This is a genomic window from Neomoorella stamsii (genome assembly GCF_002995805.1).
In the GTDB taxonomy this organism is placed as follows: Bacteria; Bacillota; DSM-521; order Neomoorellales; family Neomoorellaceae; genus Neomoorella; species Neomoorella stamsii.
The window spans coordinates 1-51476 of record NZ_PVXL01000049.1; the positions used below are offsets into that span (position 1 = coordinate 1).

Annotated in this window: 58 protein-coding genes and 1 pseudogene; 54 read left to right on the plus strand and 5 right to left on the minus strand. The window is 55.0% G+C overall.

The features are described 5' to 3' along the window. The first annotated feature begins 18 nt into the window (after positions 1–18). From spoIIIAB to MOST_RS10920, 9 genes are all read left to right on the plus strand, one after another. A complete protein-coding gene (gene spoIIIAB / locus MOST_RS10880; protein ID WP_277997060.1) occupies positions 19–528 on the plus strand; it encodes a stage III sporulation protein SpoIIIAB in 510 nt (169 codons plus the stop codon). A 21-nt stretch (positions 529–549) separates the two neighbouring features. After that, positions 550–756 (plus strand): stage III sporulation protein AC, encoded by a 207-nt coding sequence (gene spoIIIAC / locus MOST_RS10885; protein ID WP_054935362.1) that lies wholly within the window; start codon positions 550–552, stop codon positions 754–756. Positions 757–771: 15 nt separating this feature from the next. Beyond that, positions 772–1161: a stage III sporulation protein AD gene (spoIIIAD, locus tag MOST_RS10890; protein ID WP_054935363.1), complete on the plus strand. Its 390-nt coding sequence runs from the start codon at positions 772–774 to the stop codon at positions 1159–1161. A gap of 46 nt (positions 1162–1207) precedes the next feature. Beyond that, complete coding sequence (spoIIIAE, locus tag MOST_RS10895) at positions 1208–2503, plus strand: stage III sporulation protein AE (protein WP_244266948.1); 1296 nt, start codon at positions 1208–1210, stop codon at positions 2501–2503. An 8-nt stretch (positions 2504–2511) separates the two neighbouring features. Next, a complete protein-coding gene (locus tag MOST_RS10900) occupies positions 2512–3132 on the plus strand; it encodes a stage III sporulation protein AF (protein WP_054935364.1) in 621 nt (206 codons plus the stop codon). Beyond that, complete coding sequence (locus tag MOST_RS10905) at positions 3119–3742, plus strand: SpoIIIAG-related protein (protein WP_054935365.1); 624 nt, start codon at positions 3119–3121, stop codon at positions 3740–3742. Before MOST_RS10900 ends, MOST_RS10905 begins: the two co-directional genes overlap by 14 nt. A gap of 50 nt (positions 3743–3792) precedes the next feature. After that, positions 3793–4404: a SpoIIIAH-like family protein gene (locus MOST_RS10910; RefSeq protein WP_054935366.1), complete on the plus strand. Its 612-nt coding sequence runs from the start codon at positions 3793–3795 to the stop codon at positions 4402–4404. Positions 4405–4573: 169 nt separating this feature from the next. Continuing rightward, entirely contained in the window at positions 4574–4825 is a 252-nt protein-coding gene (locus MOST_RS10915) for a type II toxin-antitoxin system HicA family toxin (protein ID WP_054935367.1), read from the plus strand. Beyond that, complete coding sequence (locus MOST_RS10920) at positions 4818–5207, plus strand: type II toxin-antitoxin system HicB family antitoxin (protein WP_054935368.1); 390 nt, start codon at positions 4818–4820, stop codon at positions 5205–5207. Before MOST_RS10915 ends, MOST_RS10920 begins: the two co-directional genes overlap by 8 nt. Before the next feature lie 338 nt (positions 5208–5545). On the opposite strand, the gene MOST_RS10925 is transcribed toward MOST_RS10920, so the two are convergent. Next, positions 5546–5923, minus strand: a complete 378-nt coding sequence (locus MOST_RS10925; protein ID WP_054935369.1) for a cyclophilin-like fold protein — start codon at positions 5921–5923, stop codon at positions 5546–5548. Between the two features lie 301 nt (positions 5924–6224). On the opposite strand from MOST_RS10925, the gene MOST_RS10930 reads away from it, so the two are divergent. After that, positions 6225–7079 carry a C40 family peptidase gene (locus MOST_RS10930; RefSeq protein ID WP_054935370.1) on the plus strand — a complete coding sequence of 285 codons (855 nt, stop codon included), beginning with the start codon at positions 6225–6227 and terminating at the stop codon, positions 7077–7079. A gap of 623 nt (positions 7080–7702) precedes the next feature. Here the strand turns inward: MOST_RS10930 and MOST_RS10935 are convergent. Next, a complete protein-coding gene (locus MOST_RS10935) occupies positions 7703–8701 on the minus strand; it encodes an Rpn family recombination-promoting nuclease/putative transposase (RefSeq protein ID WP_054935371.1) in 999 nt (332 codons plus the stop codon). Positions 8702–9214: 513 nt separating this feature from the next. On the opposite strand from MOST_RS10935, the gene MOST_RS10940 reads away from it, so the two are divergent. From MOST_RS10940 to MOST_RS11000, 13 genes are all read left to right on the plus strand, one after another. Beyond that, entirely contained in the window at positions 9215–10027 is an 813-nt protein-coding gene (locus MOST_RS10940) for a GGDEF domain-containing response regulator (RefSeq protein ID WP_054935372.1), read from the plus strand. 137 nt (positions 10028–10164) lie between these two features. Continuing rightward, positions 10165–11781: a GGDEF domain-containing response regulator gene (locus MOST_RS10945; RefSeq protein ID WP_054935373.1), complete on the plus strand. Its 1617-nt coding sequence runs from the start codon at positions 10165–10167 to the stop codon at positions 11779–11781. A gap of 139 nt (positions 11782–11920) precedes the next feature. Further along, positions 11921–12130 carry a hypothetical protein gene (locus MOST_RS10950; protein WP_054935374.1) on the plus strand — a complete coding sequence of 70 codons (210 nt, stop codon included), beginning with the start codon at positions 11921–11923 and terminating at the stop codon, positions 12128–12130. Then, positions 12127–12372: a hypothetical protein gene (locus tag MOST_RS10955; RefSeq protein WP_208974764.1), complete on the plus strand. Its 246-nt coding sequence runs from the start codon at positions 12127–12129 to the stop codon at positions 12370–12372. The genes MOST_RS10950 and MOST_RS10955 overlap by 4 nt, the downstream gene beginning before the upstream one ends. A 127-nt stretch (positions 12373–12499) precedes the next feature. Then, positions 12500–12781, plus strand: coding sequence for a site-specific integrase (locus MOST_RS17275; RefSeq protein WP_054935375.1), 282 nt, complete (start codon positions 12500–12502; stop codon positions 12779–12781). A gap of 74 nt (positions 12782–12855) precedes the next feature. Beyond that, positions 12856–13044 carry a tyrosine-type recombinase/integrase gene (locus MOST_RS17990; protein WP_181950074.1) on the plus strand — a complete coding sequence of 63 codons (189 nt, stop codon included), beginning with the start codon at positions 12856–12858 and terminating at the stop codon, positions 13042–13044. Positions 13045–13422: 378 nt separating this feature from the next. Continuing rightward, positions 13423–15276, plus strand: a complete 1854-nt coding sequence (accB, locus tag MOST_RS10970; protein ID WP_244266949.1) for an acetyl-CoA carboxylase biotin carboxyl carrier protein — start codon at positions 13423–13425, stop codon at positions 15274–15276. A gap of 92 nt (positions 15277–15368) precedes the next feature. Then, positions 15369–16715 (plus strand): acetyl-CoA carboxylase biotin carboxylase subunit, encoded by a 1347-nt coding sequence (gene accC / locus MOST_RS10975; protein WP_054935377.1) that lies wholly within the window; start codon positions 15369–15371, stop codon positions 16713–16715. A 135-nt stretch (positions 16716–16850) separates the two neighbouring features. Then, the gene (locus MOST_RS10980; RefSeq protein ID WP_054935378.1) at positions 16851–17264 is read left to right on the plus strand and encodes an Asp23/Gls24 family envelope stress response protein; all 414 of its coding nucleotides are present in this window, start codon (positions 16851–16853) and stop codon (positions 17262–17264) included. 18 nt (positions 17265–17282) lie between these two features. Beyond that, on the plus strand, positions 17283–17819 hold the full coding sequence (amaP, locus tag MOST_RS10985; protein ID WP_054935379.1) for an alkaline shock response membrane anchor protein AmaP: 537 nt from the start codon (positions 17283–17285) through the stop codon (positions 17817–17819). Between the two features lie 13 nt (positions 17820–17832). Further along, positions 17833–18060 carry a DUF2273 domain-containing protein gene (locus MOST_RS10990; protein WP_054935380.1) on the plus strand — a complete coding sequence of 76 codons (228 nt, stop codon included), beginning with the start codon at positions 17833–17835 and terminating at the stop codon, positions 18058–18060. Between the two features lie 15 nt (positions 18061–18075). After that, positions 18076–18480, plus strand: a complete 405-nt coding sequence (nusB, locus tag MOST_RS10995; RefSeq protein ID WP_054935381.1) for a transcription antitermination factor NusB — start codon at positions 18076–18078, stop codon at positions 18478–18480. 3 nt (positions 18481–18483) lie between these two features. After that, on the plus strand, positions 18484–19437 hold the full coding sequence (locus MOST_RS11000; protein ID WP_054935382.1) for a Kae1-like domain-containing protein: 954 nt from the start codon (positions 18484–18486) through the stop codon (positions 19435–19437). Here the strand turns inward: MOST_RS11000 and MOST_RS11005 are convergent. Beyond that, complete coding sequence (locus MOST_RS11005; protein ID WP_054935383.1) at positions 19434–20606, minus strand: MFS transporter; 1173 nt, start codon at positions 20604–20606, stop codon at positions 19434–19436. The two genes, MOST_RS11000 and MOST_RS11005, sit on opposite strands and share 4 nt — an antisense overlap. A gap of 145 nt (positions 20607–20751) precedes the next feature. On the opposite strand from MOST_RS11005, the gene MOST_RS11010 reads away from it, so the two are divergent. The 23 genes from MOST_RS11010 (at position 20752) to sigF (ending at position 42965) form a co-directional block, all read left to right on the plus strand. Continuing rightward, the gene (locus MOST_RS11010; protein ID WP_054935384.1) at positions 20752–21591 is read left to right on the plus strand and encodes a sulfide/dihydroorotate dehydrogenase-like FAD/NAD-binding protein; all 840 of its coding nucleotides are present in this window, start codon (positions 20752–20754) and stop codon (positions 21589–21591) included. Between the two features lie 17 nt (positions 21592–21608). After that, complete coding sequence (gltA, locus tag MOST_RS11015; RefSeq protein ID WP_054935418.1) at positions 21609–22973, plus strand: NADPH-dependent glutamate synthase; 1365 nt, start codon at positions 21609–21611, stop codon at positions 22971–22973. Between the two features lie 299 nt (positions 22974–23272). Further along, on the plus strand, positions 23273–24115 hold the full coding sequence (gene folD / locus MOST_RS11020; RefSeq protein WP_054935385.1) for a bifunctional methylenetetrahydrofolate dehydrogenase/methenyltetrahydrofolate cyclohydrolase FolD: 843 nt from the start codon (positions 23273–23275) through the stop codon (positions 24113–24115). Next, complete coding sequence (xseA, locus tag MOST_RS11025) at positions 24115–25326, plus strand: exodeoxyribonuclease VII large subunit (protein WP_054935386.1); 1212 nt, start codon at positions 24115–24117, stop codon at positions 25324–25326. The genes folD and xseA overlap by 1 nt, the downstream gene beginning before the upstream one ends. A gap of 71 nt (positions 25327–25397) precedes the next feature. Next, positions 25398–25649, plus strand: coding sequence for an exodeoxyribonuclease VII small subunit (gene xseB, locus MOST_RS11030; protein ID WP_054935387.1), 252 nt, complete (start codon positions 25398–25400; stop codon positions 25647–25649). Next, positions 25630–26523, plus strand: coding sequence for a polyprenyl synthetase family protein (locus MOST_RS11035; RefSeq protein WP_054935388.1), 894 nt, complete (start codon positions 25630–25632; stop codon positions 26521–26523). The genes xseB and MOST_RS11035 overlap by 20 nt, the downstream gene beginning before the upstream one ends. Positions 26524–27335: 812 nt before the next feature. Further along, positions 27336–27923 (plus strand): hypothetical protein, encoded by a 588-nt coding sequence (locus MOST_RS11040; protein WP_054935389.1) that lies wholly within the window; start codon positions 27336–27338, stop codon positions 27921–27923. Next, entirely contained in the window at positions 27920–29842 is a 1923-nt protein-coding gene (gene dxs / locus MOST_RS11045) for a 1-deoxy-D-xylulose-5-phosphate synthase (protein ID WP_054935390.1), read from the plus strand. The genes MOST_RS11040 and dxs overlap by 4 nt, the downstream gene beginning before the upstream one ends. Further along, positions 29835–30674, plus strand: a complete 840-nt coding sequence (locus MOST_RS11050; protein WP_054935391.1) for a TlyA family RNA methyltransferase — start codon at positions 29835–29837, stop codon at positions 30672–30674. Before dxs ends, MOST_RS11050 begins: the two co-directional genes overlap by 8 nt. A gap of 142 nt (positions 30675–30816) precedes the next feature. Beyond that, entirely contained in the window at positions 30817–31776 is a 960-nt protein-coding gene (locus MOST_RS11055) for an NAD(+)/NADH kinase (RefSeq protein ID WP_054935392.1), read from the plus strand. Further along, positions 31673–32131, plus strand: a complete 459-nt coding sequence (gene argR / locus MOST_RS11060) for an arginine repressor (protein WP_054935393.1) — start codon at positions 31673–31675, stop codon at positions 32129–32131. The genes MOST_RS11055 and argR overlap by 104 nt, the downstream gene beginning before the upstream one ends. 4 nt (positions 32132–32135) lie before the next feature. Then, a complete protein-coding gene (gene recN, locus MOST_RS11065) occupies positions 32136–33812 on the plus strand; it encodes a DNA repair protein RecN (RefSeq protein WP_054935394.1) in 1677 nt (558 codons plus the stop codon). 159 nt (positions 33813–33971) lie between these two features. Beyond that, entirely contained in the window at positions 33972–35294 is a 1323-nt protein-coding gene (gene spoIVB / locus MOST_RS11070; RefSeq protein WP_054935395.1) for a SpoIVB peptidase, read from the plus strand. Positions 35295–35402: 108 nt separating this feature from the next. After that, the gene (gene spo0A / locus MOST_RS11075) at positions 35403–36176 is read left to right on the plus strand and encodes a sporulation transcription factor Spo0A (RefSeq protein ID WP_054935396.1); all 774 of its coding nucleotides are present in this window, start codon (positions 35403–35405) and stop codon (positions 36174–36176) included. 108 nt (positions 36177–36284) lie between these two features. After that, positions 36285–36821 (plus strand): NUDIX domain-containing protein, encoded by a 537-nt coding sequence (locus tag MOST_RS11080; RefSeq protein WP_054935397.1) that lies wholly within the window; start codon positions 36285–36287, stop codon positions 36819–36821. A gap of 65 nt (positions 36822–36886) precedes the next feature. Then, positions 36887–37501: a stage II sporulation protein M gene (gene spoIIM / locus MOST_RS11085; protein WP_054935398.1), complete on the plus strand. Its 615-nt coding sequence runs from the start codon at positions 36887–36889 to the stop codon at positions 37499–37501. 20 nt (positions 37502–37521) lie between these two features. Next, on the plus strand, positions 37522–37764 hold the full coding sequence (locus MOST_RS11090) for a hypothetical protein (protein ID WP_054935399.1): 243 nt from the start codon (positions 37522–37524) through the stop codon (positions 37762–37764). Between the two features lie 119 nt (positions 37765–37883). Then, positions 37884–38771 carry a site-specific tyrosine recombinase XerD gene (gene xerD / locus MOST_RS11095; protein ID WP_054935400.1) on the plus strand — a complete coding sequence of 296 codons (888 nt, stop codon included), beginning with the start codon at positions 37884–37886 and terminating at the stop codon, positions 38769–38771. 32 nt (positions 38772–38803) lie between these two features. Continuing rightward, positions 38804–39967 (plus strand): phosphopentomutase, encoded by a 1164-nt coding sequence (locus MOST_RS11100; RefSeq protein WP_181950077.1) that lies wholly within the window; start codon positions 38804–38806, stop codon positions 39965–39967. 68 nt (positions 39968–40035) lie between these two features. Continuing rightward, on the plus strand, positions 40036–41274 hold the full coding sequence (locus MOST_RS11105) for a D-alanyl-D-alanine carboxypeptidase family protein (RefSeq protein WP_054935402.1): 1239 nt from the start codon (positions 40036–40038) through the stop codon (positions 41272–41274). An 80-nt stretch (positions 41275–41354) separates the two neighbouring features. Continuing rightward, positions 41355–41693 (plus strand): STAS domain-containing protein, encoded by a 339-nt coding sequence (locus tag MOST_RS11110; protein WP_106007150.1) that lies wholly within the window; start codon positions 41355–41357, stop codon positions 41691–41693. After that, on the plus strand, positions 41693–42139 hold the full coding sequence (gene spoIIAB / locus MOST_RS11115; RefSeq protein ID WP_054935403.1) for an anti-sigma F factor: 447 nt from the start codon (positions 41693–41695) through the stop codon (positions 42137–42139). Before MOST_RS11110 ends, spoIIAB begins: the two co-directional genes overlap by 1 nt. A gap of 19 nt (positions 42140–42158) precedes the next feature. Beyond that, positions 42159–42965: an RNA polymerase sporulation sigma factor SigF gene (gene sigF / locus MOST_RS11120; protein ID WP_054935404.1), complete on the plus strand. Its 807-nt coding sequence runs from the start codon at positions 42159–42161 to the stop codon at positions 42963–42965. A gap of 198 nt (positions 42966–43163) precedes the next feature. On the opposite strand, the gene MOST_RS11125 is transcribed toward sigF, so the two are convergent. Both MOST_RS11125 and MOST_RS11130 read right to left on the minus strand, forming a co-directional pair. Then, positions 43164–44324, minus strand: coding sequence for a UxaA family hydrolase (locus tag MOST_RS11125; RefSeq protein WP_054935405.1), 1161 nt, complete (start codon positions 44322–44324; stop codon positions 43164–43166). Between the two features lie 2 nt (positions 44325–44326). Next, positions 44327–44605 carry a UxaA family hydrolase gene (locus tag MOST_RS11130; RefSeq protein WP_054935406.1) on the minus strand — a complete coding sequence of 93 codons (279 nt, stop codon included), beginning with the start codon at positions 44603–44605 and terminating at the stop codon, positions 44327–44329. Positions 44606–44864: 259 nt separating this feature from the next. Here MOST_RS11130 and MOST_RS11135 point away from each other — a divergent pair, with 259 nt between their 5' ends. The 8 genes and pseudogenes from MOST_RS11135 to mntA all read left to right on the plus strand — a co-directional run bounded on the left by MOST_RS11135 (position 44865) and on the right by mntA (position 51274). After that, positions 44865–45257, plus strand: a complete 393-nt coding sequence (locus MOST_RS11135) for a RidA family protein (RefSeq protein WP_054935420.1) — start codon at positions 44865–44867, stop codon at positions 45255–45257. A 99-nt stretch (positions 45258–45356) separates the two neighbouring features. Further along, positions 45357–46556, plus strand: a complete 1200-nt coding sequence (locus tag MOST_RS11140) for a threonine synthase (protein ID WP_054935407.1) — start codon at positions 45357–45359, stop codon at positions 46554–46556. A gap of 87 nt (positions 46557–46643) precedes the next feature. Further along, entirely contained in the window at positions 46644–47342 is a 699-nt protein-coding gene (cuyB, locus tag MOST_RS11145) for a cysteate racemase (protein WP_054935408.1), read from the plus strand. 54 nt (positions 47343–47396) lie between these two features. After that, on the plus strand, positions 47397–48818 hold the full coding sequence (locus tag MOST_RS11150; RefSeq protein ID WP_054935409.1) for a Na+/H+ antiporter NhaC family protein: 1422 nt from the start codon (positions 47397–47399) through the stop codon (positions 48816–48818). 110 nt (positions 48819–48928) lie between these two features. Continuing rightward, positions 48929–49306 (plus strand): annotated as a pseudogene (locus MOST_RS11155) (dicarboxylate/amino acid:cation symporter); the annotation flags it as partial. Positions 49307–49548: 242 nt separating this feature from the next. After that, a complete protein-coding gene (locus MOST_RS11160) occupies positions 49549–50229 on the plus strand; it encodes a helix-turn-helix transcriptional regulator (RefSeq protein WP_054935411.1) in 681 nt (226 codons plus the stop codon). A 115-nt stretch (positions 50230–50344) separates the two neighbouring features. After that, positions 50345–50740 carry a secondary thiamine-phosphate synthase enzyme YjbQ gene (locus tag MOST_RS11165; RefSeq protein ID WP_054935412.1) on the plus strand — a complete coding sequence of 132 codons (396 nt, stop codon included), beginning with the start codon at positions 50345–50347 and terminating at the stop codon, positions 50738–50740. An 87-nt stretch (positions 50741–50827) separates the two neighbouring features. After that, complete coding sequence (gene mntA, locus MOST_RS11170; protein WP_054935413.1) at positions 50828–51274, plus strand: type VII toxin-antitoxin system MntA family adenylyltransferase antitoxin; 447 nt, start codon at positions 50828–50830, stop codon at positions 51272–51274. Positions 51275–51476 lie beyond the last annotated feature (202 nt).

A 51476-nucleotide genomic window follows, 5' to 3' on the forward strand; every position in this document is an offset into this window, starting at 1 on the left:
GGGTAAGGCATGTTAAAAATGGTGGGGGGCGGGTTGATCATCCTGACCTGCGGCTTCCTGGGCCTGGAGATGGCCCGCGGTTTTAGCGCCCGGATTGAACAGCTGCGCCAGTTAAATGCCGGCCTGAAAATGCTGGAGACGGAAATAATCTATGGGGCTACACCCCTCCCCCTGGCTCTCACCCGGGTGGGGAACCAGCTGGCCGGGCCAGTGGCTTTATTTTTCCAGGCCGTCGCCCGGGTGCTGCAAGAAAACGCTGCCGCCGGTGCCCTGGCGGCCTGGGAAAGGGGCCTGGAGGAACTCGGCCAGAAAGGAGCCCTGCAGCCCGGGGACCTGGAGATACTAAAGGCCCTGGGCCCCATGCTGGGTAACTCCGGCGCCAGCGACCAGGTCAAGAACCTGGAGTTGACCCGCCAGCTCCTGGGGCAGCAGCAGCAGGCAGCCCTGGAAGAAAACAACCGCCAGGGCAAGATGTGGCGCACCCTGGGTTTCCTGCTGGGGATAACCCTGGTGCTGCTGCTTTATTAAAGCTTCTGGAGGGAGAAAAAGATGCTGAGCGTAGATGTGAGCCTTATCTTTCGCCTGGCGGCCCTGGCCATTATCATTACCATTTTTTATACTTTCCTGAAACAAGCCGGGCGAGACGAATATGCCTATATGACCTTGCTTGCCGGCCTGGCTATAGCTTTACTCTGGGTTATTCCCCTGATTATGGATCTCTTCAAAGCCGTACAGGCTGTCTTCCAGCTGTATTAAAGGGGTGCCCCCGGGATGGAGATTTTCCAGATCGTCGGCCTGGCCCTGACGGCTACCCTGATTATTGTCCTGGTGCGCCAGGCCCGGGGCGGCGATACGGCCCTTATCATCAGCCTGGTGGTAGGAGCAACCATTTTTCTCCTCCTCCTGGACCGCATAGGCACGGTGGTCAAGGTCCTGGTCGACCTCTCGGAAAGGGCCGGTATCAACCAGTTTTACCTGAATACTATCTTAAAGATCATCGGCATTGCCTATGTCGCTGAGTTTGGCAGCCAGGTCTGCCGGGACGCCGGCGAAAATGCCATTGCCAGCAAGGTGGAACTGGCCGCCAAGGTGTTGATTATGGTCCTGGCCATCCCCATTATTGTAGCGATACTGGAAAGCATAATCCGCCTGCTGCCGTAGATAAAAAGAACCGCAATAACCGCCGTCAGAGAAAAGGTGAAATGCAGTGCCCGGGATTTTGATTAATAGAAACCTCTCACATCTCAATAGCTGCGCTGCCATGGTACCGGCAATACCTGCACGAAAACTGCTGGTGGGGTTAATTTTTATTGTCCTGTACGGTATTTATACCGGGCTGGCTGCACCGGCGGCCCTGGCCTATTACCCGGTACCGGCCACCGGGACAGAAGCGGCGGCTGCCATGACCCTGGACGATCAACTGCAACGCCAGATGGCCAGACTCAACCTCGGCGGCATCGATACTTTCCTTAACCAGCTGGACCGGGAAGTGGGCCAGTACCTGCCCCGCTTTAGCTTTCAGGAAATCCTGGCCAATCTCCGCCAGGGGAAGTTGCCCCTGGACCCGGCGGCCGCCGGGCGGGGGTTGCTTAAGTATCTTTTCCACGAACTCCTGGCCAGTGGTGCCCTGTTGGGCCAGCTCCTTATCCTGGCCGTAGCCTGCGCCGTCCTGCAAAATTTACAGGCAGCCTTCAGTGAGGGAACTATCAGTACCCTGGCGCGGGGGGTGGCTTTCCTGGCCCTGATTACCCTGGCCCTGACCTCCTTCACCCTGGCCGTCCGTACCGGGGCAGAAGCCATTGACCGGATGGTGTCCTTTTTCCAGTCCTTGATCCCGGCCCTGATTAGCCTGCTGGCAGCTACCGGCGGCATAACTGCCTCGACTTTGTTGCAACCGGTCTTGATATATACCGTAACCCTCACCGGTACCATCATGCACAATGTTCTCTTTCCCCTTTTGTATCTTACGGCCTGCCTTACGGTAGTCGGCCGGATCGCCGATCGCTTTCAGGTGTCCAAACTGGCCGGGCTCCTTAAACAGGCCGCCATGGTCGCCCTGGGGCTGATGATGACCGTTTTCACCGGAGTGTTATCCGTTTACGGGATCGCCGGTTCAGTGGCCGACGGGGTGGGCCTGCGGGCCATTCAATTTGCCACCGATGCTTTTTTACCTGTGGTCGGCGGCATGCTGTCCGATGCCGTCGAAACCATTGCCGGGACAACCCTGCTTTTGAAAAGCGCCGTCAGCCTGGTGGGAGTAGTCATTATTTTTTTCCTGGCGGCCTTTCCCATGTTAAAGATCCTCTCCCTGGTGGTGGTTTACAAAGTGGCGGCGGCCGTGGTCCAGCCCTTCGGTGAGGAACAACTGGCCGACGCCCTGGACGGCATCGGCGGGGCTTTAACCATGGTCTTTGCCTGTGTGGCGGTGACGGGGTTAATTTTCTTCCTGGCTGTAGCCGTTATCGTCGTCCTGGGTAACATCACGGTAGCCTTAAGGGGGTAGGGCGGAAGTTGCTGGTTAAAATCGGCGAGATTGTCCGCCAGGTAGCCCTGATTGCCTTGCTGGCGGCCTTCCTGGAAATGCTCCTGCCGGAAAAAAAGATGACCCGTTACGTCCGGCTGGTTTTAGGGCTCTTTGTGGTGGTGGCTATTTTGACGCCCCTGGTGGAAGGTTTGCGTTTCGGGCCGGAGCTGGATGTTACCGCCTGGGACCTGCGCCTGGACCCGGTGGCCGCCGCCCCGGTGCAGCAGGGCCGGGAAATGGCCCGGGCCAATGAAGAGGCGGCCCTGGAAATTTACCGCGACCGCCTGGCCGGGCAGATCAAGGCCCTGGTTTCCCTGGTACCGGGGGTAAAGCAAGCAGAGGTACTGGTGAGCTTGACCGGGGATAAGGAACACCGGGGGGCCATTCGCCGGGTGGTGATAACCGCCACCCTGGCCGGACCGGAGACGGCAAAGGGAGGCGGGGATGCACCGCCTCCGCCTGCCGGCAACCTGCCTCCTAAAATTACCGCAGCCGAAGTCCAGCAGATTAAATCCAGGATTGTCGCCATGATTACCCACTTTTATGGGCTTGAACCCGGCCGGGTAGAAGTGCGGATATATGGAGGTGTTGCCAATGGACAAAAATAAGTGGCCGGGCTGGCGAATACTACCCCAGAAACCGCCCTGGTACCTCTGGCTGGCTGTTGGCGCTCTTATTTTGGGGAGTATCTTTATTAGTATCGGTAACCTTAACAGCTCCAGCCAGCGCCAGGGGGGGCAACCGGCAGGACAAACAGCCAGCCAGCCTGGACCGGACCGGCAAGAAACGGAATTGATGCTCACGGCCAGGGAATTGGAAGTACAGCTGCAGGGGATATTAGAGCAAATTGCCGGAGCTGGCAGGGTGGCGGTGCGGGTGTCTTTAAAGGCCAGCCCCTTAAAGGAGTTTGCCACCAATACCAAGACGACCAAACACAGCGTGGAAGAGAAGGATCAAAGCGGTGGTACCAGGGTAACTACCGACAGCAACGAAGATGCGCAGCTGGTCATGGCCAGGAACGGCCAGCTGAATAGCGGTGAAGCGCCGGTAGTAGTCCGCGAATCGCAGCCGGAAGTCCTGGGGGTAGTGGTGGTGGCCGAAGGGGCGAATGATCCCCAGGTCCGGGCGTTATTCATCCAGGCGGTGCAGACCCTGTGGGGCCTGGCGCCCCACCAGGTGCAGGTGCTGCCTATGGAAACCGGAGGGAGCCGTAAGTAACTATTACTGTTCTTCTAATTAAACTTTCCAGATTTGGGAGGGGGAGAAAGATGCTTAAGATAGGCGAAAAAGGACGGGTGATCATAGCCCTGATGCTGACCTTTGGTGTCCTGGCTTACCTGGTCCAGGGAGACCGGCAGGGAACAAAGCCGACAGGTGTAGACCTGCCCCTGGAGCGACCCGTCCAGCAGGCCAGCCAGGCCGATACCAGTGGAGCCACTAAGGTAGCGGCGCCAATCAAGGACCAAGCGGCGGTTGCCGGTCCTAAGGCAGAGGACATTCTCAAGGAAGCGAGTTCTAAAGCTGAAGGTGGTGCCGCCTTCTTCATCGAGTACCGCCTGGAAAGGGATCGCCAGCGCAGCCAGCAGATCGCCCTGCTCAAGCAAATTATCGATAACCCCAATTCCGGTGGCGAGGGCAAGCAGGAAGCCCAGAAAAGGCTGGTGGAACTGACCCAGCAGATGGACCTGGAGATGCAGCTGGAAAAGCTCATTGTCGCCAAAGGGTATAAGGACGCGGCGGTTTTCATCCAGCCCAATGCCGTAAACGTTATTGTCATGGCCGACAAATTCGGCGACGAGGACGCCAACAAAATCGGCGACCTGGTCTCCCGCTCTACCGGCCGCCCCCGGGAGCAGGTAAGTATGATTCATAAGAAGTAGATAAAGTTAGATAAAGTAGAAGCAAATACCCGTGTTTGCAGAGAATATGTGAGCCCTGGGTATTTTTGAATAGCTTTTTTGTCCTGGTAAGTGCCTGCAAAAGTAAAGAGCACATACTTGATAAATGGTGGCATATTTGATACCATATTTTTAGAGGCAGGAGAAAGAAATGAGCCAAATTGAGAAACTTCTCAAGGCGATAAAAAGAAATCCCAGGGGTGTGCCCTGGGAAGATATTGATAGAGTGCTTAAATATTATGGTTTTGATTGCCGTCATCAAGGGGGTAGCCATTATAATTACTATCACCCTGAACTTGTTGAGATTTTAACGATTCCCCGCAGGAGGCCGGTTAAGGCCGTATATGTTAAGAAAGCGCTAGAATTAATCGGTAAGCTTGAGGAAGGGAAATCCGATGCGTGATAAAACATTAGATTACTATCTTGATCTCAACTATGAGGTATCCCTTCGCCGCCTTACAGAGGAGGAAGGCGGTGGATGGCTGGCCAGCATACCCCTTTTGCCGGGTTGTATGTCGGACGGGGAAACACCGGCAGAGGCCCTGGCTAACCTGGAAGATGCTAAAAAGGGCTGGATTGAAACTGCTTTAGCATTACAAAGGGATATTCCCGAACCGGATAACGCTGAAAAATATAGCGGAAAGTTTACCGTTCGCCTTCCTAAATCCCTCCACAGGGCTATTGCCACCAAAGCGCAAGAGGATGGAGTCAGCCTCAATCAAATGGCTATTTATCTTCTTTCTTTAGGGCTAGGTAAGTCACCAAGAAGAAGGAAAGTTAAGTGAAAATAGCTGAATTCGCTAGCATATAGATGCGTTTTTGGGTCCTCCAGGTAGCCTCCGGAGAACCGACAAAAGCGGAAACCTTGGGCTTAAGAGAGATTGCTATTTTTAAAACCGGCGTTACCCTCTAAAACCCCTTCCCCGAGTTAAATCTTACTTTATGATCCAAATGACCATAAAACGGAGAGGGTACGGTGATGATACGGGGATGGTCCGGATCAGTCAGTTAAGTTATACTTAACTGAAAGAAAATAAAACAGCCCTGCTGGAAATACATGCAGGGCTTTTATGATTAGCGGATTAGCGGCAATACTCGCAAAGCCCCTTATGCAAATGACTGGTTACCTTGCACCTGCAGCGCGGATTTCTACTTTAGCACCGTCAGGTACTTTTTTTAACAGCCCAGGATCGCTTAAGATGCGCCCGATTTTATTTACCGGGCTGGCGGCGCGGGGCTTGTCATCAATACTAGCGGGCGTAGGCCCAAAAAACAGGCAAAAGGAGTGACCCGGCGGCCAGTAGGCGATGTCACCTATTTCCATATCCTCCGTCGCACCTTTTTCCAGGCCGGCTTTAACCGGGATAGGGAAATAAATTTCATCGCCCCAGGTATTTACCCGGCTGGTTATGGGCAGGGCTGCCTGGACTTTGCTAGCGGTTTCGCTATCGTTTAGCTCGGCAAGAACGGTTAACTCACCAAAATTGATGGCAATTTGCATATAATATTACCCCCGGCAATGAATTTCCAGGCATATTTTAGCATATGTAAGGATGTGCCTCAATAATATATTTTGCTTGTGGCATAATAAGCTGTAAAAGGCCTGGCGGGTATGCTGACCGAAGAAGAAGTTCCCCACTGGAAAGATGAAGAAGCCATCAATAAATGGTTAGATGATAACCGGAAGGCCCATACGGAAGTGAATTCGGACTTAGGAGATGACCAGCAGGTTGCGGGGAAAACAGCCCCTATTTGTTTTATTTCTCCTGCTACTAGCGGTAGTAATTGCAGGGGGGTTGCTGATGACTCACAGGGCCGTACGATTACCACCGCGGGTGGAAGAGCTTCCCGGGCCGGTGCCGGCCCGGCGAAACGCTTATTATGTCAGGGTAGCCGTAGCCGATGTCCGGGCCAACCCCTACCAGGGGGCGGAGCTAGTTACCCAGGCCCTGCTGGGGGATGAGGTCAAGGTATTGAAGCAGGAAGGGGATTGGTTACAGGGCCGGGTACCCGACGGTTATATCGGGTGGTTGAAAACAGCGGATGTGGTCCTGGACACTCCCCCGCCGGCCCTGGATCTGGCAGTTGTGACCATTCCCCGCGCCTTACTGTACCGGCAGCCGGGAGGTGCGGACGCCGCTGGCGAAGCCTTAATGGCTACCGACCTACCGCTGGTGCAGCAAAAAGAGGGGTGGATGGAAGTCTGGCTCCCCGGCCGGGGCACGGCCTGGCTGGCGGCAAACGAAGTTGAGGTCTGGCCCGGGGGGAAGGTGAAAGGGAAGCGCAGCGGCGAGGATATAATCCAGACAGCTGAACGCTTGCGGGGAGCACCTTATCTCTGGGGCGGGGTCAGCCTTCACGGCATCGACTGTTCCGGGCTGACCTATATTGCTTACTATTTAAATGGCGTCCGGCTGCCCCGGGATGCCGATCTGCAATTCCAAGTGGGCCGGCAGGTGGCCCGGGAGGAACTGCAACCGGGCGACCTGGTCTTTTTCAATACGGAAGGAACGGGGAGCCTGCCCACCCATGTCGGTATTTATACCGGCAACGGGGAGTTCATCAATTCCCGTTCCGGCCGGGGCGTCATATTCAGCCGCCTGGACGAACCGTTATTTGCCAGGGGGTACCTGGGAGCGCGGCGTTACCTGCCGTAACGGGTATTTGCGATAAAGCTCAACCGGAATTTAAAGGCGACGGGTATCCCAGATCGAAGCAGCCAAGGAGAACGCCAGGAAGAAGGACACTTACCAGAGCCTTATTCGCTCCTGAATAGCCGAGGCCATCCAGAGGGAGCGGAAGGAGCGGACATAAGGGGATAAGAAGACGCTAGAGCGAGAGCGAGGAGTGGCCATGATTGGGCCGCTTTTTTATTGCCGCTGGGACGCACTGATAAGAGCAGATTATAGCAGACATCTGGAACAAGGGGATACTTTTCGGAAAGCCGCCTTCAACCCTTTCCAGGGCCGGAGGAACTTTTTTGCGAAGACAGGATAATCTTGGAGGAAACTGGTAATTTGTGTCGAATTTTTAACTTGATTAGATTAGCGGGAAAGAAAAACATAGCAATTAGATGCGGAAGCCGGAGCAAATATATCGGTCCGGCCTTTGTCTATGGTGAAACAAAGGGAGAAAATCATCAGAAACGGTCGCAAGGGAGGGCCGAAAATCTTGCTAGCCTTACCGGAAAAGAGCATGTATACATATTTTAGGCTCTCAGCCTTCCAGTCAATGGTGCAGTGTTACGCTTAAAAGAAATGAATTTACGGCCAGCAAAAAATCACTGTTCCATCTGTTTCTTCAACACGGCGATCTCGTCCGGAGTAAGCCCCGTAGCTTTAACAATGGTCTCTATATCGACGTTGAGCAGAAGCAGGTTCCGGGCTACTTCTCGTTTGCCCTCCAATTTTCCTTCCAATTTCCCCTTCAGTTCGCCTTCTTTTAAGCCTTTTAACAAAGCTTGCTGTTGCATCTCTTCCAGGGTTAATTCCAAGTTATAAATCATCCGTTCCACCTCCCAGGGATTGCTTGCGTCCAGTATGCCGTCGATTTTTGCGCTATAATCTCCAGGCATTCTGGGTTTGACAACATTCTTCAGCCAGGTCGTGAAATGGCGGAACTCATCAGGCGTGAGCCGCCTTAAGACCCTCGCTAGTTTCTGCAACCGTCCAACCAGCTCTTCCGGGCGCATCTTCTGGTCCAAAAGAAAGATGCCGGCAATCAGGTTTGCCGCTTTGATTAGCTCTTCTTCGCTGTAACGGTTGACGTCAAACAGCAGGTAGCGGAAGTCTAGGAGATGCCCGCTGAAGTCCTGATAACTGTCCAGCATTTCTTTGAAGGAAAGCGCCGCGGTCCAGGATCCGGCCCCGTTGTAGAGCACCGCCGGGATGATGGGCGGCAGGCGGAAATGCTTACTCTCCCGCTCGTACTGCGGGGTATTGTTGAAGATTTCCCGCCAGATCTCGACCATATAGAGCAGCAGCCGGAAAGGTATCAGGTAGTCTACCGTTGACTGCAGCTCCAGCAGGACGTAAAAGATGACGTTTTTATCTCTGGTCTTAAGCCGGTAGACGATATCGGCTTCTTTCTCGCTGAAATCCTGGAGGACGTAGGACTTGTTCACCAGAATGAGGTCGTCGGCGTCAATGGCCTCCACCCATTTTTCCCGGACGAAGGTTTTCAGCAGTTCCAGGAAAACTCTCTTGTCGGAAAGGAGCTGCCGGTAACCCTTGTCGTGGGGGTGGTGGGGAGGCCGGAGCTGCCCTTCATTTTCCGGCAAGGGATCACCTTCTTCTGGATTTTATTATAGCATATTTCTGGAACATGGGCATACTTTTCGGAAAGCCGGCGCTACCCGCTTCCTTCAGCGGCCGCAACGGCAGCGATAAATGGTTTTAAATACTTTCCAGGGCCAGAAAGGAACTTTTTTAGCCTGCGGTAATAACCGGCCCCAAAAGCACGGCTAGGTCCTATTTACGGTTCCTGGTATAATAAGGGTTCAGCCCATGGCTTATTACCCGGAATACCGGGCAAGGAAAAGCCTGCTTCTCCTGGTAGTTAAACGTAAAAAGCATAAACTTTTTGCGAAGATCGGATAACCTTGGAGGAAACTGGTAGTTTGTGTCGAATTTTTAACTTGATTAGCTGGAACGGAAACATAGCAATATGGTAACTTTTAGACGAGGAAGCCGGGGCGAATATTTTGGTCCGGCCCTTATCCCTCGTGATAAATAAATTCAGAATAGATTCCGGGACCGGAAAGGAAACGGTGTCGAAAGGAAGGGCGAAAACCTTGTTAGCCTTGCCGGAAAAAAGCATCCTGTTAGTGGAAGACTCGACCCTCACCAGGTTTTCCTCCAGGAGAACACTGGAAGATAGGGGCTACCTGGTGGACGAAGCCGCCAGCGGCCAGGAGGCGCTGGTCAAGGCCAGGGGAAAAGGAGAACCGTACGACCTGGTGATCCTCGACATCCACCTGCCGGGAATGGACGGCCTGGGAGTGCTGGAGAACCTCAAGCGCCTGCCGGAGTACCGCTACGTCCCGGTAATGGTGGTAACGGTCGAGAGCAACGTCGCCGTGGTCAAGAAGGCGATAGATCTGGGTGCGGTAGAGTACCTCTGCAAGCCCTACTCGGTCGAGGAGCTGGTGCGCCGCGTAGAAAAACTTATAGGTCCTGGCGCCAGGGGAGAAGCCGCCCCGGCGGAGCTGCTGCATAAAGTACTCAGGAATGAGATCAACCGGGCGAGCAGGGGCGGGTTAAAGGTAGCCCTGGTCCTGGCCAGGTCGGAAAGGTTGGGCAAGGGAAAGATTGGGGAATGCGCCAGGCAGGCGCGGCGGCGCTTGCGCGAGATAGACACCGTCATAGAGCTCAGCAAGAGCACGCTGGCGTTGATCCTCCCCCATACAGGGAAAGAAGGCGCGCAGGTGGTGACGACGAAACTGGAGGGCTTCCTGCCCGGGACGTGGAGCTACGGGATTGCGGTATACCCCGACAACGGCAAGGACGGGGAAGAGCTTTTCGCCTACGCCGAAGTTTCTTTAAAAGAAAGCTGGGAGAATAAAGGCGGCGAAGTATTGGCCCAGCAGCAGGATCCTGACAGTTAGCCTTTGATAGAATTTGCTAAAGGACCAGCAAGGAAGTTTAGGGGGACACTCTGTTTGGGCCACAAGACGCATGGTTGAAGGTGGCCCTTCCTGTTAATAATCGAGCAGCAATCAGCTTTTTACCTGGAGGCAGGCTGATGGACTGGGTTCCGGAGAAAAAAATACTTATAGTAGAGGACAGCAAGCTTCAGGCTCAGATAGCGGCTGATATCCTCAGCAGGCACGGATATACGACGGAGATTGCCCTCACCGCAGAAGAGACCCTGCAAAAGGCATCCGGTCCGGGGTGTCCCGACCTCATTTTGATGGACATTGACCTGGGAGAAGGGATGGACGGAACGGCGCTCGCCAAACGCATTCAGCAGGTTAAAGACGTCCCCCTGGTATTTCTCACCGCCATCTCCACCCAGGAGGCTCTAGAGCAAGTCCGCTCGGTCACGCGCTACGGGTATGTTCTGAAGGGTGCCCCGGAACACGTGCTGGTGTCCACCGTAGAGATGGCCCTGAAGCTCCATGAAGCCCTCTCCCTGGCGCAAATGTACCGCAGGATAGTCGAAGACTCCTTGACGGAAGTCTATATCTTTCATCCCGGCACGTTGAAGTTCCTGGCGGTCAACCGGGGGGCCAGCGAGAACCTTGGCTACGCCGAAGAAGAACTTTTGGACATGAACATCCTGCAGCTAATGCCGGAATTTGACCGGGAGAGCTTCAGAGCCCTTCTGGCCCCTTTACAGCAGGGTCAAAAAGAAAAGATCATCTTTGACGCCAAGCACCGCCGTAAAGACGGCTCCCTCTACCCGGTGGAAGCGCACCTGCAGCTCTTCGGCCATGGGAAAGACGGCATAGGCGTGGCCTTTATAATGGATTTGACAGAACGCAGGAAAATGGAAGAAAAGCTGAGACAGCAGGGAGAGTTTCTGCAATCGCTCCTGGCCGCCCTGCCCGTCGGGATCTTTATCATCGACCCCGTCTCCCACCGCATCGAGAAGGTAAACCTGGAAGCGGCCGCCATGATTGGAGCCGCACCCGAAGAGATCGCGGGCAGATCCTGCTGGGAATTTTTCATACAATCCGCAGGAAGCTGTCCTATTACTGCCTCGAATGAAGAGGTTGACCGCTCCGAACGGCTTTTACGCCGGAAGGACGGGCGGGAGATCCTCGTGCTCAAGACGGTCAAGCGCGTGCGGACGGACAGCGGAGAGAAACTGGTGGAAACCTTTATAGACATCTCCGAACGCAAACACCTGGAGGAAGAGCTTTACCGCCTCTCTATCACCGACCCTCTGACTGGCGCTTACAACCGCCGCTATTTTTTAGAAATGCTGGCAAGAGAAATTGAGCGTACGCGGCGGACGGGGCATCCCTTCGCCCTGATCATGTTTGACCTGGACCACTTCAAGGGCATTAACGACCGTTTCGGGCACGCCGCCGGTGACCGGGTCCTTAAGAGCATGGTGGCCGCCTTTAAGGAGAGGCTGCGCAGGACAGACTGCCTTGCCCGCTGGGGCGGGGAGGAATTCGTCATACTCCTTCCGGAGACGGGAGTAGAAGGGGCGGCTGCACTTGCGGAAGAGCTGAGGCAGAAGCTGAGCGAAATGGAGATCCCCGGGGTGGGCCTGGTGACGGCTAGTTTCGGCGTGACGGGCTACCGCCCTGGCGACACGGTGGACGCCGTCACCCAGAGGGTTGACAGTGCCCTCTACCGCGCTAAAGGGAATGGGCGGAACTGCGTCTGCGTCGGTGGTCCGCCTTAATCCTGGGATTCAGGTGGCCGCGCCGGCATAATTGAAAGCCGCGCCGGTGTATGATATATTGGTCGCCAACCTTTTGAGCATGTGGCGGAGAAATAGACTTTTCTAAGTAGAGCAACCCCTAGGTTGGGAGGGAAACGGATTGGACAAGGAGATAATCTTCTTAGTCAAGGAAGCCCCGGGAGGCGGCTATACGGCACGCGCCCTCGGCCACTCCATATTCACGGAGGGCGAGGCCCTGGACGAAATAAGGAATAACGTCCGTGACGCGGGCCGCTGCCACTTCGGGGACAAGGACATGCCGCGGGTGATCCGGTTGCACATCGTGAAAGACGAGGTTATGGCGGTGTGAGGCTGCGCGGGGACGTGAGGGGGGAAGAATTGGCCGAACTCTTGGGAGTACGGGTACCACATAACTCGGCATACAGGGAGCCACCTCAGCCTCACCACGACACTAAGAGAGAGCACCACATTACCGTGCCGCTGCACAGCCCCCTTAAAAGTCGGAACGTTAGCGGCATCCTGGCCGATGTGGCCGATCACATGCAAATTTCCAAGGAGACTTTGGTCAGGGAACTTTTCCACAAGCGATAAAACCCCGGCACCTGGGAAAATTGCCGCGCCCCCGGGAGAGACAGACACCCCCCCCTCCGGGGGTTCTGCTTTTATTTGGGAGAAAAAAAGGACAAGCCGCCAATTAAAACGGAAAGGAGCGACCACCATGACTGAAGCTCTCAGTCGCTATTTTTTCTACCTCAAAGAGACCGACTCCTCTCACCATACCGTCACCGGCTACCGCAAGGACCTCCAGGCCTTCGCCCGGTGGTACGGCGAAACGTGCGGGGAGGAACCGGAGCCGGAGAAAATAACCAGCATCGACCTCCGCGAATACCAATCCTGGATGCGGAACGTGAGACCTCAAACCCAACACGGTCAACCGCAGATGAAGGCCCTAAAGTCTTGGCTGGGGCACGCCAGGCTGGACAGCACGGCGGACGATTGAGATTTTAAAAGGGCAAAAAAAAGAGCCAGGCCGCCCGACTGAAAGCAGGCGAAAAATGGCAGGACTTTGGCCTGGTGTTCACCACGAAAGAAGGGAGACTCCTCTACCATTCCAACGTGCGCTCGGCATTCAAAAGGCTGGCGGTGAAAGCTGGAGTGGCTGTCATTCGACTACATGATCTTCGCCACACCCACGCCACTTTCCTGCTAAGGAAGGGCTCCACCCTAAAATCGTGGCTGAAAGGCTGGGGCATTCCAGCGTAAAGATCACCCTGGACACCTATTCTCACGTCTTACCGGACACCCAGGCCGAAGTGGCAAAAGCGATTGAAAGCATTTTAAGCAGGTAGGTTTGCAAATGTTTATAAATCAAAAAAATCGAAACCCGGAAGCCTTGAAAATCAAGGCTTCTGAGAGCAATCACAAATATATTGTATACTTGCGTGAGAAATATTGCACCGCCTGGTTTGTGTTTATATAATAAGGCAAGGCGGTTGAATTAAAAAAACAAGCACCGCTCTGGTTTTTATACCAGAGCTTTTCTATAGTCGCGAGGCCCACCCACAGTGGTCGTTAACCGCCGCCAGCCAAGAGATGAATATGTTAGGGAGCCATAGCTCCCCTATACGGAGGAGAACCGTTTTGAGTAAGTTAAAGATCACCGACACCACCCTGCGCGACGGTCACCAGAGCCTCTGGGCCACGCGCATGACTACAGCCGACATGCTGCCGATCATTGAAAAAATTGACAGCGTCGGTTACCATTCCCTGGAGGTCTGGGGCGGCGCTACCTTTGATGTCTGCATGCGCTTCCTGGACGAAGACCCCTGGGAACGCCTGCGGACCCTGAAAAAATATGCCCGGAAAACGCCCCTGCAGATGCTCCTCAGGGCCCAGTCCCTGGTAGGTTACCAGCTGTACCCCGACGATGTGGTGCGGGCGTTTATTGCCAGGGCGGTGGCCAACGGGATTGATATTATCCGTATTTTCGATGCCCTGAATGATTTGCGCAACATGGAGGTCCCTATTGCAGCCGCCAAAAAGGAAGGCGCTCATGTCCAGGGGACGGTGGTCTACACCATTAGCCCGGTCCATACCACCGAGCACTACTTGCAGACGGCCCTGGAGCTGGAAAGCATGGGCGTGGACTCCATCTGTATCAAGGATATGGCCGGCCTGCTTGCCCCCTTTGAAGCCTATGAGCTGGTTAAGCTCTTTAAAGAAAAGCTCCATGTTCCCGTCCAGCTCCACAGCCATTATATCGGCGGCCTGGCCGTAGGTGCCTACCTGGAGGCCGCCCGGGCCGGAGTGGACGTGGTCGATACGGCCTCGGTCCCCCTGGCCTTCGGCGCTTCCCAGCCACCGGTAGAGACGGTAGTCCGGGCACTGGCCGGGACGCCTTACGATACCGGCCTGGACTTGAACCTCCTCTTTGAGATCGCCCGTTATTTCGACGACCTGCGCCGGGAGCTGGGCTATGAGCGCGGCGTAACCCGCATTACCGATATGTGGGTCTTCCAGCACCAGGTCCCCGGCGGCATGATTTCCAACCTGGTGAGCCAGTTAAAAGAGCAAAAGGCGGCCGACCGCATCAATGAAGTCCTGGCCGAGATACCGCGGGTACGGGCCGACCTGGGGTACCCGCCCCTGGTAACGCCCACCAGCCAGATTGTGGGCACCCAGGCGGTGCTCAACGTCCTGCTGGGCCAGCGTTACAAGATGGTACCCGGCGAAGTTAAAAATTACGTTCGCGGCCTCTACGGCCGGCCGCCGGCCCCTATAAGTGAGGAAATTCGCCGGTTGATCATCGGGGATGAAGAGCCTATCCAGGGGCGGCCGGCGGACATCCTGCCGCCGCGCCTGGAAGAAGCCCGGCAGGAAATCGGCGACCTGGCCCGGAATGAAGAAGATGTCATCAGCTATGCGCTGTTTCCCCAGGTGGCCCGGAAATTTTTTGAGGACCGCCGCGCCGGGCGGTTGCAGCCGGGCCGGCGCACTTTAAAACCCCAGGCCGGGGTTAAGGCCGAGGCAGGAGGTACAAAGAAAATGGATCTCAAGGACATCACCCAGCTCATTAAAGCTCTGGAAGAAACAGGCATTACCGAGCTTAACCTGGAAAGCGATGGGGTCAAAATCATGATCCGCCGTGGCGGTGACCAGGGAGGGACTGCCGGCCCGGCCCCGGCAGTCCAGGTGACTACGGATGCTAAGCCTGAGACCCAGGGAGATAAACCGCTGGCCCAGACTCCCCAGGATATTGTTGAAGTCCGGGCCCCCATGGTAGGCACCTTCTACCGGGCGCCGGCACCTGACGCGCCGCCTTTCGTTGAGGTTGGTACCAGGGTTAAACCGGGGCAGACCCTGTGCATAATAGAAGCTATGAAGCTAATGAATGAGTTGACGGCCGAAACCGCCGGCCAGGTCGTCAGGATCCTCGCGGAAAACGGCCAGCCGGTGGAATACGGCCAGGTACTGTTCCATTTAAAAAAAGAGTAGAAACAAATATGCTGAAATATAAGGGCTAGTTCCTGGGCGGCGTAGAGACATAAACTGCCGCTAAGAAGTATGCTCTTTTCGGAGGATAGGAGATGTTTAAGCGGGTTCTCATTGCCAATCGCGGCGAGATCGCGGTGCGGATTATCCGCGCCTGCCGTGAACTGGATATCGAAACAGTAGCCGTCTATTCCGAGGCCGACCGGGGAGCCCTGCACACCAGGCTTGCCGATAAAGCCGTCTGTATCGGGCCGGCGCCGGCCAACCGCAGTTACCTGCATATCCCCAGTATTATTGCTGTTGCCCAGATGAGTGGTGCCGATGCCATTCATCCTGGTTACGGCTTCCTGGCAGAAAACCCCTACTTTGCCGAGATGTGCGCAACGGCAGGGATCACCTTTATCGGCCCTTCGCCAAGAGCCATGCAGCTCATGGGCGCCAAGGCCACTGCCCGGGCCACCATGATTGCTGCCGGAGTTCCGGTAGTACCCGGTTCAGAGGGTGTCGTCAAAGACCTGGATGCTGCCCTGGCCATAGCTAAAGAAATCGGTTACCCCGTTTTGATTAAAGCGTCCGCCGGTGGCGGTGGCCGCGGTATGCGGGTGGCCCAGGGCCCCCGGGAGCTGCGCCAGGCCATCCAAACCGCCCAGCGGGAAGCTGAAGCCGCCTTCGGTGATCCTCAGGTTTACCTGGAAAAATATATTGAAGAACCCCGCCATATTGAGTTTCAAATTTTAGGTGATACCGAAGGGAACCTCATTCACCTGGGCGAGCGCGACTGTTCCCTGCAGCGCCGCAACCAGAAGATACTGGAAGAAGCCCCCTCGGTAGCCCTCACCCCGGAACTGCGCCGGGAAATGGGAGAGGTTGCCTTAAAGGCTGCCAGGGCCGTTGATTACTACAGCACCGGTACGGTAGAATTCCTGTTGGATAAGCATGGCCGCTATTATTTTATTGAAATGAATACTCGCATCCAGGTGGAACACCCGGTGACTGAGGCGGTTACCGGTATCGACCTGGTCCAGGAACAGATCAGGATAGCGGCGGGGGAACCTTTGAGCATCCGCCAGGAGGACGTCCAGATCCGGGGGCATGCCATTGAGTGCCGGATCAATGCCGAAGACCCCAGCCATAATTTCCGGCCGGCCCCGGGGAGGATTGAACGTTACCATGTACCGGGAGGCTTTGGCATCCGGGTGGACAGTGCTGCTTATAGTGGTTACCTCATTCCTCCTTATTATGATTCCTTAATCGCCAAGGTTATTGCCTGGGCGCCGGACCGGGAAGGGGCCATCAACCGAATGACGGGGGCCCTGAAAGAAATGGTAATTGAAGGGATACCGACGACCATTCCCTTCCACCAGCAGATTATGGCCAACGCCTTTTTCCGGCGGGGTGAGATCTACACTAACTTTATCCAGCGTCGCTTACTGGCCGGCTAACGTCCTGGCAGGAGTTTCTGAAGGGTAGCTGGCGTATCCTCATCCCAAAGAAATTTATGGGCTGGCTTAGTTTAAAACTATTTTCGCAGGAAGCAGTTGTGATGGCTACCGGCCTCTGGTATAATATAGTAACAAGTGGAGGTGGGTAGAGTGGATAATATTTTAGAACAACAGGACCGAACTGATCTTGGCACTATTAAGATTACCAATGAAGTGGTAGCCATCATTGCTGGCCTGGCGGCCACGGAGATTGAAGGAGTAGCCGGCATGAGCGGCGGCATTGCCGGCGGTATTGCCGAGCTTTTAGGCCGGAAGAATCTAAGTAAGGGCGTCAAGGTAGAAGTAGGGGAAAAGGAAGCTGCTGTTGACCTGTACATAGTGGTCAACTTTGGAGTTCGTATTCCGGATGTAGCTATCAGGGTGCAGGAGAATGTAAAAAAGGCTATTGAATCAATGACGGGCTTACGGGTGGTAGAAGTTAATGTCCACGTCCAGGGCGTAGTTTTCCCCCAGGAAGAGAAAGAAGAAGAAACCAGCCGGGTCCGGTAGGGGGGTAGTGACTTGTCAATGCTGGAGCGGGCCATATTGGCCCTTTTTGCTTTGCTGGTGGCGGCCCTTTCCGTAGCTGCCCTGGCAGTCATCGCCGGCTGGACAGTGCCCCTGGACCTTTTTGAACTAAGTCTCCTGCGGCCGGACTACCGCCTCATAGCCGGTCTGGTAGCTGCCGTATTGTTCCTACTGGCCTTGCGTTTCTTCCTGGCCAGTGTGCGCCCGGCAGCAGCAAGAGAAGAGCAGGCGGTTATTAAATCTGCCGACCTTGGTACGGCCAGCATTGCCTTGCCGGCCCTGGAAAACCTAGTCACCCGGGCCGCTCGCCAGGTGAAAGGGGTACGGGAAGTGCGGCCCATCCTTAGAGTTCTCCCGGAGGGGCTAGCCGTGAAGCTCAATATTACCGTTAGCCCCGACCGCAATCTACCGGAATTGACGGCGGCCCTCCAGGAAAAGGTGCATGAATATATTGTTGCCACGGCCGGCCTGGAAGTGCTCGAGGTCCAGGTGCGGGTGAACGGTATCTACCAGGAAGGCCTGCGCCGGGTAGAATAGGGGAGATGGACGGGTGGAAAATATCCTCGACTTGCTGGACTACCTCTGGCGGGAACACCGGGGTAAGCTGATCGGCGTCAGCCTGGGCCTTATTTTTGGGCTTTTAACTGCCATCTGGGGCTTCGGGAAGGCCCTTTTCATCGGCCTCTGTGTAGCTCTGGGCTATCTTATCGGCCACCGCCTTGATCAAGGCCGGGGGTGGCAGGGCATCTGGAAACGTTTCTTTGGCGATCGCTGGTAAGGGGGAATAGTTTTCTTGAGTAGAAGGGCAGCCAGGGCCAAAGCCCTGCAGGCTCTCTTTGCCGTTGACCTGGGTCGTATGGCCCCGGAAAGGGCCGTGAAAGAAGTCTTAGCTGAAGAGCAACTTTCACTCCAGGCAGCAGACTTTGCCCGGCAGCTGGTAATGGGAACGGTCACGGCCCGCCGGGAACTCGACGCCATAATCAGCAGGTATGCAGTTGGCTGGCGCCTGGAACGCCTGGCGGCCGTCGACCGCAACATCCTCAGGATGGCATTATATGAAATGAAATATTGCCCGGATACCCCGGTGAGTGTAATTATTAACGAGGCCATTGAACTAGCCAAAACTTTTAATGACGAAGAAGCCGGTAGGTTTGTCAACGGCTTGCTGGACACCGCCCGCAAGGAGCTGGGTAGATAGCTAATGGCCATTCTCGGCATCGATACTAGTGCCTATACCTGTTCAGTAGCCATCGTCAGCGTTGACGGCGAAATACTTACAGCTCACCGCCGCCTGCTGCCGGTACCCCCGGGGGAAAGGGGACTGCAGCAGGGAACGGCGGTTTTTCATCATGTCCAGAGCTTGCCGGAACTGCTGGCCGCAGCCTTTGCCGACGTGCCGGCAACCCTTCTCAAAGGAGTGGCGGCTGCCACCAGACCCCGGCCCGTGGCAGGCTCCTATATGCCGGTTTTTACCGTAGCCGCCGGGCAGGGCCGGATACTGGCAGCCGCCTTGCAGGTACCCTTCCTGGCCACTACCCACCAGGAAGGGCATATTGCCGCGGGCCTGTGGTCGGCAGGCTGGCAGCCGGACGGTCCCTTTCTGGCCGTCCACCTGTCGGGAGGGACCTCCGAAATTCTCCAGGTCAGCCGTAAATCCGGTGGTTTTAATATTAGCAAACTGGGGGGTACCCTGGATCTTCATGCCGGGCAACTGGTAGACCGGGTCGGGGTGCTCATGGGCCTGAAGTTTCCCGCCGGGCCGCAGCTGGAACTGCTGGCCCGGGAAGCCAGAGGAGAAGATGGAGAAAAGGTCCGGCTGACCTCAGCCGTCCGGGGGTACAATTTTAGTTTTTCCGGGCCGGCCAGCCAGGCAGAACGCCTGCTGGCTGCAGGTGCTCCCCGAGCGGCCATCGCCCGGGCGGTGGAGCAGTGTATTGCCAATACCCTGGAGAAGGTCTTGCGGCCAGCCGTGATTACTACCGGGATTAAAGATATTTTAATCGTCGGAGGGGTGGCGGCCAATGCCTACCTGCGCAGCCGCCTGCGTCACCGCCTGGAACACCGCGCCGTAGGAGCCCGCCTCTACTTTGCCGCCCCGGAACATAGTTCCGACAATGCTATCGGCGTGGCCCTGCTGGGCCGCGAGGTAGTTTAGTGCGCCTTTACCGGTTGCCGGCGTAGGTCTGGCAGGGGAAGGGCCAGGGCAGCAGCCAGGGCAGGAATAATGGCCAGGAGATGGATGACAAAGGGGACACCCCTGGCATCGGCAATACCACCCAGTAGGAGGAGCCCCAGGCCGCCAGTGCCGATGGCAAACCCCATCATCAGGCCGGAGGCCACCCCGATGTGCCGGGGCATCAAGGACTGGGCCAGGACAATGGCCGGGGCAAAGGTAGAAACTACCGCAAAGCCGCTCAAGGCCAGCAATATGGCCACCCAGAGCCCTTTGACGTAAGGGAAGGCCAGGACCAGGGGGATAAGCACCAGCATTGAGGCGATGATCATCTTTTTGGCTCCCCAGTAATCGGCGAGTCGCCCGCCCACCAGGGTACCCACGGCGCCGGCAATGAGAAAGATGGAGAGCATAGTACTGGCGAAGACGGCCTCACCATGGAGGTAATGCTGGTAGTAAAAGGGGATGTAATAGGTTAAACCAGTATGCAGCCAGGAACGCAAAATGACTACCCAGACCAGGAGAATAATGGCCGCCAGGGAAGCCCTGCTGTACTTTTCCTCCTTCTGACCGGCAGTAGCTACCCGCTGGCCGGTGGCCATGGTACGGCCAATGGCCGGCATGGTATGAGCCAGTAAAGCGACGGTAAGAACCGTAGGAAAGAGAATCAGCCAAGAGGATTTTAAACCACCGTGGCTGAGGATGAGAGAAGCGATTATTGGCCCCAGGCCGAAGCCCAGGTTACCGCCTACGGAAAAGACGGCCATGGAACTGGCCTGCAGGGGACCGCTGATATAATGGGCCGACTTGGAAGCTTCCGGGTGGTAGGCAGCTACCCCGAGGCCGCTCATAAAGACTATGACTGTAAGCAAGTAGTAGTTGGGTACCAAGCCGAAGGCAGCCATACCCAGGCCGGCTAACAGGCAGCCGGTGGGCAAGAGCCAGCGCAGCTGGTACCGGTCCGATAGGTAACCGAAAAGAGGCTGGATCACGGAAGAACTGATAGTAGATAGAGCGGGAATGAGGCTGGCGGCCGTAAAGGTCAGACCAACCTGTTCTTTATATACCGACAGAAAAATGGGCAGCAGGCCCTGGTTGATATCGGTAACCAGGTGCCCCAGGCTTAATAGGTAAAGGATGCGTTTTTGCACTTGTTTAACCCTCCAGTCTCTCATCATATCTTAAACCCTGGAAGGGTAGCGGTCAAGGATTATTAGCAGGAATATGGGTTTTAACAGCGAATATAATTAAGGTTATATTCATGATAGTTTAACTTGTAAGGGGGTAAGGCAGTTAGTGTACCGTATTGTCCGGAAAGAAGTCATGTCGCCAGTCATCAAGCTCATGGAGATTGAAGCTCCGGAAGTGGCTGCCAAAGCCCAGGCCGGACAATTTATTATTCTCCGGATAGACGAAGAGGGGGAACGCATTCCTTTAACCATCGCCGATTTTGATCGCACCCGGGGCACCATTACTACTATCTTCCAGGAAGTAGGCTACACTACCCGGCGCCTGGGTACCCTGGAGGCGGGGGATGCTCTCGCTGACTTTGTCGGTCCCCTGGGACAGCCCTCAGAGATTGAAAATTACGGCCGGGTCGTTTGTGTTGGCGGCGGTGTCGGTGTGGCCCCGGTTTATCCCATAGCCCGCGCCTTAAAGGAAGCCGGCAACGAAGTAATTTCTATTATTGGTGCCCGGACAAAGGAACTGCTTATCTGGGAAGACGAAATGCGGGCCGTTTCTAGTGAGTTGCTGGTGGCCACCGATGACGGCAGCTATGGCCACCACGGCTTTGTAACGGACCTCTTAAAGCAGGTCCTGGAAGAAAGGGGTAATGTAGCCCGGGTCTGGGGTATCGGCCCGGTGGTCATGATGCGTGCCGTGGCGGAAACTACCAGGCCCTTTGGTGTGCCCACCATTGTCAGTATGAATCCCATTATGGTGGACGGTACGGGTATGTGCGGCGCCTGCCGGGTCAGCGTCGGCGGGGAGACCAAATTTGCCTGCGTAGACGGGCCGGAATTTGACGGCCACCAGGTTGACTGGCAGCTGGCCCTGCGGCGGATGAACATGTATAGAGAAGAGGAAGAAAGGATTCTCAAGTTCCATGAGGGAGGTGGCTGCAAGTGCCATTAATTCCCCAGAAAACTCCCATGCCTTCCCAGAATCCGAAAGAGCGTATCCGCAACTTCAATGAAGTAGCCCTGGGCTATACCGAAGAGATGGCACTGGCCGAAGCTGAGCGCTGCCTCCAGTGTAAAAAGGCTCCCTGCCGCCAGGGTTGCCCGGTAGAGGTGGACATCCCGGCCTTTATCAGCCTGATAAAGGAGAAAGATTTTGACGGAGCCATTGCTAAAATAAAAGAAAAGAACAACCTACCGGCCATTTGCGGACGGGTTTGCCCCCAGGAAAACCAGTGTGAAAAATACTGTACCGTGGGCAAGAAGCATGAGCCGGTAGCCATCGGCCGCCTGGAACGCTTTGTCGCTGATTACCAGATGGCTAAAGGCGAGGCGGCTGTAGTGAGCAAGGCACCGGCTACTGGTTTTAAGGTGGCAGTAATAGGTTCCGGTCCTGCCGGCTTGACAGCTGCGGCTGACCTGGCCCGGATGGGACACCAGGTGACGGTCTTTGAAGCCCTCCATGTGCCCGGGGGCGTACTGATGTACGGTATCCCTGAATTCCGCCTGCCGAAAAAGATCGTCCAGCAGGAGATCGACTCCATCCGTCAGCTGGGGGTAGAGATCCGGACCAATGCCGTGGTCGGCAAGGTTACCACTGTGGATGAGCTCCTCGCCAGCGGCTACGATGCCGTCTTTATCGGTACGGGGGCCGGGCTGCCCCACTTCATGGGGATACCCGGGGAAAACCTCCTGGGCGTCTACTCGGCCAACGAATTCCTCACCCGGACCAACCTGATGAAGGCCTACCTCTTCCCCCACTATGCCACCCCCATCAAGGTGGGCAGGCGGGTGGCTGTTATCGGCGCCGGCAATGTGGCCATGGATGCGGCCCGTACCGCCCTGCGTCTGGGAGCAGAAGAATCCTATATAGTTTACCGCCGTTCGGCAGCCGAAATGCCGGCCCGCAAGGAAGAAGTAGAGCACGCTGAAGAGGAAGGGGTCCAGTTCCACCTCCTCACCAGCCCGGTGAAAATCTATGGGGACGACCGAGGTGTGGTGACGGGTATGACCTGCCAGCGCTTTGAACTGGGCGAGCCTGACGCATCCGGTCGCCGGCGGCCAGTGCCCATCCCTGGTTCCGAGTATGATATGGAAGTAGATACAGTGGTCATGGCCATCGGCCAGGGCCCCAACCCCCTGGTCTTAAGGACCACTCCGGGCCTGGAACTCACCCGCAAAGGTACCATCGCCGCTGATGAGGCTACCGGCGCCACCTCCCGGAAGGGCGTCTTTGCTGGCGGCGACATCGTCACCGGCGCGGCAACCGTCATCCTCGCCATGGGAGCCGGCAAAGCCGCCGCCCGGGCCATCGACAAGTATTTGCGGGAGAAATGAGTTTTTCGGAGGAGTCACCCATGGTGGCGAGCCGCCACCAGAGGGCATAAAAATGCCGGGCTGGCATTTGTCGGAAGCGAGCGAGCTTTTACCGAGTGGCGAAGCGGCCCAGGCGAAGCCGAGGGATGATAAGCGGGGCCGAGGACAGGATGTCCGAGGCCGGCCTCTGAGGCAAGGATGCCGAATAGGCCGGGACCCCGCCCGAGCTAGAGGCTGAGCCGTAGGCCGCTCCACAAGGGCCAGGGAGCGAGCGAGACAATGCCAGCCTGCGAGTGAGTATTTTAAGGAGGTCTAATGCCATGCCAGCCCAAATCCTGGACGGCAAGCAGATTGCCGCCGAAGTACGGGAAGAAGTCAAGCAGGAAGTAGCTAGGTTAAAAGAGCAGGGGATTACTCCCGGTTTGGCCGTCGTCCTGGTCGGCGACGACCCGGCTTCCCAGGTATATGTGCGCAACAAACACCGCGCCTGCGAAGAAGTCGGCATCTACTCGGTAGTCCACCGCCTGCCGGCGGAAACCACCCAGGCCCAACTCCTGGACTTAATCAAACAGCTCAATAACGATCCCCAGATTCACGGCATCCTGGTACAGCTTCCCCTGCCCGGTCATATCGACGAAAAAACTGTCATCGACACCATTACCCTGGAAAAGGATGTCGACGGTTTCAGCCCGGCTAATGTCGGCAACCTGGTCATTGGTGATAAGTGCTTTTACCCCTGTACGCCCCATGGCTGCATGGTCCTCATGGACAAGACCGGGATTGATCCCAAAGGTAAAAAGGCAGTTGTCGTTGGCCGCAGCAATATCGTCGGCAAACCCATGGCCATGATGCTTTTAGCCCGCCATGCCACGGTAACCATCTGCCACTCCCGCACCAAAAATCTAGCTGAAGAGTGCCGCCAGGCCGACATCCTGGTGGCTGCCGTAGGCAAGCCGGAGATGATCACCGGCGATATGATCAAGGAAGGTGCGGTAGTCATCGATGTGGGCATCAACCGCGTGGGCGAAAAAAAGCTGGTGGGGGATGTCCACTTTGAGAGTGCCGCCCAAAAAGCCAGCTGGATTACCCCGGTGCCCGGGGGAGTTGGTCCCATGACCATTGCCATGCTGCTGAAAAATACAGTCGAGGCGGCCCGGCGCTAGTGTCCGGGCAGCGGGTCCTGGCGGTGAGGGAACTCACCGCCTATTTGCAGCGCCTGATAGGTAATGACGGCCGCCTGGCCAACGTCTGGGTCAAGGGGGAGATCTCTAACTTACGCCGGCCGGTGTCGGGGCACCTCTATTTTACCCTGAAGGACCAGGTGGCTGCTTTGCGCTGCGTAATGTTCCAGGGCCGTAGCCGGAACCTGAGCTTTCGCCTCCAGGACGGCCTGGAGATAATAGCCAGGGGCCAGGTAGCCATTTATCCCCGGGACGGCGTTTACCAGCTTTATGTAGCTGAAATCTTCCCGGCCGGAATGGGGATGGCCAGCCTCGCCCTCCAGGAGCTGGCGGCCCGCCTGGAACGGGAAGGTCTTTTTGCCGCCGAGCGTAAACGGCCCCTGCCCCTCCTACCGCGCCGGGTGGGCCTGGTGACCTCACCCAGCGGTGCCGCCCTGCGGGATATGGTTACCGTCAGCCGGCGGCGCTTTCCCGGTATTGACCTGGTACTGGCCCCGGCTACCGTCCAGGGTGACACTGCCCCCTTGGAACTGGCCCGGGCCCTGGAACTCCTGGGCAAACTGGGCGGGGTCGACGTGATTATCATCGGCCGCGGCGGCGGCTCAGCCGAGGACTTGAGTGCTTTCAATACCGAAGTCGTCGCCCGGGCCATCTATGCTTGCCCGGTACCGGTTATTGCTGCCGTTGGGCACGAGACGGACCTCACCCTGGCCGACAGGGTGGCTGACCGGCGGGCACCAACGCCTTCGGCTGCCGCCGAACTGGCCGTCCCGGTAAAGACCGAACTGGAAGAGCGCCTGGATATACTGGCTGCCCGTGCCCGGCGGGGGGTGGAGCACCGCCTGCAGATGGCGCGGGCCAGGCTCGAACGCCTGGTTAAAAGCCGGGGCATGGCCCAGCCCCAGCAGGAACTGTATTATCGCCAGCAATACCTGGACGGGCTAGAGCAGCGCCTGCTGGCTTCCTGGCAGCGCCATTACGGGGCCAGGGAACAGGCCTTGCAGTTGTTAACGGCCCGCCTGGAGGCCGCCAGCCCTCTGGCCATCTTGAGCCGCGGCTATGCCGTCTGCCGGCGTCCCGGCGGGGGCCCCCCCATCCGGCACAGCCTGGAGGTGGCTCCCGGGGAAAAGGTGGAAGTAGTCTTAAGCCAGGGCCGCCTCCAGTGCCAGGTGGATGATGTGGACGGTGGCTAAGGTATCTCTAGCGGATATGTAAATAGTGGTAAAAGCCAGGCAAATAACGGCACTTTAGGAGGAACCAGAGCATGCCTGAAGGCGAACAGCTAAAATTTGAAGAAGCCTTGCAGAAACTTGAGGGTATCGTCCGGGCCCTGGAAGGAGAAGGCCTGACCCTGGAAGATTCCCTGGCCTATTACCAGGAAGGGATCAGGCTGGTGCGCCTGTGCCGGCAGCGCCTCCAGGAAGTCGAGGGCAAACTCCAGGCACTCCTGGTCCATGAAGGCGAAGTAGTACTGAAAGAAATCTCTCTACCCGGGGGTGAGGGTTACGGAGCTTGAAAGTTACCTGGCCTCCCGCCGGCAACTGGTCCAGGAAGCCTTAGAAAAGAGCCTGCCGCCGGCGGAGAGTTATCCCCCGGCCATTCACCAGGCCATGCGCTACAGCCTTTTTGCAGGAGGTAAGAGGTTAAGGCCTATCCTGGTGCTGGCGGCGGGTGAGTCTGCAGGCAGCCCCCCGGAACCCCTCCTGCCGGCCGCCTGCGCGGTGGAGCTCATCCATACCTATTCTCTCATCCACGATGACCTGCCGGCTATGGATAATGATGACTATCGCCGCGGCCGGCCCACCTGTCATAAAGTTTTCGGTGAGGCCATCGCCCTGCTGGCCGGGGATGCCCTCCTCACGCAAGCCTTTGCTGTTTTGAGCCAGGTGCCGGCCGGCATCCCGCCGGCGAAAGTTCTCCAGGCCATCGGCGAACTGGCTACCGCCGCCGGCAGCCAGGGGATGATTGGCGGCCAGGTGGTGGACATGGAGGCCGAGGGCCGGCCGGCGACCCTGGAAATAGTTAATTACATCCACACCCACAAGACCGGCAGCCTCATCCGCGCCTGCCTGCGCCTGGGCGGCATCTTAAGCGGGGCCGGGGAGGAGCAATTGGCAGTACTTACGCGCTATGGCGAAAACCTGGGGCTGGCTTTCCAGATAACCGACGACATTCTCGATATTGAGGGCGATTTTACCCGCATGGGTAAAAAAGGCGGGATGGATGTGGCCCGGGGCAAGGCAACCTACCCGGCCTGCTTAGGTCTAAAAAAGGCCCGGGAGATAGCCAGGGAACTCTGTGCCGAGGCGCAAAGTTTAGCCCTGTCCCTGGGCCCGGCTGCCGAACCTTTATTCCTCCTTGCCGGTTACGTTCTCAACCGGCAAGGATAGTCATACGCTGAGCATAAAGGTGTCCGGGGCAGGGGGAAAAGGCATACCGGTGCTGGCTGCCGGCCAGCACCATAGACGGCTTAAGGCTACCAGGGGCTTCTGACTGTGGTGCTTGCCGTTTAAAGACAAATACCTTATAATACATCCTGCCAACTAAAAAATTTTGCCTACTCTATATTGGTGGGTGGCGCAGTATTCTAGTCAAGACCACCATCTTTGAAGACGGGCCTAAAAATCCGTCAAGGGCACACCGATGAAGTTCCTGGTGCTGGCTGCCGACGCCCAGTCGGGGGTTGGTACTGGGAGTTAAGGAGGGGGGGCGATCTACAATGGCATGTAGGCGTGGACCCTCCCTCCGTGGAGACCCAGGTGCGTGGGAAAGTTCCTGCGGCAGGAGCAAATACTATGGCCTGGGGTAGAAACCTGCAGTCGGTACGAAGGGTGCTGGCTGCAGCGTAGCCTGCCTTGAGCGGTAGTGGTGGATGCGGGTGGGAAGCACCTGTCAAGGTCTTCGCCGAAGACCTGTTGACCATAGCGGAAACCACTACTGCAAAAGAGGCTAGAAGATGGCCGGGCTTGTCGAGGAAAACTCCTAGACTGTTTACCACCGGTAAGGCTGGCCGGGGATTAAAGTATGTGCTAAGTGGTAATCCAGTCCTGCCTCCGGCGACGGCGCAGGGCACCCTTTAAAGGGAAACCGCCACAGCGGCGACGCGTGGTAGGGTGCCGGGAAAACCTACTGGACCTAAGCCATAATATTTATCCGGCCAGCTGCCACCCACCTAATTATGAAGTAGGAGGCCGGAAACATTTTGACCAGATTACAAGGTCGTTCCTCCTGGAAAAATGCCCTGACCATGGGCGGGGGGACTTTTTTTATAGCCCTGGCCATAGGCTATGGTTCCCAGGTGTTTCTGGGTAGAATAACTTCCATAATTTTATCCTTTACCCTGTTGATGTTAATTATCCTGGCCGGTATTGCCTTTGATATAGTTGGCGTAGCCACGGCAGCGGCCAGTGAGGCGCCCCTGCATGCCCGGGCGGCCAAAAAGATCCCCGGTGCCCGCCAGGCCCTGGGTTTACTTCGCAACGCCGAACGGGTGGCCAGCTTTTCCACCGACGTGGTGGGGGACGTTTGCAGTACCTTAAGCGGTGCGGTTGGGGCGGTTATTATCTTACGCCTAGCAGGCCAGCATGGGGCGGAAGACCTGCTGGTCAGTACCCTCATGACGGCCGTTATCTCGGCTGTGACTGTAGGAGGCAAAGCCCTGGGCAAGGGATTTGCCTTGCACCAGGCCAGTGACATAATTTTTTTTGTGGGCCGGGTGTTGTACGGTGTGGAAAAACTAACCGGGTGGCGCCCCTTTAACCATGCACCCCAGAAAGGACGGCGGCCATGAACCTGCTGGATAAAATTAAGGAACCGGCTGATGTGAAAAAGCTGAATAACCAGGAACTCGAGTTGCTGGCCACGGAAATACGCCGGGAACTGGTACGGACGGTAGCCCGCACAGGCGGCCACCTGGCGCCCAACCTGGGTGTAGTGGAATTGACCCTGGCCCTCCACAGTGTTTTTGATTTACCCCGGGATAAAATCATCTGGGACGTGGGCCACCAGTGCTATGTGCACAAGATGCTCACCGGCCGGCGCTCCCAGTTTAGCACTTTGCGCCAGTTCGGGGGCTTGAGCGGCTTTCCCAAGCGAGCCGAAAGCCCCTATGATACTTTTGATACCGGTCATAGCAGCACCTCTATTTCGGCCGCCTTAGGTATGGCCCTGGCCCGGGATTTAAAGGGTGAGGATTACCAGGTCGTAGCGGTAATTGGCGATGGTGCCCTGACGGGTGGCATGGCCTTTGAGGCCATGAATCATGCCGGTCACTTGAAGGCCAGCCTGATTGTGGTGCTCAATGATAATGAAATGTCCATCTCCAGCCCGGTAGGGGGTATGGCGGCCTACCTTTCCCGCCTGCGGACGGATCCCATGTACTCCCGGGGTAAGGAAGAACTGGAAAACCTTCTCAACCGCCTGCCCCATGTGGGGCCACGGGTTTTAAAGATAATTGACCGGATTAAGGATAGCTTTAAATACCTGGTTGTCCCAGGAATGCTTTTTGAGGAACTGGGCTTCACCTACCTGGGCCCCATTGAAGGCCACAACATTGCCCGGCTCAAAGAAGTGCTGCAACGCGCCCGTGCTACCCGCGGGCCGGTCCTGGTTCATGTAATTACAACCAAAGGCAAAGGTTACCGGCCGGCTGAAACCCATCCCGGCCGCTTCCACGGCGTTGGCCCCTTTGACCCGGATACAGGTGAACCTTTAACTGCGGGGGGACCGCCGACTTATACCTCCGTTTTTGGCGCCGAACTGGTACGCCAGGGGGAAAAAAACAACCGCCTGGTGGCCATAACGGCGGCCATGCCCGAGGGTACCGGCCTCATTCCCTTTGCCCGGCGATTCCCAAAACGCTTTTTTGATGTCGGCATTGCCGAGCAGCATGCCCTGACCATGGCCGCCGGCCTTGCGGCAGCGGGATTAAAACCGGTAGTGGCCATTTACTCCACCTTTTTGCAGCGGGCCGTTGACCAGGTCATCCATGATATTGCCTTAATGGAACTACCGGTAGTCCTGGCCATTGACCGGGCCGGGCTGGTAGGTGAAGATGGGGAAACCCACCAGGGCCTCTTTGACCTGGCCCTGCTGCGCAGCATCCCCCGGATGGTAATCATGGCTCCCAAAGACGAGCAGGAACTGCGGCACATGCTGGTTACAGCCATCCAGCATAACGGTCCGACAGCCTTGCGTTATCCCCGGGGTGCCGGTGTGGGTGTACCGTTAACTGGTGCGGCCCAGCCCCTGCCTATCGGTAAAGGGGAGGTCCTGCGCCAGGGCAGGGATGTAGCCATCCTGGCCCTGGGTCCCCTGGTTTACGCCGCCCTGGCCGCCGCTGGAGAACTGGCCGCCCGGGGTATTGAAGCGGCAGTCATCAACCCGCGCTTTGTTAAACCCCTGGACGCGGAGCTAATTCTCACCTGGGCCGCTAAGACTGGCCGCCTGGTGACGGTTGAGGAACACGTCCTGGCCGGCGGTTTTGGTAGTGCCGTCCTGGAATTGCTGGCTGCTAACGGCAGGGAGAGGACGCGGGTGCAATGCCTGGGGGTTAAGGACGAGTTTGTCCCCCAGGGTAAACCGGCCGTTTTACGGGAACACTTAGGTTTGACGCCGGCGGGGATCATCAAGGCCGTCCAGCAGGTGCTGGAGGAAGAGCCGATGCTTACCAGGCATAAATTGGGTACCAGGGAGATTTCCGGTGGCTAGACAACGAATAGACCTCCTGCTGGTGCAGCGGGGACTGTTTGCCAGCCGCCAGCAGGCACGGGCGGCCATTATGGCTGGCGAGGTGCTGGTCAACAATGTCCCGGTAGACAAGCCCGGGGAGAGGGTCCCGGTTGAAGCGGAGATACGCCTCACCGGCCAGCCCCTGCCTTACGTTAGCCGCGGCGGTTTAAAGCTGGAGAAGGCCCTAAAGGTTTTTAATATTGATTTACGCGATAAAATAATCCTTGATGTGGGCGCGTCCACCGGTGGTTTTACCGACTGTGCCCTTAAACACGGCGCCGCCAGGGTATATGCCGTTGATGTCGGTTACGGCCAGCTGGCCTGGTCGCTCCGCCAGGATCCCCGGGTAACTGTCCTGGAAAGGACCAACGCCCGTTACCTGGAACGGGATACCCTGGGGGAGCTGGTTGACGTGGCCACTATTGATGTGGCCTTCATCTCCCTGGCGAAAATCCTCCCGGCCGTCCTCCGCTGCCTGCAACCGGAAGGGGAGATTATTGCCCTGGTCAAGCCCCAGTTTGAAGCCGGCCCTGGCCGGGTGGGTAAAAAGGGAGTTGTGCGCGACCCGGCCGTGCACCGGGAGGTTTTAAAAGAAGTAATGACCGGGGCAGCCGGGTTGGGTTTAAAAATCTATGGTTTGACCTGTTCCCCCATCAGCGGCCCGGAGGGTAATTTAGAATTCCTCCTCTGGCTGGGCTTAAAGGGCCAGGGCCTGGACGCAGGAGAGTGGCAATCCCTGATTGACCGGGTTGTATCAGAAGCCCACCAGGCTCTTAGAGATGGGGGTATGTCTGGGAGCCGCGAAACATAAGCGCCGGTAACAGAACAGGCGATGCCATATCATTGGCAAGCCGCAAGTGGCATAGAACCGCCGAACTAAGCCGTCGCTCTGCCGGCGCATAGTTTCTCAAGCGGCGAGGGACATACCCTCGCCAGGGAAGTGAGGGAGTTTATTGCAGTGCATCGGCATAGTAGCCAACCTTGATAAGCCGAGGGTAAGGGAAGTAGCCCTGGAACTCATGGACTACCTGGAAGGCCGGGGCGTGCGGGCAGTGGTATCCACCAGCAAAGCTGCCGCCCTGGGTTGCCCGGAAAAAGGCGTGCCGGAAAAAGAGCTGGCAGGTGCCGATTGCCTTTTAGCTTTAGGTGGTGATGGCACCCTCCTGCGGGCGGCGCGGATAGTTGCCGGTGCCGCTACGCCCATTCTCGGCGTCAACCTGGGTCACCTGGGGTTTTTAACAGAAATTGAACTGGCTGAACTTTATCCCGCCCTGGATAAGCTCCTGGCCGGTGATTACCGCCTGGAAGAGCGGATGATGCTCCAGGGTACTGTCAGGCGCCCGGACCAGGCGCTAAACTGCCAGGCCTTAAATGACGTGGTAATTACCAAGGGTGCCTTTTCCCGCATGCTCCGCCTGGAGGTTTATATTGGCCCGGCTTATCTGGATACTTACCCGGCCGATGGCCTCATTATCTCCTCACCTACGGGTTCGACGGCTTATTCACTGTCGGCCGGTGGTCCCCTGGTATCCCCGGAACTGCAAGTAATGATTTTAACACCCATCTGTCCCCATACCCTTTACAGCCGGCCCCTGGTTGTACCCGGGGAACAGCAGATCAGGGTCCATGTTCACGCCCAGGGAGCGGAAGTCATGCTTACTGTTGACGGCCAGCAGGGATGGCACCTGGAAAACGGGGACGTCATTACCGTTACCCGGGCTGGAGTACCTACGTACCTGATACGTTTAAAAAATAACACCTTTTACAGCCTGGTACGGGAAAAATTGCGGGAAGGGGGGAACCGGCAGTATGACGAAAGCCAGGCGCCAGCAGTTGATTCTGGAAATAATAGCCAGCACCCCGGTAACTACCCAGGAACAGCTGGCCCGGGAACTGCACAAGCACGGCCTTAAAGTGACCCAGGCTACCGTTTCCCGGGATATTAAGGAACTTGGCCTGGTGAAAGTGCCGGCAGGGGAGAACCTCTATCGCTACGCGGCACCGCCAGGACAGCCCCTGGTCAATACTTACGGCCGGTTGCAGCGCCTCTTTGAAGATTCCGTGGTTAAAGTAGACGACAGTGAGAATTTGATTTTAATCCGCACCCTGCCGGGGACGGCCCATGCCGTTGCCTCCTGCCTGGATAACCTGGCCTGGCCGGAGATTATCGGGACGGTAGCCGGGGATGATACCATCCTGGTCATTGTAAAACCCAAGGAAGCTGTGGCCACGGTCTTAAAGCGCTTTGAGGAGCTCAGGGAAGGGTGAGGCCATGCTCCAGGAATTGCAAATTGAAAATTTTGCCTTAATCGAATCCCTGCAGCTGGACCTGGAACCGGGGCTAACGGTACTCACAGGAGAAACCGGCGCCGGCAAGTCCATCATTGTCGATGCCGTAGGGCTTCTGGTGGGGGCGCGGGCTTCAGCGGAGTATATTCGCGCCGGGTCTGAACGGGCCGTAGTGCGCGGGCTCTTCCAGGCTGCTAACATACCGGGACTGGAAGAAATTCTGGACGGGTTTGGTGTGCCGGTAGAGGCTGACGGGAGCCTTTTGCTCAGCCGGGAAATCAGCCGCAGCGGCCGGCACAGCTGTCGGGTTAACGGCCGCAGTCTCACTTTAAGTATGTACCAGACAATTGGCCAGATGCTGGTAGATATCCACGGCCAGCACGCCTACCAGTCCATTCTCAGACCCGCCTCTCAGATGGACCTGCTTGACGGCGTGGCAGGTTTAATGGAGTTACGGGCGCAAGTCAAAGAACTTTACATAGCCTGGCAAAATTTACAAAATGATCTGGTGGAACTTGGCGGCGACGCCGCAGCAAGGGAACGGCAGCGCGACCTTTTAGCTTACCAGCTACAGGAAATAGCCGCCGCCAATTTAAGCCCGGGTGAAGATGCAGAATTACTCCAGGAACGGGAGATCCTAAATAATGCTACCAGGCTGGCTGAAGGGGCGGCAGCGATTTACGCCGCCCTTTTTGAGGAAGAAGGCAGGGCGGCCTATGACCGCATCAGCCAGGCGGCGGCAGAACTGGAGGCTATGACAGCCATTGATGACGGGCTTAAACCCTGGCAAGATTTGCTGGAAGCTGCCGCCGCCCAGGTGGAAGAGGTAGCCCGCGGCATTCGCCGTTACGGGGAAAAGCTGGACTACGACCCGCAAAGATTAAAACAGATTGAGGAACGCCTGGAATTGATTAAAAATTTAAAGCGTAAATATGGGGCTGATATTCCGGCCATTTTGCGCTACCAGGCGGAAGCGGCAGCGGCTTTAGAGGGTCTGGAGCAAAGGGTGGCCAGGGCTGCGGCCCTGGAAAAAGAAATCGTTGCCGCTGAAGCCAGGTACCGGGAAGCAGCCCTGCGTTTACGAAGGCAGCGCCTGGAGGCAGCGCAAAAATTAGCTGCCGAGATAACCTCTGTATTACACGACCTGGCCATGCCGGCGGCCCGGGTAACGATAGACTGCACGGAAGCCTCCCGGCCGGGACCCGCAGGTATGGATACGATAACTTTTCTCTTCCAGCCCAACCCCGGGGAAGGGAGCCGTCCCCTGGCCCAGATTGCCTCGGGCGGGGAAATGGCCCGGGTAATGCTGGCCTGCAAGAGTATTTTGGCCGGTGTAGATGCGGTACCAACTTTGATTTTTGACGAAATCGATGCCGGGGTGGGCGGTGCTGCCGCCCGCTCGGTGGCCAGGACCCTGGCGGCCATTGGCCAGCGCCACCAGGTGCTCTGCATTACCCACTCGGCGCAGCTGGCCGGTGTTGCCGGGCAGCATTACCGGGTGGCCAAGGTTGTCCAGGGCGGGCGTACTTTTACCAGGGTAGAAAAATTACTGGGCGAGGCACGGGTGGAAGAACTGGCCCGGTTATTATCCGGGGAAGCGAGTCCGATTGCCCGGGAGCATGCGGTCGCTCTTTTAGAACAAGCCGGGGCCAAAAAATGAAATTTATGTTATTTACATTTAAAAATCGCAAATTATCCCCTGATCGCTTCCTAATGCAGGCTATATCTCCTCCTCAGGTCGTTTTTAACAGCATAAAAGCAACGGCCTGGGGTTATTTTATGTTTAGAAGCAAAAACAAAATCCCTGAAATGGGGGGTGGTGCCCTTGAAACGCCTTGGGCGCCAGGTTCTCGGCCTGGTGCTGGCGGCAGTGTTATTGTATGGAGGAATGCTCCCGCCGGTACGCGGCTTTTTTTCTCTGCCCCAGATGCAACGCCTGTCTACGGCAACGCCTTTTAAGTTGAACTGGGAACTACCGCCGGGCCTGGCCAGGCAGGTAGAAATACAGGTTAACAGCCTTGATCAAACCAGTACCGCCGGCCAGGTCCGCCCGGGCTGGTGGCAGTTACAATTAAAATTATTTGGCCTCATTCCCTTAAAAAATATCACCGTGCAGATGGTCCAGCCGGTAAGTGTCTATCCCGGCGGCCAGGCCATTGGTGTCCTGCTAAAAACAGAAGGGGTAATGGTAGTGGGCCAAGCAGCCGTAAGGGACGGCCAGGGCAACATGCTTTACCCAGCGCGGCAGGCCGGGTTGGAAACAGGCGATACCATCGTGGCCATTGATGGCCAGAAGGTAAGCAGTGACCAGGAAGTGGCCTCGCTGATCGATGCTGCCGGGCGAGCCAATCGCCCTTTAAGGTTAACAGTCAGAAGGGATGAGCGTTTGTTAAGCTTAAATATCCAGCCCCTGTACTGCCAGGAGACGGGACGTTACCGGATCGGCATCTTTGTCCGGGATAGTACCGCCGGTGTCGGCACGTTAACTTTTTATGACCAGGACAAGAGTATCTTTGGCGCTTTAGGGCATATCGTTACTGGCAGCGATGGCCAGGCGGGAATGAATATCAGCGGTGGCCGGATTGTCGCGGCAGCCATCCAGGGGATTCACCAGGGGAGGCGGGGCCAGCCAGGGGAAAAAATAGGTGTTTTCCTAGAAAACAGCAGCTTTAGTGGTACAATCCAGAAGAATACCACAGTTGGCATATTTGGAACAATAACGGGTAATATTCCGGGTTTTTTTACCTCGCCTTTACCGGTTGCCCTGGCGGAGACGGTGCACCCGGGACCAGCCGAGATCTTAACTGTAGTTGAGGGAGAAAAGGTAGAAAGGTTTCAGGTGGAAATTGAACGGGTTATGCCCCACCAGCGAGCCAGTGGCAGGGGGCTGGTCCTACGTATAACCGATCCCCGGCTACTGGCCTTAACGGGAGGCATTATCCAGGGAATGAGCGGTAGTCCCATTCTCCAGGATGGGCAACTGGTGGGGGGCGTAACCCATGTGTTTATTAACGATCCTACCAGGGGGTATGGAGTGCTGGCCGAATGGATGATCCAGGAAACAGATCTTGTCTCACCAACCAGGGGAACTGCCGTCGAATCCCCTGGAATTTTACATATAATGGAAATAGATGTTGGATAACCAAAAGTTTTGCCTCTTTATGCGATTGGAAGGATTATCCCCTGTTGACGTCGAAAACTATCTCGCCTAAAAAATGACATGGGGCTTTAGGAGGCGGGATGAAATACAATGAAAGAACCTATTAAAGTATTAATTGCCGATGATAATCGGGAATTTTGTGAAGTACTGGAGGAATTCTTTAATGAGCAAAAGGATTTTATTTTATCAGGGATTGCCCACAATGGCCATGAAACCCTGCAGCTTATCCAGGAACAGGAGCCGGACGTAGTAATTCTAGATATAATCATGCCCCATCTCGACGGCATTGGTGTTCTGGAACAGCTCCATGCTTTAAACTACGAACCGCGGCCGAAGATAGTCATCCTGACGGCCTTGGGCCAGGAGAACATGACCATGCGTTCCATGGAGCTGGGGGCTGATTACTACATACTTAAACCCTTTGACCTGGAAGTACTTGGCAACCGCTTGCGCCAGCTGGCCAACGGGCAGGCCCTGCCGGCAGCACCCGCCCAGGCAAATCGCGGCGGGCGCAATATGGATATTGAAGTAACCAGGATCATCCACCAGATGGGGGTACCGGCCCACATTAAGGGTTATCAATACTTACGGGAAGCCATCCTGATGGTCATCGATGACATCAGCCTTCTGGGTGCGGTGACGAAAGAACTTTATCCCCTGGTGGCGCGTAAATTTATGACCACTCCCAGCCGGGTAGAGCGCGCCATCCGCCATGCCATCGAGCTGGCCTGGGACCGGGGCAACGTGGAGATGATGAATAAATTCTTTGGTTATACTATTAATGTAGAACGAGGTAAACCGACCAACTCGGAATTTATTGCCATGATCGCCGATAAACTGAGAATAGGGGCTAAGATAAATTAAACCTGCAAAAGGTCAGGGGGGAAACTGGCGCTAACGCCAGTTTCTTATCTTAAGGTGCCCTGCAGGTCAACATATAGTGACATAGTTTTTGGGGGAAGGAGATAAACAATGGACCTTACTGAAGTACTGCTGACTTCCGAACGCATCTATGAAGGGCGGATTTTAAACCTGCGCCGGGACCGGGTGCGGTTGCCGGATGGCCGTGAAGCCAGCCGCGAGGTGGTGGAACACCCGGGCGCAGTAGCCATTATCGCCCTGGATAAAGAAAAAAACGTTTATCTTGTTCGCCAGTACCGTTACCCCATTGGCCGGGTAACCCTGGAGATCCCGGCCGGTAAACTGGATGCCGGGGAAGAACCCTTACTTTGCGCCCAGCGGGAACTGGCCGAGGAAGTGGGCCTGGCGGCAACTGAGTGGCAGCTGCTTTTAGCCTTCTACACTACCCCGGGCTTTTCCGATGAAATCATGTACCTTTTCCTGGCCACCGGCCTCAAACCCCACCGGGAGGAAGCCGATGCCGATGAATTTCTGGAAGTTGTGCGGCTGCCTTTGCCTGAAGCCGTGGCCCAGATCTTTAAGGGTACTATCCAGGATGCCAAGAGTATTGCCGGTTTACTGGCCGCTGCTCGTACCGTACAGGCATAAATATCCTCCGGCGGCATAACTATCTAGGGGATGATATTTGACATACCGGCCGGGGAGGGAGTGAGGTGGAAAGGGCCCTTGCCAGGCACATCAGGGACAACCTGGGCTTATATCTGGTTATATTTTTCTTTTTCCTGGGAGGAATTATTGCCGGAACGGTTACAATTTACTTTCTGGAGCAACAGCAGGTAATCCAGCTGGCCGCCTACCTGGATAACGTCTTGCAACAATTTAACGCTAACGATTTAAGCGGGTATAAAGGGGTTTACCAGGCCATTATCAATGCCCTTAAAGAGACCGGCCTGGTATGGTTTTTGGGTTTAACGGTAATTGGGATACCATTGATTGTAGCCATTGTTTTTTTAAAGGGATTTATCCTGGGGTTCACCGTCGGCTTTTTGGTGCAGCAGAAGGCCTTCCAGGGAGTGGCCTTTTCCCTGCTGGCCATCCTGCCGCCCAATCTTATCCAGATCCCGTCTTTATTTGTAGCGGCTATGCTGGGCATTTCCTTTTCAACCGGTTTACTGCGCGGGCGAAGCTTAAGTGAAACGGGCATTTTACCGCGGTTTTTAGCTTATTCCTTTTTCATGTTGCTGGTCACGCTGCTGGTAGTGGGCGGTGGACTGGTAGAGGTTTACCTGGCGCCGGTTTTTGCCAGGGTAGTACTTAATTATTTTTAAAAGGGATGGAGGGATAGGGGATGATTGTAGTTACCATTACTAAATGGCGGCAAAAACTTGTCTGGCTGCTGGCCGCCGTACTGGTGGCGGCCGTCTTGCTGGGACAGCTGGCGGGAAGCGGCCGGTCGAACCTGGCAGGGCAAAGTAACAGTAGGGCTGCCGTCCGGCAACAGGAACAACCGGCTGCTGCCCCGGCAGCCGGGGATACCGGCCGCCTGGAGGGTTTATTAGAGAAATTAAGGAGCTTTTACCGGGGTGAATAAAGGGAAAATATCCGCCTCTAGAAGGCGGGTTTTTTATGGCTTTTTTTGGCGCTGATGGAGGACTTTTACCTGTACATGTGGAAATAATCTGGTAAACTTAAGAGGAATGGTGGTGCGCCGTGCGTGAGCTGGTGGATGAATTCCTTTACTACCTGGTGGTAGAACGGGGGCTGGCGGAAAACACCCTGGCTTCCTATAACAGCGACCTGCAGCAGTTTTTGCATTACCTGGAAAATGGCGGGGTAAAATCTTTACGGGAGGTTAACCACGGTTTGCTGGTAGCCTACCTGGTAAAAATGCAGCAGGAAGGCCGGTCGCCGGCTACAATTTCCCAGCACCTGGCGGCCTTAAAATCCTTTTACCACTTTTTATTAAGGGAACGCCTGGTGGAAAGCGATCCTACGGCCAACCTGGAATCCCCCCGGCAACTAAAAAAACTACCCCAGGTGTTGACGGTGGAGGAGGTTGAGAGGCTCCTCAACCAGCCGCGCCCGGATACGCCGGCGGGTTTAAGGGATAAAGCCATGCTGGAATTGCTTTATGCCACGGGCTTGCGGGTTTCGGAGCTGGTGGCCCTCAATGTGGACCAGGTTAACCTGGAGGGGGAATTTGTCCGGTGCCTGGGCAAGGGGTCCCGGGAAAGGGTGGTTCCCATGGGCCAGGTTGCCTGTTTCCACGTGCGGACATACCTGGAGAACGGGCGGGGGAAACTAATCAAAAAGACGGCGGAACCGGCCCTCTTTGTCAACCAGCACGGCCGGCGCCTTTCCCGCCAGGGTTGCTGGAAGATCCTTAAAGGTTATGCCCGGGCAGCCAACTTGAAAAAGGAGATTACGCCCCATACCCTGCGCCATTCCTTTGCCACCCACCTGCTGGAAAATGGCGCCGACCTGCGTTCGGTCCAGGAGCTTCTAGGTCATGCCGACATTGGTACGACCCAGATCTACACCCATCTTACCAGGAAAAAGATCCGTGAGGTGTACGACCGGACCCACCCGCGGGCGTAAGAATATTTGCGGAGGCAATAGGTGCAATGGTCATTGATCGTGTCATAGTCATCGTTCTGGACAGCGTTGGTGTAGGAGAACTGCCTGACGCCGCCAAATATGGCGACGAAGGCAGCAACACCCTGGGGAATATTGCTGCTGCGGTAGAACTGTACCTGCCAAATATGGCCCGGCTGGGGCTGGGCAATATTCTCCCCCTCAAGGGCATTGCCCCGGTAGCCGCCCCTGCAGCCGCCTATGGAAAAATGGCTTCCCGGACGGCCGGTAAGGACACCACCAGCGGCCACTGGGAGCTGGCCGGCCTGATTTTAGAGCGGCCCTTCCCCCTTTATCCCCGCGGCTTCCCGCCGGAAATTATCGAGCCCTTTGAAAAGGCTATCGGCCGCAAGGTACTGGGCAACAAACCGGCCTCCGGTACGGTTATCATCGAAGAGTTGGGCGCCGAACATATGCGCACGGGTTACCCCATTGTTTATACCTCGGCCGACAGTGTCTTCCAGATTGCGGCCCACGAAGACGTCATCCCCGTGCAGGAACTCTACCGTTACTGTAAAATTGCCCGGCAACTGCTGACGGGTGAACATGCGGTAGGCCGGGTAATTGCCCGGCCCTTCGTTGGGGAACCGGGGCATTTCATCCGCACCGACCGGCGGCAGGATTTTTCCCTGGAGCCACCCCGGCCCACCCTGCTGGATGCCGTCATGAACGCCGGCCTCCAGGTCATGGCAGTGGGTAAAATAAAAGACATCTTTGCCGGCCGGGGCATCAGCCGCTGGATTCATACCCACGACAATATGGATGGTGTGGACCAGACCCGTAACTTTATCCGGGAAAGTAATCGCGGCCTCATCTTTACCAACCTGGTGGACTTTGATATGCGCTACGGCCACCGCAACGACGTGGCCGGCTACGCCGCGGCCCTGGAAGCCTTTGACCGGCGCCTGCCGGAGTTACTCGAGGCTTTAAATGAAAAAGATGTCCTGGTGCTTACCGCCGACCACGGCTGCGACCCCACAACCCCCAGCACCGATCACTCCCGGGAGTATGTACCCCTTTTGGTCTACGGCAACCGCATCCAGCCGGTAGATCTGGGTGTCCGGTCCACCTTCGCCGACCTGGGTGCCACAGTGGCTGAACTACTGGGTGTACCGTATGATCTGGCAGGGGAGAGCTTTACTTCTATGTTGATGAAATAAATGCTCATATTTTCCCCCCATCGCTAATATAAGTTAAAAGAGAACAAGCCTGGCGAGGGGGCGGTGGGGTGCGTAAGACAGGAATTCTATTACTGGCCTTACTCCTGGGGTTTTGCTTAATACCGCGTGGTTTATTATTGGCTGAAAGTTCAGGAACAGCTGGCGTAGCCGGGGCCCTGCCGGTGGATGCGCAACCGGCGCAGGCTGCTGCAGGCAATCAGGCAGCGGCAGGTCTGACCCTGGACGCCAAAGGAGCTATCCTCATGGACCCCCAGACGGGGGAGATCCTCTGGGAGAAAAATGCCCATGCCCGTTACTACCCGGCCAGCATGACCAAGTTGATGACCATGGTTGTAGCCATGGATATGGTGGCCAGTGGCCAGGCCAGGCTGGATGAACCGGTACAGACCAGCGAGCGGGCCGAAAGCTTTGGCGGATCGGAAGTCTTCCTGGCCGCCGGGGAGACCTTCCCCCTGGAACAAATGCTTATTGCCATCGCCGTAGCTTCGGCCAATGACGCGGCAGTGGCGGTAGCCGAACACCTGGCCGGCTCGGAGGAAGCCTTTGTAGCCATGATGAATGCCAAGGCTAAAGAACTGGGTTTAAAGAATACCCATTTTACCAACTGCCATGGCCTCCATGATGAGCAAAACTATACTTCCGCCTACGATATGGCCGTTATTGCCCGTTATGCCCTGAAGTACCCCAAAATCCGGGAGTGGACCTCCATCAAGCGTTACACCTTCCGCAAGGAGCCCCTGTCGATCCTGGATAATACCAATAAAATGCTCTACTGGTACCCGGGGACCGACGGCTTTAAAACCGGCTTTACCGATGCCGCTGGCTTGAACCTGGTATCAACGGTAGAAAGGGAAGGCCTGCGTTTAATCGCCGTGGTCATGGGCGTGGAAACCCCTAACGGCCATTTCACCGATTCCATGAAGCTCTATAACTGGGCTTATAAACAGTGGGCTTTCCAGCAGCTCTACGGCCCCGGCCAGGTGGTAGCCACGGTACCGGTAGGCAAGGGCCGGGTGGAACAGGTCAAAGCTATCACCAGGGCTAAAGTTGGGGCGCGGGTCAGCCGCATCCGGGGCAAGGCCGAAAAGGTAACTGCCAGGGTAGATTTACCGCCGCTTTTAAATGCTCCCGTTAATGAAGGCCAGAAGGTCGGCCAGGTGACGGTCTTCAGGGATGGTAAAGAGATCGACCACGTCGACCTGGTGACCGGCGAAGCGGTAGCCAGGGCATCCCTTGCCCAGGAGATTACCAGGGCAATCCGGGCCGTCTTCACCATTCGACAATAATTTTACCATTATTTAGCAGGAAGAAAGCCGGTGAAGAGCGAATTAACCCCTTCGGAGATCGTAACGAGGGGGTTTTTCCTTTGCAGGTATTTTTTAGCATGGAAGGTAAAGAACTCTGGGTGCGGGTCAAGGGAGAGGTTGACCTGGAAAGCGCCGACGCTTTGCGCCGGGAACTGGAAGCCAGCCTGGATCACGCCCGTCCGGAAGTATTGCTGCTGGATCTGGAAGGAGTTACCTTTATGGATAGTTCAGGGCTGGGAGTAATCCTGGGCCGTTACCGGCGTTTAAAGAAGCAGGGAGGTAGGGTGGTCATTTGCCGGCCCCAGCCCCAGGTAAGGCGGTTGCTGGAAATATCCGGCCTTAGTAAAATTATGACCATCCATCCCGATGGGCCAGAAACTGCGGGAGGGGTTGACTGATGGCTGGTGAGGCGCAAGTTAAAAACAGCATGGCCCTTGAGTTTTTAAGCCTGCCGGAAAATGTCGGGCTGGCCAGGGTAGCTGTGGCTACCTTTGCCGCCCAGGTGGACATGACCCTGAATGAACTGGAAGAGATTAAAGTTGCCGTTTCCGAGGCGGTGTCCAATGCCATCATCCATGGCTATAATGGAGAACCCCAGGGAATAGTGCGGGTGGCTGTGGAGCGCACGGAGGCAGGGCTGGTAATTACCGTGGAGGATAAGGGGTGCGGTATCCCCGATGTGGCCCTGGCCATGCAGCCGGCCTACTCCACCGATCCCGAGCGGATGGGCCTGGGTTTCGCCTTTATGCAGTCCTTTATGGATGAACTGGAGGTGACCTCGGAGATCAACCGGGGAACGCGGGTGAGAATGTTTAAAGCCTTCAAGGGAGAGATTGGAAAGTAGTTAAGGTGGCGACAAAAGCATGCGCCTGTCGGAAATGAACCTGCCCCGCTTTCCCCTCCTGTCCGAGGCTGAAACGGAAGAGTTGTTGCGCCGGGCCAAGGCAGGGGATAAAGAAGCCCGGGAGCGGTTGATTAATTGCAATCTCAAGCTTGTTTTTAACCTGGTCCAGCGCTTCGAAAATCGCAACTATGAACTGGAGGACCTCTTCCAGATCGGCACCATTGGCCTGATCAAGGCCATTGATAAATTTGACCTGAGCTACCAAGTGCGGTTTTCCACCTATGCCGTGCCCATGATTTTAGGGGAAATCAGGCGGTTTTTGCGGGACGATAGCACCGTCAAGGTAAGCCGCTCTTTAAAGGAGACGGCCTTTAAGGTCAACCGCACCCGGGAGGAACTGGCTAAAAAACTGGGCCGGGAACCGGCCATTGGCGAAATAGCCGAAGCCCTGGATCTATCCCGGGAGGAGATAGTCGCTGCCCTGGAAGCCGTCCAGATGCCTGGGTCCATCCACGATACAATTTACCAGGATGACGGCGACCCTATCTATGTCCTGGACCAGCTGGCCGCAGAAGAAGGAGAAGAGCCGGCCTGGCTGGATAAAATTGCCCTGAAGGAAGTACTGCGTAAAATTCCGGAGAAACACCGGCGGGTCCTGGTCATGCGTTTTTTCCAGGATAAAACCCAGGCCCAAGTGGCGGCCCGCATGGGGCTGTCCCAGGTGCAGATTTCCCGTATTGAGCGCCAGGCCCTGCAGAAAATCAGGGAACTGTTGCAGGCGGAGGGAAACGTAGGGGCGACGCCGGCAGATAAAGAAAATGGGTGAAAGCAGGTTGCTATTAGAAAGCATCCCGGCCACGGGGAAAAACAACTGCAAGAAACAGGCTATATGCCCGGAATGAAAGCAAACATAAAAAAGTGGGAGACTGGAGCGAATGTTAATCGCTTTTCGTCTCCCAATTATTATTTTTACCATGCATGATACCGCCGGCCATCCTGGCCGTCAGGTAAGGATACTATAATATTAAGCGCTGCGGTAAAGTTTGGTGAGGATAAATTCCTTGTGGCTCAGGGCTTCGGCACAGGTATAACGGCCGTTCAGGGTACGGATAAACATGTCCAGAATAGCGGTACCGGCACCGTCGAGGTCCATTTCCCGGCGTAGAAGACCTGTCAGGTCGACGTCAATGTGCTCGCTCATGGTGCTGACCGTCACCGGGTTGGCTGAAATCTTGATTACCGGGATGATGGGGTTGCCGACAATATTGCCCTGGCCGGTGGTGAAGAAGTGCAGGACCGAGCCGCCGGCGGCAAAGAGGGTAACGGCTTCGGCGCCGGCAGAGGAGGTCTCCATGTACCACAAACCTTTACCTTTGGGGGCTTCGGCCGGCTGGAGGACACCCTGGATAATGGCCCGCTTGCCGATTTTCTGGATGTTACCGAGGGCCTTCTCTTCGATGGTGGTCAGGCCGCCGGCGATATTGCCTTCGGTAGGCTGGGAGCCGCAGAGGTCGACGCCCTGGGAAATAATAAAGTCATTATAGGATTTAAAGCTCTGCATGAACTGTTCCTTGATCTCCGGGGTGGCGCAGCGGGCGGCCACCAGGTGCTCACCACCGGTGAGTTCGGAGGTTTCACCGAAGAGGACGGTCACGCCCATATCGACCAGGCGATCGACGGCGTTACCTATGGAAGGATTGGAGGCCAACCCAGAGGTGGTGTCGGACTCGCCGCACTTGATGCTGACGACCAGTTCGGAGATATCGCATTCCTCTTTTTGCAATTCGGTAGCATACTGGACAAATTCGATAGCCTTGCGGGAAGCCATTTCAATGACCTTCAGGTCGCCGTAGCGCTCAATGGCAAAGCCGGCCACGGGTTTCCCGGTTTTGGCGATGCCTTCTACAACGCGGTTGGTCCAGTTGGGTTCAATACCGATGACGATGCAGGCCGCCACATTGGGGTTGGAGCCAGTGCCGATTAAGGTGCGGAAGAAGAGTTCCAGGTCTTCGCCGAATTGGAGGCGGCCATAAGGATGGGGCAGGGCGATGGTACCGTCAATGAGCTTTGCTACCCCTTCGGCGGCAGCATTGGAAAGGTCATCTAAGGGAAGAATAACTACCCGGTTACGGACGCCGACGCTGCCGTTTTCCCGGCGGTAGCCCATGAATTTGGTCCCGGTCATTTTTACCACCTCGCAGTTTTTAAATTATGAACGTGGACATGTTCGCCTTTGGCGATGGGGGCTACGGTTTTACCGATGGGTTCGCCGTACTTGATTACCGTTTCACCTTTGGCGATGTCCTTGAGGGCAATTTTGTGGCCGAGTTTGATGTCGCTCAGGGCCTTGACGCTGACAATGGAGTTGTCCTCCATTACCCACCCGGTTACCGTTTCGCCGGCCTGGATATCGGCCACGGCCACGCCAACGGTATCCCGCTTGTCATGGACAAAGAATTTTTCCACTACAGGTTCCCCCTCTCTGGAAATGTAAGGATATAATAGGCCTCACCTGGAAGGCATTAAGTGTGAGGTCTGTGGTAGGACCAATTTTATTGTAAAACCTGTGGTTAATAGTGTCAAGGTAAAATTTAATAGTAGACAACTAAAAAATACAAGTAAATATTACAAAAAAATTTTAAGATGAAGCAGGAAAATTTATAGTAATGGCGAATAATAATTACCAACCAAAGATACACTGAGCAGACTTGAAAGGATGATGTTTATGCCGCTTAAAAATGTTATTGCAACTGATGAGGCGCCGCAAGCAATTGGCCCCTATTCCCAGGCCATTAAAGCTGGTAATTTTATTTTTACTTCCGGCCAGATCCCCATTGACCCAGCCAACGGCCAGATTGTAGATGGCGGGGCCGCCGAGCAGACGGCCAGGGTGATGGCCAATTTGCAGGCCGTACTGGCTGCCGCCGGGGCCGGCCTGGAGAACGTTGTTAAAACAACACTTTATATTAAAGATATGCATGACTTCGGTACCATTAATGAAGTTTACAGCCGTTATTTTACCAAAGTACCCCCGGCGCGTTCCTGCGTGGAAGTGGCTAGGTTACCCAAAGATGTGCTGGTAGAGATTGAGGCGGTGGCGGTTGTCGAAGATAAGTAAAAATGGGAGGGTGGTCAAGAAAAGCTGGCTGGCGAAATTTTAGTAGCAGCAGGTACATTAGGCAAAAGTGGCGGTGTTCGAGGAGAGGAGGAAAAAACAATGAGTTTTGTCCGTTGCTTGGAATGCCCGAAGTGCCATAGTACTTATACAGCAATAGAGATTCATAATCTCTGCCAGTGTGGTTCACCATTGCTGGTGCGCTATGACCTGGAACGTTTGGGGAAGGAGGTGAAAAAAGAGGACTTAAAAGGCCGGCGGGCCGATCTTTGGCGTTACTGGGAGTTTTTACCCCTGGAAAAGGAAGAAAATATCGTTTCCCTGGGAGAGGGTTTTACTCCTATCTTTACTGCCAACAACCTGGGAAGGGAGCTTGGATTTAAGCACCTTTATATCAAAGATGAGGGCTTAAATCCAACCGGGACTTTTAAGGCCCGGGGTGCCGCCGTCGGCGTTTCCAGGGCTAAGGAATTGGGTATAAAAACAATTGCCATGCCTACAGCCGGAAATGCCGGCGGTGCCTGGTCTTCCTATGGGGCCAGGGCGGGGATGGAAATGATTATTGCCATGCCGGTTGATGCTCCCGAGCTTGCTAAAAAAGAGTGTGTAGTCAGCGGTGCCCGTACTTACCTGGTTAAAGGCCTGATATCCGATGCCGGAAAAATTATCGCCCAAGGGGTAAAAAAATACGGCTGGTTTGATGCTTCAACTCTAAAAGAGCCCTACCGCATTGAAGGCAAGAAGACCATGGGCCTGGAAATTGCCGAGCAATTTAACTGGGAGCTACCCGATGCCGTCCTTTATCCTACCGGCGGCGGGGTGGGTATTATAGGTATTTGGAAAGCCCTACAAGAACTTCAGGCTATTGGCTGGATTAAAGGACCTTTGCCCAAGATGATTTCTGTGCAAGCAGAAGGGTGTTCTCCTATTGTTAAGGCTTTCCAGGAAGGCAAGAAGGAATCGGAGTTTTACCATGGAGCTCAAACTATTGCCGGCGGGATCCGGGTGCCCAAGGCTTTAGGTGATTTTCTGGTACTAGAGGCGGTTTACGAAAGCGGAGGTACGGCGGTAAGTGTTAGCGACGACGAGATCCTGGTAGCGGTAAAACTTGTCGCCAGGACAGAGGGCATGTTTATTTGCCCCGAGGGCGCCGCTGCCGTCGCCGGGGCGCAAAAACTACTGGCCAGCGGCTTCCTGAAGCCCGATGAAAAGGTGGTCGTTCTAAACACCGGTAGCGGTCTGAAATACCCGGAACTGGTGGAACTGGACCTGCCGGTACTGGAGAAAGAGGCGGAAATTTAGATAATAAAGCTGTGCTAGTTGGATGCTATTAGTTGATAATAGCATCCAACTCAATCTACAATTGTGCTTCTGAGGAGATGCTGGTAAATGGCAGGAAAAATTCTCGGCATAATAGGCGGAATGGGCCCGGAGGCCACTGTCGACTTTATGGATAAAATTATCAAGACTACACCGGCGGGGGATGATTGCGACCACATCCGCATGCTGGTAGACAATAACCCGCAAATACCTTCACGGGTTCAGGCTATTTTAGGTTCAGGCGAGAGCCCCGCACCCGTACTGGTACAAATGGCCCGGAATCTGGAAAAATGGGGTGCCGATTTTTTGGCTATACCATGCAATACAGCCCATCTTTATTATTCAGATATAAAAAATGCCGTAAAAATACCTGTATTAAATATGGTTAAAAGTGCCCGGAAAAGGATTTTAAGTGAACTTCCTGACATAAAAAAAATAGGGCTGCTTGCTAGTACGGCTGTGGTGGTTACCAGGCTTTACCACGATGTTTTTAAGGAAGATAATATTGAACTAATAACCCCTGATGAAAAGCAGCAGCAAATGGTAATGGCAATTATTTTTGCAGTTAAAGCCAATCAATGGACAAACAAACAATTACAAGATTTACAGAAATTAATAAATGAATTAATTGCCAGGGGTGCAGAAGCAATATTATTTGCTTGTACTGAACTATCAGTTATAGCAAAAGGCATCCAAGATTTCGGCGTCCCCGCCTTTGATGCCGCGCAAATCCTGGCGGAGGAGGTGGTTCATATTGTAAAAGGCTGAAAGAATTATTTGGCGCTCTAAATTAAAATTAGAATGATCAAGGGAGGCGAGCATATGGTTAATAAGGCAAGTGGTAATGGAAAATTGGAAATGTATGGAGGACTATGGGGTGGTTTAATTCCTCTGCTGGTTTTAATTGCCATTCTGGTCTGGCTATCAGTAGCCGGCAGGGGCGGCACCCAGGCCTTCTGGGCCGGCGGCTGGCTGGCAATAGTGGCCGGTTTACTGTTCGCTAAAAACAAAACCGAATTTTGTGGAACAGTAATGCGTGGTCTTGGCGATAGGAATGGCATTGTGATAGTTACTGCTTGGCTTTTTGCCGGCGTATTTGGTAAGTTAATGGTTGCCGGTGGCCTGGTGGAGGGATTGCTCTGGTTCGGTTTAAAAACCGGAGCTCAGGGGGCTATTTTTACCTTTTTAGCTTTCATTGCCGCCTGTTTGTTTTCTATGGGTACAGGGACGAGTACAGGTACAGTGCTCTCCCTTATTCCGGTACTGTATCCTGCGGGTGTTTATCTGGGGGCTAATCCAACTATGTTGGCAGCCGCCATATTATCTGGGGCTGCTTTTGGCGATAATCTAGCTCCAGTATCAGATACGACCATTGTTTCTGCCTATACCCAGGAAGCAACAATGAGGGATGTGGTCCGCAGCCGTTTCCCCCTCTCAGTTTCAGCAGCAGCAATATCAGGAATTATTCTTTTGCTATTTGGTGGGGGCGGCAATGTCGCCAGTTTACCTGAATTAACAGCCAAGGTAGATCTACGGGGTCTTTTGATGCTAGTTAGTTTTGGTATCGTAGTAGGGTCGGCCCTGGCGGGAAGGCATATCGTCGAGTCTTTAATTTGGGGTAATATTTCCGCAACTATATTTGGAATGTTGATAGGAAAAATCCATTTGGTAAATATTTTTCATATACCGGCCAAACGTGGTGAGTCAACGGGATTGATAGAGGCTGGTATTTCAGGTGTTGTTGGAGCTATAATATTTGCTTTGCTTGTACTGGCGGTTACGCAAATATTGGTGGAAAGTGGTGTCATGGAAAGAATTTTGCGCTGGGCTGAAAAGACCATCGCCCGGAATGTGAAACAAGCCGAACTATCAATTATATTCGTTACCATTTTAGCTTCAATACCCATTGCCGCCAACGCGCCGGCTGAATTGCTGGTCGGCCCTAGTTACGTCAAACCTATTGGCGAAAGGTTCAATCTTGCCCCTGCCAGGAGAGCCAATCTTATGGACTGCTCTGTCTGCACCATTTTCTTTACCATGCCTTGGCACATTTGCGTCATTGTCTGGTACGGTGCCCTGGTATCAGCCGCTCAGTCTTTCAATATTCCTTTGCCCTCAATCTGGGCGGCCATGCTGAACCCCTATACCTGGGCTCTGCTGGCAGTATTGTTATTCTCGGTATTTACAGGTTGGAATCGCAAGTATGCCGATACTAATGGTGGTAAAAATGAGATTCTAGCTTAGAAAATACGTAGGTTCTCGTAAACCCCCAAAAACCCCAGGTAAAACCGGGTAATAAACCAAGTTGAAGGAAAAAAGAACGTTCGGCGGCGGAACGGTTGGCGTAGACTTGTAGTTTTACTATCCCGCTGGGAAATACCATTAATATGGATGGAGCAAGTATTTACCTGGGAATTGCCGCCATCTTTATCTCAGAAGTGTTTGGCATGCACCTGGGCCTCAACCAGCAGCTAACCATAATCCTCATGGCCATTCTAGCTTCCGTTGGTTCCGTAGGAGTGCCGGGCGCTGCTCTGATTGTCATGACCATGGTCTTTCAGTCTGTAGGCCTGCCTATGGAAGGTATTGCCCTGGTAGCTGGCGTTGACCGTATTTTAGACATGGCCAGGACGCCATTAAATATTTTAGGAGATGCAGTCGGTGCTGTAGTAGTTGCTAAATCCGAAGGAGAATTGGTAAAACCGGGAACAAAGATATCAGCCAAGAAATAATAAAGTAATTTTTACACAAATTGCATTATTTGTTAGGGCCGGCTCAGCTGGCCTTTCTTTTTAAGCACTGAGCTCGTTGAACTTTAATTCTGTTTTCTCAAGGGTAAAGGTCTGATACACCTGCTTTAAATCGACTATTAGACATTTGCTGTCTTTGTAAGAAACATATTCCTTGAACAGCTCAACAAATAAGGTATTTTTTTGTATAATACTAACCATAAAGGTTAACAAGGGGGTTAACCATGACAAGCGTAAAAATTCACCCGGCCCTGGAGGCGATGAAGCCCGTAGCCAGGGGCATAGCAGCAACCTTCGGTAAAAATTGCGAAGTTGTTCTACATGATCTCAGCGAGCCGTCCAGTTCCCTTATTTTCAAAGCCGGATCGGTGACTAATAGAGAAATCGGAGCCCCGGTTACCAACCTGGTGTTAGAAGCTCTGCAACGTTACGGTGATGCCACCGAGGATTTAATCGGCTATCTTAACCGGACTAAGGACGGTAAGGTCTTGAAATCATCCACCATTTTTATCCGTGATAACAGCGGTAAGATCGTTGGTTGCCTTTGTATTAACTTTGATCTTACTGAGTTCCAGCTGGCTAAAAATATTTTAGAAGACTTTTGCCAGCTAAAGGACCTGGCAGAAGCAGGTTTTGAACGTACCCAGGAGCAGTTTGCCCGGGACATTAACGAAGTGGTTGACAACGTAGTGGAAAACGTCCTGCAGGAACTGGGCAAACCGGTACCGGTCATGACCAAGGAAGAAAAGGTTAAGGCCGTGGAAATGCTTGATGACCGGGGTATTTTCCTGGTCAAGGGGGCGGTGGATGTGGTAGCCCAGGCCCTGGCAGTTTCTAAATATACCATTTATAATTACCTTGAGGAAGCCCGGGCCCTTAAAGGCAACCGGAGGGCCGTACTATAGGGCAACAAAACCTGGGTTGACCTGGATAGTGGCGATGGGGGTGCGGGCTGGGAATCAGGCCCTTAAGAAAAAGACGGCATGGTTTCCGGCAGCAATTTTCAGGAGGAAGGACAGGATGCTTTTTACCTTTGATCTCCAGACGCCAAGCAAAGAGGCCATGGTTGATATTACCCACCTGGCAGCCAGGGCAGTACAGCAGGCAGGCGTAAAGGAAGGCCTCTGTATGGTCTACGTACCCCACACGACGGCCGGGGTGACCATAAATGAAAATGCCGACCCGGATGTGGTAGCCGATATCCTGGCGGCTCTGGCCAGAATTGTTCCGGCGGGAGGTTACCGCCACGGCGAAGGCAACTCGCCGGCTCACATCAAAACCTCCCTCATGGGCAGCAGCCAGACGGTGATTGTCCATAACGGCAACCTGGTGCTCGGTACCTGGCAGGGCATTTATTTCTGCGAATTCGACGGTCCCCGCCGGCGCAAGGTGCATATCAAGGTATGGCAGGGATAGCGATAAAGACTGCTCGACATTTCGGAAGGCCGATGGTATAATATACCTGTAACGCAAGATAATAGTAGGAACGAAGCGGTGAGCTAAATGGAGAATACTTCCCTTTCGCTGGAAGAACGCTTGCGGGAGGCTCTGATAACGAGAAAAGAAATTATGTTTGCTTATCTCTTTGGTTCCCACGCCCGGGGAACGGCGAATAAACTGAGTGATGTAGACGTGGCCGTTTTTCTGGATGAACTCCGTTTACCGCCGGTGGGTCACTATGGTTATAAAAGTGAGTTGCTTGTTGCCATGAGACAGGAGCTGCGGGAACCGCTGGATTTTGTTATCCTTAATGAAGCACCTTTACCCCTGCGTTTTCGTGTCCTACGGGATGGAAAACTCTTATTATGCCGCGATACCCGGGTTCGGATAACTTTCCACGAAAAAACCATGCGGGATTACCTTGATTTCCGGCCCATGCAGAAGATTCAGGAACAGTACCTACGTAAGAGATTGGCCGAAGGACGCTTTGGGGGTGCAAGGGATGGTTGATGCGGCCGTTATCAATCGAAAATTGCAACAGTTGGAAAGTTATCTAGCTCAACTTGAGAAATATAAACATGTTAACCCACATTCCGCATCCATAAACTGGATAGATACCAAATAATAACTATAACCTAAGGTGATGACAAAGATGCCAAAGAGTGATGGTTGAAAAAAGATGATTTATCCATCCCATGTCGAACTTACTATT

Bases quoted from the DNA above. Each gene is read 5' to 3' on its own strand.
- xseB (WP_054935387.1), top strand. From the start codon at position 25,398: ATGCCTGAAGGCGAACAGCTAAAATTTGAAGAAGCCTTGCAGAAACTT.
- MOST_RS11140 (WP_054935407.1), top strand. From the start codon at position 45,357: ATGAGTTTTGTCCGTTGCTTGGAATGCCCGAAGTGCCATAGTACTTAT.
- MOST_RS10945 (WP_054935373.1), top strand. From the start codon at position 10,165: ATGGACTGGGTTCCGGAGAAAAAAATACTTATAGTAGAGGACAGCAAG.
- MOST_RS17275 (WP_054935375.1), top strand. From the start codon at position 12,500: ATGACTGAAGCTCTCAGTCGCTATTTTTTCTACCTCAAAGAGACCGAC.
- argR (WP_054935393.1), top strand. From the start codon at position 31,673: ATGACGAAAGCCAGGCGCCAGCAGTTGATTCTGGAAATAATAGCCAGC.
- MOST_RS10915 (WP_054935367.1), top strand. From the start codon at position 4,574: ATGAGCCAAATTGAGAAACTTCTCAAGGCGATAAAAAGAAATCCCAGG.
- folD (WP_054935385.1), top strand. From the start codon at position 23,273: ATGCCAGCCCAAATCCTGGACGGCAAGCAGATTGCCGCCGAAGTACGG.
- spo0A (WP_054935396.1), top strand. From the start codon at position 35,403: ATGAAAGAACCTATTAAAGTATTAATTGCCGATGATAATCGGGAATTT.
- MOST_RS10910 (WP_054935366.1), top strand. From the start codon at position 3,793: ATGCTTAAGATAGGCGAAAAAGGACGGGTGATCATAGCCCTGATGCTG.
- sigF (WP_054935404.1), top strand. From the start codon at position 42,159: ATGCGCCTGTCGGAAATGAACCTGCCCCGCTTTCCCCTCCTGTCCGAG.
- MOST_RS11090 (WP_054935399.1), top strand. From the start codon at position 37,522: ATGATTGTAGTTACCATTACTAAATGGCGGCAAAAACTTGTCTGGCTG.
- cuyB (WP_054935408.1), top strand. From the start codon at position 46,644: ATGGCAGGAAAAATTCTCGGCATAATAGGCGGAATGGGCCCGGAGGCC.
- spoIIIAB (WP_277997060.1), top strand. From the start codon at position 19: ATGGTGGGGGGCGGGTTGATCATCCTGACCTGCGGCTTCCTGGGCCTG.
- amaP (WP_054935379.1), top strand. From the start codon at position 17,283: ATGCTGGAGCGGGCCATATTGGCCCTTTTTGCTTTGCTGGTGGCGGCC.
- recN (WP_054935394.1), top strand. From the start codon at position 32,136: ATGCTCCAGGAATTGCAAATTGAAAATTTTGCCTTAATCGAATCCCTG.
- MOST_RS11080 (WP_054935397.1), top strand. From the start codon at position 36,285: ATGGACCTTACTGAAGTACTGCTGACTTCCGAACGCATCTATGAAGGG.
- MOST_RS10905 (WP_054935365.1), top strand. From the start codon at position 3,119: ATGGACAAAAATAAGTGGCCGGGCTGGCGAATACTACCCCAGAAACCG.
- MOST_RS11165 (WP_054935412.1), top strand. From the start codon at position 50,345: ATGCTTTTTACCTTTGATCTCCAGACGCCAAGCAAAGAGGCCATGGTT.
- MOST_RS11150 (WP_054935409.1), top strand. From the start codon at position 47,397: ATGGTTAATAAGGCAAGTGGTAATGGAAAATTGGAAATGTATGGAGGA.
- spoIIIAC (WP_054935362.1), top strand. From the start codon at position 550: ATGCTGAGCGTAGATGTGAGCCTTATCTTTCGCCTGGCGGCCCTGGCC.
- dxs (WP_054935390.1), top strand. From the start codon at position 27,920: ATGAACCTGCTGGATAAAATTAAGGAACCGGCTGATGTGAAAAAGCTG.
- MOST_RS11135 (WP_054935420.1), top strand. From the start codon at position 44,865: ATGCCGCTTAAAAATGTTATTGCAACTGATGAGGCGCCGCAAGCAATT.
- MOST_RS11125 (WP_054935405.1), bottom strand. From the start codon at position 44,324: ATGACCGGGACCAAATTCATGGGCTACCGCCGGGAAAACGGCAGCGTC.
- spoIIAB (WP_054935403.1), top strand. From the start codon at position 41,693: ATGGCTGGTGAGGCGCAAGTTAAAAACAGCATGGCCCTTGAGTTTTTA.
- MOST_RS10920 (WP_054935368.1), top strand. From the start codon at position 4,818: ATGCGTGATAAAACATTAGATTACTATCTTGATCTCAACTATGAGGTA.
- MOST_RS10925 (WP_054935369.1), bottom strand. From the start codon at position 5,923: ATGCAAATTGCCATCAATTTTGGTGAGTTAACCGTTCTTGCCGAGCTA.
- accC (WP_054935377.1), top strand. From the start codon at position 15,369: ATGTTTAAGCGGGTTCTCATTGCCAATCGCGGCGAGATCGCGGTGCGG.
- MOST_RS11000 (WP_054935382.1), top strand. From the start codon at position 18,484: ATGGCCATTCTCGGCATCGATACTAGTGCCTATACCTGTTCAGTAGCC.
- mntA (WP_054935413.1), top strand. From the start codon at position 50,828: ATGGAGAATACTTCCCTTTCGCTGGAAGAACGCTTGCGGGAGGCTCTG.
- MOST_RS11160 (WP_054935411.1), top strand. From the start codon at position 49,549: ATGACAAGCGTAAAAATTCACCCGGCCCTGGAGGCGATGAAGCCCGTA.
- gltA (WP_054935418.1), top strand. From the start codon at position 21,609: ATGCCTTCCCAGAATCCGAAAGAGCGTATCCGCAACTTCAATGAAGTA.
- MOST_RS10930 (WP_054935370.1), top strand. From the start codon at position 6,225: ATGACTCACAGGGCCGTACGATTACCACCGCGGGTGGAAGAGCTTCCC.
- spoIIIAD (WP_054935363.1), top strand. From the start codon at position 772: ATGGAGATTTTCCAGATCGTCGGCCTGGCCCTGACGGCTACCCTGATT.